Source organism: Neisseria flava, from assembly GCF_982712965.1.
The window spans coordinates 1-57671 of record NZ_CEXQBZ010000112.1 but is presented as its reverse complement, the minus strand read 5'-3'; the positions used below and the strand labels follow the sequence as shown (position 1 = coordinate 57671).

Below are 57671 nucleotides of genomic sequence, written 5' to 3'. Positions count from 1 at the left end.
GTTGCGGTCTACATTGCCGGACATGCGGTTGACGTTGGTGTAGTGCACGCCCGAACGGTAGGCAGCGTGTTTCATCACTTTTTCGCCTTCGGCTTCAGAGGCGGGTTTGCCCCATTTTTTGCCGTATTTGTGGTTTTGGTAACCGTAATCAAATGGATTGTAGGCATTGTTGGCGGCAAATACGCCTGTGCTGAACAAAACAGCCAAAACAGCAGCGGTGGTTTTTTGCAGATTCAGTTTCATGATACGCTCCTTAAAGGAAAACGATGGTGGGAAAAATAATGTTCTGTCAGTGTGAGCAGATTATCGTTCGTTATGTGAGGAGACTTGTTTTTCTTTTATCTGAATCTCATTCTAGGCTGGGAGTGTTAGAGGAGAATTAGCGGATGTTTTGGAGAACGTTGGAATGAGATAGGAATAGGATAAGAATGTTTGTTTTTAGTTAAGAAGTATAGTAAACACGGTTGGCGTTGGCGCACGCCGCAATTTAATCTGTCCTGATATTGAAATGTTTCGGTGATGGATTAATTGAAATGATTTATAAAGAAGAGAAAAGGTCGTCTGAACATTTCTTTCGGCGGAACCTGCAGAGCTTGTTTCAGACGACTTTTGAAATTGAGAAATAATATTTAGGAAATAGGCAAAAAAATAACCGCCAAAGGCGGTTTGTTTTGGTGGCCAGAGGCGGAATCGAACCGCCGACACACGGATTTTCAATCCGTTGCTCTACCAACTGAGCTATCTGGCCTTCGCTGTTTCGTTGCGAGATGTGCATTAAACCAAAAACGGCGTTTTAACGCAAGGTTTATTTCGATGCGCCGTATATTATTTTTATAAACATATGTTTTATATTGGATTAAAAAGCAGCGTATTTGGCGGGTTTTGCCCGTTTTTCGCAGCCTTTCCTATAAATAGGCAATACGATAAAATACGCGCTGTCTGAAACACCATCATGAAGGAAGCCGCCATGACCCGTATGGTTCACTGCGTCAAACTCGGCAAAGAGGCCGAAGGTATGAAATTCCCGCCGCTGCCCAACGAGCTGGGCAAGCGTATTTTTGAAAATGTGTCCCAAGAGGCTTGGAATGCGTGGACGCGTCATCAAACCATGCTGATTAACGAAAACCGCCTGAGCCTTGCCGACCCGCGCGCGCGCGAATATTTGGCGCAGCAGATGGAGCAGTATTTCTTCGGAGACGGGGCGGATGCTGTTCAGGGCTATGTCCCTCCGCAAGAATAAGCGCAAGCTGTTTTGAATGGCAAAGGTCGTCTGAAACCGAAATTGGTTTTCAGACGACCTTTTTCTGTTTGACGGGCAATTATGCGCCGAACACTTTCAAACGGTTTTCCACCGGTTCGAAGGTTTTTTCACCGGCAGGCGCTTCGATGCCACCGATGACCATTTGCGCGCGCAGAAGCCAGCTTTCGGGCAGATTCCATTCTTTGGCGATGGCGGCGTCGGGCAGCGGGTTGTAGTGTTGCAGGTTCGCGCCCACGCCGGCGGCGGCAAGCGTTGTCCAGACGGCGTATTGCGTCATCGCGTTCGCATGGTCCGCCCAGACGGGGAAGTTGGCGGCATAAGAAGGGAACTGCTCTTGCAGACCTTTGACGACGTTTTGGTCTTCAAAGAACAAAATGGTCGCCGCGCCTGCTTTGAACAGGTTTAATTTTTGCGCTGTCGGCTCGAATTGTTCGGCAGGCACGATGGCGCGCAAAGCGTCTTCAACGAATTGCCACACTTTGCCGTGTTCTTCGCCGAAGAGGACGACGACGCGGGTGGATTGCGAGTTGAAGGAAGACGGCGTGTGTAAAACGGCGTGTTTGACGATTTCGCTGATTTCTTCGTTGCTAATGGTCAGGTTTTTATTCAGTGCGTAAATGGAACGGCGGGTTTCTGCCGCTTGTTGCAAGGTTTGATAAGTCATTTTGTTTTTCCTTTGATTGATGTTTAATCGGTTGGCGGGTTTGGAAATCTATTTTGCTTGTTTTCAGACGACCTTTGGGTCTATCAGGATTTGTTTTTGCCGAACAGGTTGTCCAATGCCAATGAGCCGCCGCCGGCTGCTGCGAGATAGAGGAACACGAAGCAGAACAAGACTGCCGATTCGCCGCCGTTAGCAAGCGGGAACAGCACCGAACCTTTGGCAGCGTGTGCCATAAAGTAGGCAGCCGCCATCTGACCGGACAGGACGAAGGCGGTAGGACGGGTAAACATTCCGAGAATCAGCATGATGCCGCCGACGATTTCCAAAATACCCGCCACCAGCATCAAGCCTTCGGGCGAGCCGCTACCCATGGCGGTCGGGAAGCCGAAGAATTTCGCCGTACCGTGTAAGAGGAAGAGGTAGGCGGTTACGATACGCAATACGGACAATAAAATAGGTTGGATACGGGCACAGGTTGCAGACATGGGATACTCCTAATCAAAATGTAAGAACGGAATGAAAACTAATCTTATCTGGGCAGTATAGATAATTACTGCCAGTAGATATATACTGCTTTTATTGATACAACGTTTCCCCAAAAGAAAACATGGATACCCTGTTCAGCCTCAAAGTTTTCCGCCAAGTCGTCCAAAGCGGCAGCTTCACCCGCGCCGCCGAGCAGCTTGATATTTCCACCGCAATGGCGAGCAAACACGTCAGCCATTTGGAAAATTCGATTAAAGCCAAACTGCTGCACCGCAACAGCCGCAACCTCCACCTGACCGAAGCGGGCGAAGAATACTACCGCCAATGCAGCTACGCGCTCGATACGCTCGACACCGCCGCGCAAAAGGCGGCAGGCGGGGCGGACACGCCGCAGGGTATGTTGCGCGTGACCATGCCGCTTTGGTTTGCGGGCAATTTAATCAGCAACTGGCTGGCGGAATACCGCGAACGCTATCCCGAAGTCATGCTCGATTTAGTACTCGACAACCGCCACGTCGATTTGATTGCCGAAGGCTTCGACCTCGCCTTGCGCGTCTCAAAAACCCTGTCTCCGTCGCTTATCGTCAAACCGCTTGCGCAAATCCAGTTCGTCCTGCTCGCCTCGCCTGACTATCTGGCGAAACACGGCACGCCGCAAACGCCCGAAGAAGCCATGCGCCATCCCGCCATCCTGCCGTCCTATACCGACCAGCGCAATTTGGAAATCACGCATCAGAAAACGGGCGAAAAAAGCATTCTGACGCTTAATCCGGTGATTCTAAGCGACAATACGCTGATGATCCGCGAATTGGTCAGGGCGGGCGCGGGCATCGCCTATCAGCCGCTGTGGTCTGCCAGACAGGATTTGAAGGAAGGCAGGTTGGTCAGCCTGCTGCCGGAATATCGGGTGCGGACCGAGCAATTAAACGCGGTTTATGTGGACAGGGCGTTTTTGAGCGCGAAGGTGCGCAGTTTTATCGATTTCCTGAACGAGAAGATTTCGGCGGAAGGGGAATGAGGATTGGGGATGAAGATTAGCAAAAGGTCGTCTGAAAACGGGAAAGCGGTTTCAGACGACCTTTTGTTTGTGCGGCGGTTTATTTGACCTGCTGCATGTATTTTTTCAGACGACCTTTGCTCTGCATGGCGCGGTTTTCCAGTTCGTCCACAACGGCTTGCGCTTTGGCTTTGTTCACCGGTTTGCCGACCTGAATCACGCCGCTCATGTTCATCATGCGGTGCGGCGGGCAGGTATAGACGTATACGCCTTCTTTGTCGAGTTTGAGGGTGAAGTCTTTGCCGTCTTCGGAGAGGAAGTCGGCAACGCCGTCGGGCAGGGCCTTGCTTTGCACCCAGTGGCCTTTGTTGGCGGCTTTGAAGGTTACGGTGTCGCCGACTTTGGCGTTGACGTAGCCGGGTTCGAACACCATGCTACCGTCTTTGCCGTTGTCGAGCATTTTGACTTCGTGGTTGGCGGCGTATGCGCCGAGGGAAGCGGTCAGCATGAGGAGGAAGAGGGATTTTTTCATGGGGGAGTCCTTTCTAAGGATATAGTGGATTAAATTTAAATCAGGACAAGGCGACGAAGCCGCAGACAGTACAAATAGTACGGAACCGATTCACTTGGTGCTTCAGCACCTTAGAGAATCGTTCTCTTTGAGCTAAGGCGAGGCAACGCCGTACTGGTTTAAAGTTAATCCACTATAAAAAATATGGGACGGGCTGATAAGTCTAAGAAGTAAGCCTTGGGCTTACTGCCCTCTCCCTAACCCTCTCCCGCGGGCGAGGGGATAAGTTGCAGGGAGAACGCAGGCCGGATGCTCAATTCCGACATTTCAGGAGCGGATTGTTGATTGTCAACCGTCGTCATCCTCGCGCGGGCGGGGAATCCATTGGAATGACGGCGGCGGTTAAGTTACGCACTCTGCCGCATCGGGCGGATAACGGGCAGGCCTTTGCTGTCGTATAAGAGTTCGATGTCCACTTTGTACAGCCTGCCTATCATGTCTGCCTGCAACACGTCCTGCGGCGCGCCCTGCGCCTGTACTTTGCCTTCGCCGAGCAGAATCACGCCGTCTGAAAACTGCGCGGCGAGGCTCAAATCGTGCAACACCATCAGCGTAACCAGATTGTGTTCGTGCGTGTATTGCACCACGCGCTCCAAGAGGTTCAATTGGTGGTGCATATCCAGCGCGCTGACCGGTTCGTCCAGCATCAGGATTTCGGGACGGCGCAGCATGACTTGGGCAAACATGACGAGCTGCCGCTGTCCGCCGGAAAGCCGCATGACGTCGCGGTGCGCCAGATGGCCGATGCCCAGCTCCGCCATGATACTTGCGGCTTCGTGCAGCAGTTCGTCGCCGACGTGCATGTGCAGCGCGTCCATGCGGCCGAGCAACACGACTTCCAGCGCGGTCAGCGAGGCTTCGGCGGCGGTATCCTGCGGCATATAGCCTATGCGTTTGCGCCAGCTTTGCAGGTGGATTTTGCTCAACACTTCGTCGCCGTAGCGGATGGTGCCTTTGTGCGCCACTTCGCCGAAAATCGTTTTCATCAGCGAGGATTTGCCCGTGCCGTTCGGGCCGAGCACGGAATAGACTTTGCCTTGTTCCAGCGTCAAATCGATACTGTCGGCGACCACATAATCGCCGCGCCGGATATGGACGTTTTCAAGTTTCAACATTTCAGACGACCTACCGTTTCGTTAACACAATCCAGAAGAAGAACGGCACGCCGACAAACGACGTAACAATCCCCACCGGAAACAGCGCGCCGGGGATAATCACCTTGGACAACACGCTCGCCACAGATAAAAACGCCGCTCCCGCCAGCATCGCGCCGGGCAGGAAAAAGCGTTGGTCTTCGCCCAAAAGAATCCGCGCCACATGAGGCGCGACCAGTCCGATAAAGCCGATGACGCCGACGAAACTGATTGCCGTTGCCGTCATCACCGCCACCAATACCAGCGTTTTCAGGCGCAAAAGTTGCAGATTGATGCCCAGCCCGACGGCGCGTTCTTCGCCCAGGCGCAGCGCAGTCAGCTTCCACACGTCGCGCGAAAGCAGAAACACGCATACCGCCGTAACCGCCGCCGTAACGATGACCGTTTCCCAAGTCGCCTTGGTCAGGCTGCCGAACAGCCAAAACAGAATCTGCTGCGAAATCTCAGGCGCGGCGATAAACTGAATCAGCGACAAAATCGACTGAAATAGGAACAAAAGCGCAATCCCCACCAACACTAGCATCGCCGAATTAAAGCGGCGCGCCGAGGCAAACAGAAACAAGATGCCCGAAGCCAGCATGGTCATCACAAACGCACCGATGGGGACGGCGACCGTTTCAGGCAGCCCGAAACCGCCGAACGCAATCACCGCCGACGCGCCCAAACCCGCCGCCGCCGCCAAGCCCAGCGTATAAGGGCTGGCCATCGGGTTGTTCAACAACGTCTGAATCTCCGCTCCGCCGACACCCAAAGCCGCGCCTACCACCAGCGCCATCACCGCAATCGGCAGGCGCAAATCCATCACAATCAGGCGGTTCATTTCATCGACTTCGGGTTTGCCCAGCAAAACATTGACCACTTCGCCGACAGGCAGCGTGTCCGTCATCGCCGGGCCGGTGGCGATGTCGAATAAGAAGCTGACCGCCGCGATGATTAAAAACATCAAAACAATCAACCAACGCTTGCCTTCTAGCCTGCGCTGGTTCCTCACAATCTCGGCAACAACCGAATCATTCATTTTTCAAACCTTTGAAATTAAGGAACAAGATCGGACATCCATGCCCGACCATCTCTTTTGTCTGTATCCGTTTTGAAGGGTGGTTTTTTGAAAATCGGAATAACGGCTTTCCAAAACGGCTTTGCCCTCTCCCTAGCCCTCTCCCACGGGGAGAGGGAACAAATTGCAGGGAATCGCAACAATAGTTGAATTTCAGTTATCCGATTCCCTCTCCCCGTGGGAGAGGGTTAGGGAGAGGGTAAAACAGTCAAACCCACCTGAAGCTCTCTGTTCGGCACGACAGGAATTCGTAGCGTGGGCTTCGCCCACGAAAACAGGGAAACCCCATACCATTCGCCATCATTTCTGAAAACATTACCCGCGGGCAAAGCCCACGCTACGGTTCTATACAAAACCCATGCTGCTTTCAGACGACCTTCCGCATAAAAAGGTCGTCTGAAACCCAGAAGCCCGCCTTATTGCCCTTTCGGATACAGGTAGAACGTACCGTTCGGTACAACCGGCAGGTTTTGGCGGTAGAAGTCGATATAAGTCTTTTCAGGATTGAAGTCTTTGAACAACTGCGGATAAATCGCTTTGGCCATAAATTGAATCGATGCGCCGTCGGAGAGTGTGCGCGAATTGGCGTGGTAGGCGGCGTAGAGGCGGTTGTTTTTAATCGCAGGCAGGTTCGCCCAGCCGGCGCGTTTGGCAAAACCGGCCAAGCGTTTTTCCGCTTCGGCTTTCGGAATGCCCCAGCCCATCACCATGGCGGTCGGGCTTTTCTTCAATTCGGTTTCGCGGCCGGTAATCACGATGACGTCGGGTTTGGCGGCGAGGACTTTTTCAGGATTGATCGGACCGTAGAACTCGACCGAAGAAGCGGCGATATTGTTGCCGCCGACCAGTGTCGCCATCGAACCCCACATGCTCTTACCGAAGGTTACGCTGTGTTCCGCAGGGCCTTTGTTGCCGAACTCGATATACACTTTGGGCTTGGGCAGGTTGGCTTTTTTCACGCGCGCCTGGATGGTGTCGGCGATGCGTTTGTAGTCTGCCGCCAGCTTGTCCGCTTTTTGCTGCTGGCCGGTCAGCGTGCCGATGAGTTTGGTTGATTGAATGTGTTTGGCGACCGTTTGCGCGTTGTAGTCCAACACCACAATCGGAATGCCCGCTTTGTTGATGCGGGCGAGGTCTGAACCCAAAGCCTTGTACTGCCAGTCTGCCAGAATCAGCAAATCGGGTTTCAATGCCAATACTTTTTCAACGGAGAACGTGCCGACTTCCACTTCGCCCACGTCGGCAAGCTGGTTCAACTTGGGCACGGCTTTGCTGAATGCCGCCCAGCTCGGCGGCGCCCAGTCGGCCCAAACCGCTTTGGAGAAGCCGACCACATTATTCAGCGCGTCCTTGCCGCCGATGGCCATATAGTCTTGATAATAAAAGCCCAAAACCACGCGTTTGGCGGGCAGGTCGACGGTTACTTTGCGGCCGTTGACATCGGTAATTTGAACCGGTTTGGTATGGGCGGCGGCAGTGCCGAATGCCAATGTGGCGGCGAGGGCAAGGGAGGAGAAGCGCGAAAGTTTCATTAGAGTAAAATCCTTTTAATAAATAATGTTATATGTAATTTACATATGAATAAGAATCTTTATTATTTATATGCGAGACTAATAGATTTAAAATAAATGGAAAAGTTCCGTTATTCAGGGAAGTTTTTTTTATTGCAAGCGTGATGGTGTTTATTGTTTAGACAACGCCTGCCGTTTGCCCGATAAAAGGTCGTCTGAAACCTCAAGCAAAGACATAAACCTTTGTAAATCTTCAATCATTTTATTCTTCGAAAGTCCGCCATGCTGATAATTACCACCTGCCTTGCCTACCCCGAACCGCCATCCAACCTGCTGCCGTTGGCGGACGCGCTGACACGAGACGGCATACCCACTGCCTTCGCGCCTTGGCAAAACCGCCCGAAATCCGCCTTTATCCTGCCTTTGTGCGCATGGGATTATGCGTTGGAGCCTGAAACGTTTGGGCAGTGGCTGACCGAAGCGGAAGCGGGCGGGCAAAGATTTATCAACCCCGTCGGGCTGATGCGTTGGAACATGGGCAAACGCTATTTGTGCGATTTGGCAGAATGGGGGGCGGACGTGATTCCGAGCGTGCAGACGTCGTCTGAAAAAGAAAAATTGGAAGACATTTTAGAGAATCGGGGTTGGCGGGAAGCGGTCGTCAAACCCGTTATCGGGCAGAGCGGGCGCGGCGTGGCAAAAATCAGGGCGGGCGAAGTGTCGTTGAAGGCGGAGGATTATCCACAAGGCGTCATCGTCCAACCTTATATCCGCGAAATCGAAACGGCGGGCGAAACCTCGCTGGTGTTTTTGGACGGGCGATTCAGCCACGCCGTGCTGCGTATGCCGCCCCAAGGCGAATGGCGCGCCAATTCCGCCTACGGAGTCGCCGTCAGCCCTGCCGCGCCGCCGGAAAAAGCAATCAAAACCGCACGGCAGATATTGGACATGCTGCCTGAAATACCGGCATACGCCCGCATAGACGGGACGCTGATTGACGAAAGATTACTGCTCAACGAATTGGAACTGATCGAACCCGCCCTTTACCTGCATACCGCTGAAAACGCGGTTGCCGATATGGTGCAGGCGGTAAAGCGCGTTATCGCGGGCTGACGATAAAGAGTCCATGCCAAAAAGGTCGTCTGAAAACAAAGGGAGCGCGTTTTCAGACGACCTTTTTTCAAAATCAGAAAACGAAATGACGGCCGCGCATTATAAACGCGCGATAAAGCCGGGCAGCTCGGACAAATCGTTCAAGATTGCCAAATGCGGCCGCGTTGCCAGTTGCGCGGCGGTATGTGCGCCGGTCGGTACGGCAACGGCAGGGGCTTTTGCATTTGCCGCCATATCCAAATCGTGGGTCGTATCGCCGACAATCAAAGTTTGCGAAGGCTCCAGCCCCAATTCGGAACATAAGGCAAAAACCATATCGGGCGCGGGTTTGGACGCATATTCGCTTGCGCAGGCGGTTGCCATCCAAAAATCCGCCGTACCTGTCTGCATAATAGAACGGTCCAAACCCGTACGCCCTTTGCCTGTCGCTACGGCAAGCCAAAAGCCTTGTTGTTTTAAAGTGTTCAAACAAGGGATGGCTTCGGGGAACAAGGTCATATTGTGATTGTTCGGATTCAGATAATGCGCGGCATAGGTTTCCGCCAATTCTTCGCGCAGGTGTTCGCCCGCATCAGGCGCAAGGCGGAAGATGATTTCGGGCAGGCTGTAACCGATTAAGGCGCGGATGGCATCCGCATCGGGGGCTTTTAAACCGCAGTCGGCAAAACTTTGTTGAAACGTACGGATAATCGGGCGCGTCGTATCGGCGAGCGTTCCGTCCCAGTCGAAAATAATCAGTTCAGGCTTCATAAGGAATCCTTTCAGACGACGTTATCGATATGATTGTATAGCGGATTTTCAGACGGTTCAAAACGGCATTTCCTTTGAAGATTTGTTTGGCCGGCAGGAAAATACGGCAGTTTCGGGTAAAATACGGCGGTTTGCCAATCATCCGAAAGAAACCCATGTATTCCCTAGCCCGCAGCCTGCTGTTCAAACTCGATGCCGAAAAAGCCCACCATTTCACTCTCGACGCGCTCAACAAAGTTTATAAACTCGGTTTGCTTCCGATTTTCGACAACCGAATCAAGCCCGTCAAGCTCATGGGCATCAGCCTGCCTAATCCGGTCGGGCTGGCCGCCGGACTCGACAAAAACGGCGAATACATAGACGCATTGGGCGCGCTCGGCTTCGGCTTCCTCGAAATCGGCACGGTAACGCCCAAACCGCAGCCCGGCAATCCGCAGCCGCGCCTCTTCCGCGTTCCTGAACACCAAGGCATCATCAACCGCATGGGCTTCAACAACCACGGAATTGACGCCATGATTCAAAACATCGAAAAAAGCCGTTATCAGGGCGTGTTGGGCATCAACATCGGCAAAAACGCCGTAACCCCCATCGAAAACGCCGCCGACGACTATTTAATCTGCCTCGAAAAAGCCTACGCACACGCAAGTTACATTACCGTCAATATTTCCTCGCCCAACACCAAAAACCTCCGCGCACTGCAAGGCGGCGACGAATTGAGCGCGTTACTCGAAGCCCTCAAAAACAAACAGGCACAGCTTGCCGCCGCACACGGAAAATACGTCCCGCTCGCCGTCAAAATCGCTCCCGATTTGGATGAGGCGCAAATCGAAGATATCGCCCACGTCGTCAAATCCGTCGAAATGGACGGCATCATCGCCACCAATACCACCATCGACAAATCAAGCCTCGGCAGCCATCCGCTCGCAGGCGAGCAGGGCGGTCTAAGCGGTCTTCCGGTGCGCGAAAAAAGCAACCGAGTGCTGAAAACATTGGCGGAACACATAGACGGCAAGCTGCCGATTATCGGCGTAGGCGGCATTATGAACGGTAAAGACGCCGCCGAAAAAATCCGTCTCGGCGCAACCGCCGTCCAAGTGTACAGCGGCATGATTTATAAAGGTCCGGCATTGGTGAAGGAATGTCTGGCAGCATTGAAGTAAGCGCGATTTCCAACATGTTAAGAAATTAAAAGATGTTAGCAAAAATTAGTTTAATATACATATATCTTGGAGGATATGATGATTTTTGGAGATCCATATAAATTTGCTATTCAATTTGATTTTGTAGAAGATTGGTTTCTGGAATGGGGGGAGGATTTGAAAAATGATGGAGTATTTCATTATATTATTCAAGGTTATATATTGCCGACCGAATTGAAGTATCAATCAATCAGCATTCTAGATGCGGTAAATTCATTGAATGTAAAAATAGGCAGCCTGAATCAATTCAATGCTTCTACAATCTATAATCAAGATGCTCAATATATTTTGGAAAAATTAGAAAATATTTTGGAAAAGATCTTAAACGGAGATGAAACCTATGAGGAATATCAATTATATGACTCAACCTATTTAAATATAGAAGAAAATATTTTTGATAATCAAAATAGCTGGCTGGTATCAGCCGACCATTCGGAAAAAATCATATTTAGAGATTATAAAGGGGAGATTCAGGAGGTTATATTAGAAAAAGGATATTGTATAGATATAATGGAAAAAGTAATCACTTGGGCAAGATCTTATTTTCAAAATGAAAAATGGATTTAATTAGGGGCTGACGTAGATTAGCTGTAGAAACCAGTAGCGTTGTTTACAGTATTTCCAGGAGAGTATTAAAACATGAACATCCACAAAAACACCCGCCTTACCCCGCACTTAAAGCCGCAAGTCGTTTGACAGTCCAGAACATCGGCAAAAGGAGTTGTGCCGCTTTGTTAATTTCTATAACACCGTGAAGCCGCACCGCAGTTTGAACGGCGATACGCCGTTTGAGGCCTTGCAGGCTTATTTCTCTTAACCTGTGGTGTAGACAGCGCGACGATTTTCTACATTTAAGGTTTTCAGACGACCTTTTGTGTGAACATAGATGAATAAAAGAATATAGGAGACCTTTGCAATAACATGAGTTATTAAAATTTTATGCTCAATACCATTTTCAAAATGAAGAACCTCCCTGATTTCTTCTACTTTTTTCTCAAAATCAGAAAGGTTTTAGCCAATTGAAAATTTTTTAGCACATTTTTATGCGTCAAATTTTGTTAACAGACTATTTTTGCAAAGGTCTCAAAAGAATAGATGTGGTCATCCAGATTGGCTCAACAACTGTTTTTAGTCGTTTCAATGAATATTGTATCGGCTGCTTATCAAGTTTTAAGGATAGATGGATATAAATAAAATAGGTAGATATATAAATAAAAAAGACCTTGTTTAAACAAGGTCTTTTTTATCTGGTGGAGGTAAGCGGGATCGAACCGCTGACCTCTTGCATGCCATGCAAGCGCTCTACCAACTGAGCTATACCCCCGAAATTTGGTGGCGAATCAGGGACTCGAACCCCGGACACAAGGATTATGATTCCTCTGCTCTAACCGACTGAGCTAATTCGCCGTTTCGTGAAGTCGCTATTATATGTTGTTTTGAGTTTTTGGCAAGTTTTATTTTGTACTTTGTGTTTTGTTTTTGTTTTTTAATGGAATAAAGCATAGATGAGGTCGTCTGAAATTGCGTTTCAGACGACCTCTGTGCGTTTGGAGGATGGTTTGCTGCAAGGGGTATTTCAAAGTTTGTGGCAGATGTCGCCGAAGCGGAAACCTGTCCAGTCGATGTCGATGTTTTTGCCAAAGGCGATGACTTTGAAGAGTTCTCCCATTTCGTGTTGGTCAGTCAATTTCTGTACGGCAGTGCTGATGCGGAGGTAGTCTGCTGTGCCTGGGGGAGCGATTTGTGCCAGCAGGTCGGTAATGCCTAGGTTGAATAGGAAATGGGACTGAGCTAGGTAGCCGATGAGATCCAGTCCGCCGTCAGTGCCTGCTTGGGCAATGTCGGTAAAGTTGACATGGGCGGTCAGGTCGGTCAGACCGATATGGAAAAACGGATCGTGAATGGTGTGGTGGCGGTAGTGGGCGATGAGCGTGCCTTCGTCGCGTTGCGGGTGGTAATACTGGGCGGCGTCAAAACCGTAGTCGATAAATATCATGCCACCGCGTGTGATTTTCTGCGCGAGGGTGAGGATAAAAGCGTATTGGGCGGGGTGTAGCTCGCTAGTGTAGGGGTGTTCGGTTTTGGGAAAATAGGTGGCGGCTAAACGGAGTAGGTCGGGTTGTTTCAAAGGTTGCGGGCTTTGTTCAAGCTGTCCGTCTGGGTTAATGGAGACACCGATGTGTTGAAAGGTGTTTTGATTGCGGCGGATGATTTCGACAGGCATGGCATCGAGGACTTCGTTGCCGATGATGATGCCGTCGAAGGATTCGGGCAGTTCGGTCAGGTGGATGACTTTTTGTGTCAGTTGCGGGGTGGTGTGTTCTGCGATGAATTGGCGTTGGCGTTCGGCAAGTTCGGGGGAAAGTTCGATGATGTAGTAATGCTTGAGGTCGTCTGAAAGGCTTTTCAATAAGGTGGCGGCAAGATGTCCTGTACCTGCACCGAATTCGTAGATGTTGCCGGCAGTTTGCGGGAGTAGTTCGGCAAGTTGTCGGGCGAGGGTTTGTCCGAACAATGGGGTGAGGGTGGGGGCGGTAATGAAATCGCCGTCTGTGCCGATTTTATGGCTGCCGCCGGTGTAGTAACCGTATTCGGGTGTGTAGAGTGCAAGCTCCATGAATCGTGAGAAAGGAATCCAGTTATTTTGGGCTTTTATTTCCTGTGTGATGATTTCGAATAGTTTGGAACTTGAGGCTTGCGCGGCAGGGGAGGGGAGGGGGAGGTGTGCCTTCATAACTGTTAGATAATGTAAAATTTGTGAATTTATTTGTCTATTATAACGTGAACGGAAAAGGGGCGTTTTTTCATTTTTTTATACCATATATTGTGTCTAAATAAGATTTTTAATACTACATATTGTGTTTTCAAAAACCAAATCGGGTAAAATGGGTGGTTCGGCTTGTGTGCTTGTTTGGTTAAAATACTGTTTTTTAATGATTTTGTTGTTGCATATGTACTGGGATTTTAGAGTAGGGCGATTTGACCGAGGCGTTAAAATTTTTTATAGTGTGGGCTAGTGGGGCGATGTGGGTAAAAGTGTCTGCGTTGCCCAAAAAATTCCGATTTAAACCGATAGGACGAAATTGTGTTTGGTGGCGCTCACGAATTGAGTATTGACAGCAAAGGGCGGTTGGCAATTCCTGCCAAGTTCCGCGATATTTTGCTGCGCCATTATACGCCGTCGATTGTGGTTACTTTGGATTCCCGTGAAAAATTGTTGATGTACCCAGAAGCTGAATGGGCAAAGGTTGCCGAGCAGCTTTTGCACCTGAAAACGGCAGGAAATCCGATGTTGCAGCGTTATCAAAATCTGCTGCTGCATAATGCGGATACGCTGGAATGGGACAGCGCCGGCCGCGTACTGATTCCTGCCAATCTGCGCAAACGGGTGGATTTTGAAAAAGACGTTACCTTGGTCGGTCGCGCCAACCGTTTGGAATTGTGGGGCCGTGATCAATGGGAAGCTGAAATGACTCAGGCTTTGGATGATGATCCTGAAGAGTTGGCATTCCAATTAAGTCAGACGGATTTGCAATTGTGAGTAATGCTGAATATCAACATATCACCGTTTTGTTAAATGAGGCGGTTGATGCTCTGGCGGTTCGTGAAGACGGTATTTATGTAGATGGGACGTTCGGCAGGGGAGGGCACTCCCGATTGATTTTGTCCCGTCTGGGCAGTCAAGGTCGTCTGATTGTGTTTGATAAAGACCCGCAAGCGATTGAAGCTGCGCAAAAGCTGGCCGAGCAGGATGGGCGAGTTACGGTAGTCCATGACGGATTTTCAAGTTTTCAGACGACCTTGGATAAGCTGGGTATTGAAGAGATAGATGGTGCGTTGTTTGATTTGGGGATTTCGTCCCCGCAGATAGATGACGGCGCACGAGGTTTCAGTTTCCGTTTTGATGCACCTTTGGATATGCGCATGGATCCGACGCGGGGAATGTCCGCTGCAGAATGGATTGCAACAGCATCGGAACAGGATTTGCACGAGGTTATCAAGAATTATGGTGAAGAGCGGTTTAGTCGCCAGATTGCGCGCGCCATTGTTGCGCAACGGACAGAAAGTCCGATCGATACAACCCGCAAGCTGGCGCAGCTCGTGGCACAAAACGTCCGTACTCGTGAGCGGGGGCAAGACCCTGCGACGCGCACCTTCCAGGCAGTTCGCATCTTTATTAACCGCGAGCTCGAAGAGGTAGAGGCGGTTCTGCCGCAAGTGATGGGTCGTCTGAAGCAAGGCGGACGTTTGGCGGTTATTGCGTTCCATTCGCTTGAAGACCGCATCGTGAAACAGTTTGTCAAGAAGTATTCGCAACATCCTCCCTTGCCGCGTTGGGCGGCAGTAAAAGAAGCGGATTTGCCTCTGCCGCCGTTAAAGTCGGTGGGAAAGGCGATAAAGCCGGGTGTTGAGGAAACCGCCTTCAACCCGCGGGCGCGCAGCGCAGTTTTACGAGTCGCGGAGCGGACGGGCGGTGAGATTACAGAATAAGCATTATGTGGGGCAGGTGTCCTCGGAACAAACAGATTGAGGTCGTCTGAAAATAATGAATAAATTAAATATCCTTTTGTTGGTCTTGGTGTCGGTATCTGCTTTTGCGGTGGTCACCGTGCAAGACCAATCGCGTTTGCACTTCATCGCTTTGGATAAAGCGCAAAAGCAGGAAATTAAGCTTGATCAGGACTATGCACGCTTGAAATTGGATCAGGCGCGGCTGGCGAACCACAAGCTGATTAAGGTGGCTGCTGAGAAGCAGCGCCTCAAACCGCCTAGTGCGGGCAATACTGTGATGGTGGAAAGAAAAAAATAATATTAATAATGATAAAGCCGGCAAATAGAGAAGATATTCGTCGGTATGCGGAACACGGGTTCGGCAAACATAATATATGAGAACTTTAAAATGTTGATTAAGAACGAATATAAGCCTCGGATGCTGCCTAAGGTCGAAAAAATCAAAAAACCCGTTACCAGCGACGGGCGTATCCGTATTGTTTTGGGGTGTATGGCACTTGCTTTTACTGCATTGCTCGGGCGCGGTATTTATCTGCAAACCACGCAGCATGAGTTTTTGAAAAATCAGGGTGATCAGCGTTTTGTCCGTACCCTGACTCTACCTGCGTCGCGCGGCATGATTACGGACCGTAACGGCGCGACTTTGGCGTTGAGTGCACCGACTGAATCCTTGTATGCCATGCCTTCCGGTATGGAAGAAATGCCGACTGCTGAACAGATGGCTAAGTTGGCGGCTATTGTTGATCTGCCTGTTGAGGCGTTGCAGGAAAAATTGGCGAAAAAAGATAAAGATTTTATTTATCTGAAGCGCCAACTCAGCCAAGAAAAAGCGGAAGAAATTAAAGCTTTGGGCATTAAAGGCTTGGCATTCCAAAAAGAACTGAAACGCCATTATCCGATGGGTAACCTGTTCGCACACGTTATCGGTTTTACCAATATCGACGGCAAAGGTCAGGAAGGCTTGGAATTGTCGCGAGAAGACAGTCTGCATGGTGCGGACGGCGCGAAAGTGGTTTTGCGCGACAATAAAGGCAATATCGTCGATAGTTTGGATTCTCCGCGGAACAGCGATCCGAAAAACGGGCAGGACATGGTTTTGTCTTTGGATCAACGTATTCAAACGCTTGCCTATGATGAGCTGAATAAAGCAGTGGCTTATCACAAAGCCAAAGCAGGTACGGTTGTGGTATTGGATGCACAAACCGGCGAAATCTTGGCTTTGGTCAACAGCCCTGCCTATGATCCCAACCAACCGGGCAGCGCCGATAGCGAACAACGCCGCAATCGCGCCGTTACCGATATGATTGAGCCGGGTTCCGCGATGAAGCCGTTTACAATTGCTAAAGCACTGGATTCCGGCAAAGTCGGTGTGGCTGATCGTTTTAACACCATGCCTTATAAAATTGGTCCCGCTACCGTACGCGATACCCATGTGTATCCTACTTTGGATGTGCGCGGCATTATGCAAAAATCTTCCAACGTCGGCACCAGTAAACTGTCTACAAAATTCACGCCTAAAGAAATGTATGATTTTTATCATGATTTGGGTGTGGGCGTGCGGATGCACTCCGGTTTCCCAGGTGAGACGGCCGGTCTTTTGAGAAGCTGGCGCAGATGGCAGCCGATTGAACAGGCAACCATGTCTTTCGGTTACGGCTTGCAATTGAGCCTGCTTCAATTGGCGCGTGCTTATACCATGTTGACACATGACGGCGAATTGTTGCCGGTCAGCTTTGAGAAACAGGCGGTTGCGCCCAAAGGCAAACGCGTGATTAAAGCTTCGACCGCGCGTGAAGTTCGTGATTTGATGGTGTCTGTAACCGAGCCCGGCGGTACGGGTACGGCGGGTGCGGTAGATGGTTTCGACGTCGGCGCGAAAACCGGTACAGCGCGTAAGTTGGTCAACGGACGTTACGTTGATAACAAACACGTCGCAACTTTCATCGGTTTTGCTCCTGCCAAAAATCCCCGTGTGATTGTGGCGGTAACCATCGACGAACCGACTGCAAACGGTTACTACGGCGGCGTAGTGGCGGGTCCGGTCTTCAAACAAGTCATGGGCGGCAGCCTGAATATCTTGGGCGTTTCCCCCACCAAGCCTCTGACCAATGTTGCAGCCGTTAAAACACCGTCTTAATCCGAGTATCAACGAGATTATTTTATGTTCAGCAAGTTAACCCCTTTAGCTGAAACCAACATTCCGCCTCTGCTGTGTGCAAACGCAGCAGGGCGTTTGTTGCATTCAGACAGCCGTCAAATTAAACAAGGTGATATTTTTGTCGCCTGTCAGGGCGAATATACGGACGGCCGCAGTTATATCCCCGCAGCCATTGCCAACGGCGCGGCTTTTGTTTTTTGGGACGACGACGGCAAATTTGCGTGGAATCCCGAATGGAAAGTCCCCAATCAAGGCATCAAAGATTTGAAACACCGTGCCGGCATGTTGGCAGCGCAAGTTTACGGCAACGTTTCAGACGACCTCAAAGTCTGGGGTGTAACCGGTACCAACGGCAAAACTTCCATCACACAATGGCTGGCGCAAGCCGCCGATTTGTTGGGCGAAAAAACCGCCATTATCGGCACGGTCGGCAACGGCTTTTGGGGCGCATTGGAAGAAACCACGCACACCACCCCCGCCCCCGTCGATGTCCAAACCCTGCTCTACCGTTTCCGTCAACAAGGCGCGACAGCCGCCGCGATGGAAGTCTCCAGCCACGGTCTTGACCAGTCGCGCGTCAACGGCGTGCCATTCCGCAGCGCAATCTTCACCAACCTCACCCGAGACCACCTCGACTACCACGGCACGATGGAAGCCTACGGTGCCATCAAGTCGCGCCTGTTTTACTGGCACGGCTTGAAACACGCCATTATCAACGTGGATGACGAATACGGCGCAGAATTCATAGGTCGTCTGAAAAAAGACTGTTCCGATTTGGCTGTTTACGGCTACGGCTTCAGCGAACACGCCGACATCCGCATTGTTCATTTCACCGCTTCTTCAGACGGCATGGAAGCCGTATTCCAAACCCCGTGGGGTGAAGGCCGCTGCCGCACGCGCCTGCTCGGACGGTTCAACGCGCAAAATCTCGCCGCCTGCATCGCCTTGCTTTGTGCCAACGGCTATCCGCTTGATAAAGTATTGGATGTGTTGGCAAAAATCCGTCCCGCCTCAGGCCGTATGGATTGCATCATGAACAGCGGCAAACCCTTGGTCGTCGTCGATTACGCCCACACACCCGACGCATTGGAAAAAGCACTCTCCACCTTGCAGGAAATCAAACCGCAGGGTGCGGTTTTGTGGTGCGTATTTGGCTGCGGCGGCAACCGCGACCGCGGCAAACGCCCGCTAATGGGAGCAGCAGCCGTACAGGGTGCAGACAAAGTCGTCGTCACCAGCGATAACCCGCGTTTGGAAAATCCGCAAGACATCATCAACGACATCCTGCCCGCCGTTCCCGCGCCCGAATGCGTCGAAGCCGACCGCGCCGCCGCTATCAGTTACGCAGTCGAACGTGCCGCCGCAAACGACATCATCCTGATTGCCGGCAAAGGACACGAAAATTATCAGGACATGCAGGGAGTGAAACATCATTTTTCTGATTTTGAAGTGGCAGAGAAAGCATTGGCAGAGCGGAGATAACAACGGGTACCAAAGTTTTCAGACGGCCTGAAGGTCATCAAGGTCGTCTGAAAACGTTTATACCCACGATAAAAACAACAGACACACGCATTACGGCACGTCAGCTATTAAACCTATCGCAGTTGTTTCAGACGGCCTCTAATTATCATTTCAAGAGGCCGTCTGAAAAACAAGGAGACCGATTTGATGCTGAAAATGCCGACAAAAACCCTTTTAATTAGTGCAGCCATGATTTTATTTGCAGGCTGTACCATCAAACAACTGCCGCGCCCGAACGCCGAAATTGCCGAGCTGAGGGCGAAAGAACCGCCGACGGCGCAAAGCCTGCCCAATCCCGTTAAAGGCAAGCGTTTTGACGACACTTGGGGCGCAGCGCGCAGTCAGGGGCGCAGACATGAAGGCGTGGATATTTTCGCCAAGAAAAACACGCCGATACGCAGTACGACGCCCGGTATCGTCACCAAAATCGGGCGCAACCGATTGGGTGGCAAAGTCATCGGCATACAAGGACCGGGCGCATGGCACTATTATGCCCACCTCAACAAATTCGCCCGCGTCCGTCTGTACGACCGCGTGAAAGAAGGGCAAGTCATCGGCTATGTCGGTAAAACCGGTAACGCCAAAACCACACCGGCGCACCTGCATTATGGCGTGTATTTACCAAACGGAGCGATCAATCCCTATCCGTTGATTAATCAGGACAAATAGGTCGTCTGAAAAAAGAGTGAAGAGATGAACGCAAAAAAATTGGTCAAGGCAACGAACATCATCGGTATGGTAGCAGTGACACTGCTGGTGTACTGGGTGTTCGCGTTGATATTGATTCAAGTCTTCGGACTCAAGGTGTTCCGTGAACACATTACAGAAATTTTCCTGATGAGTATTTTGGGGATTTTGGCTGTGATGGGCGGCACGTTGATGCTGAACATCATGTTGAATCTGACCCGTATTGCCGAGCGCGGGCAGGAAGAAGAAGTCCGTGGCGGTAGGAAAACCGTATATCTGCTGTTGGCGGTATTTCCTATTTTGGCGGTGTTGCTGTTCGGCGGCAATTACCTGACTATTCAACAAAAACGCGATATCTTAATCCAATCGTCGGAGCGCATCGTCAAAGACAATTCTGCTCAACTCGATGCGTTGGCCGATTACCGTTTTGACTTGGCGTATATCAGAAAAACGTCGGAAATCTTGGATTTGATGGCTAAAGATGATTCTTCGTTCAACGCTGCCATGATTATCGTGCCGGATAAGATCGGCAACAAACCGGTTTATCTGGCTTTTTCAGCCGACTCCACCCGTCTTACCCTGAGTGACGAAGTCGTGCCTGCCGCCAATCAGAATGCAGAAGGTGGCGATAATTTCGTCGTGAATCGAAATGGTGAGAAAGTGGCGGTCAAGAAAACGGACTATGTCTATTCCCCGGATTTGAAGGGGCGCGAATACCTGCAAAAAGTATTTGCCGGACAAACCCAGGAAATGCGCTATGAAGCGGAAGACGGTCATTACAGCCTCTGCCACCCTTACCGTAAAAACGGTAAAACCATCGTATTGTGTTTCTCCGATTATCAGGAGTACGGAAAAATCGGTAGCTGAGTGTGGGAAAATCGGTTTCAATAGTACAGGAATACGTCAAGTGAATGATTTACAAGAAGTATTGCTGAATAAGTATGTAGAGATTTTAAACAAACCGGAACATCAGAACTTATTGCGTGCAATTAGCAATAAAGACAATAAATTATCCAATATCCATTTGGGCTTTGTCCCTGAGCATTATGAAAGCGCAGAACATAAAATTCTGATTGTCGGTCGAGAAACACGAAGTTGGTACGATAGCAAGAAATTTGATGAATATCATGCCGAAAATGTAAGGCAACTGATGTCGTTAAGCAAAGATTTTATTTGGCGGAATTTGACTGGGGATTTAAAAAGAAACACAAAAGGAGCAACATTTTTCAATTTCGTCCGCAAGGTTGCCAAGCGAAGTGGGAATGAGGGCATCTTGTGGGCTAATATTTTTGCGGTGGACTATAAAACTAAACATCCTAAACATTCGGATTGGTTCGAAGATATAAAAACACTTTCCTGTAAATTGTTACGTGCCCAAATTGAAATTTTAAAGCCACAGATTATTCTTTTCGTGAGCGGAGACGGCGGCGTAGCGGCGCGGAGGGAGTGCTTTCCTGATTTGTCCGGCTCGGATCAAGGCATAAACGGCTTGAATAAGGGAAAACTGGAAAAATTTTCTTTTGAAGGTAATAAGGAAATAATATGTTACCGAGCACCTCATCCCAGTACCAGAAATCGAGAAGGAAGGCGTGCTTTAAAGGTGCTCGTCGAAGAGTTGCTGCCTTCTGCCAAAGTGTAAAATGCCTTTGCAACAAAATGCCTGTTTGAAAAAAACAAACGAAAGAAACCATGAAACCACTAGACCTAAATTTCATCTGCCGGACCCTCAACCTTCCGACGCCGTCTGAAAACAAACCCGTGTCGCGCATCGTAACCGACAGTCGCGACATCCGCGCGGGCGATGTGTTTTTTGCTTTGGCGGGTGAGCGGTTTGACGCGCATGATTTTGTTGAAGACGTATTGGCTGCGGGTGCGGCGGCGGTTGTGGTTTCGCGCGAAGATTGCGCTGCTTTGGATGGCGCGTTGAAAGTTGATGACACACTTGCCGCATTGCAAACGCTGGCGAAGGCATGGCGCGATAATGTGAACCCGTTTGTATTCGGCATTACCGGCTCGGGCGGCAAGACGACGGTGAAGGAAATGCTGGCTGCGGTATTGCGCCGCCGTTTCGGCGATGATGCCGTTTTGGCGACGGCGGGCAACTTCAACAACCATATTGGGCTGCCGCTGACTTTGTTGAAATTAAACGAAAAACACTGCTATGCCGTGATCGAAATGGGTATGAACCATTTCGGCGAACTGGCGGTTTTGACGCAAATTGCCAAACCCGATGCCGTTTTGGTCAACAACGCCCTGCGCGCCCATGTCGGCTGCGGTTTTGACGGTACGCTCGATATTGCCCAAGCGAAAAGCGAGATTTATCAAGGCTTGGGCGAGAACGGATTGGCTTTGATTCCGTGCGAAGACGAACATGCCGCCGTGTTTCAGACGAGCTCCCAAGGTCATCAGCAACAGACTTTCGGCGTCGATAGCGGCGATGTCCACGCGGAAAATATCGTGCTGAAACCTTTGTCGTGCGAATTTGATTTGGTGTGCGGCGACGAGCGCACAGCCGTGATGCTACCTGTTCCCGGCCGCCACAATGTTCACAACGCCGCTGCTGCTGCCGCGCTGGCTTTGGCTGCGGGTTTGAGTTTGGACGATGTGGCGGAAGGTTTGAAAGGCTTCAGCAATATCAAAGGTCGTCTGAACGTCAAAGCCGGCATCAAAGGCGCGACCCTGATTGACGATACTTACAATGCAAACCCCGACAGCATGAAAGCCGCGATTGACGTGTTGGCGCGTATGCCTTCGCCGCGTATTTTTGTGATGGGCGATATGGGCGAACTGGGCGAGGATGAAGCCGCCGCCATGCACGCCGAGGTCGGCGCGTACGCCCGCGACCAAGGCATCGAAGCGGCTTATTTTGTCGGCGACAACAGCGTCGAAGCGGCGGAAACGTTTGGCGCGGACGGTTTGTGGTTCGCTGCCAAAGACCCGCTGATTCAAGTGTTGAGCCACAATTTGCCCGAACACGCCACCGTATTGGTGAAAGGTTCGCGCTTTATGAAGATGGAAGAAGTCGTCGAGGCGTTGACGGATAAAGAGGTCGTCTGAAAATGGGGCAGAAAAGAAAACGACCTATACTGTTGCAAGTTATCGTTGGGATGATAGTAGTGGCAGCAGTTTTATGGCCTGCGACAGTGTGGCTTTACATCGAAAATGTAGGATTTGAGACAATAAGGACAGCATACGAAATCACAAGTGGACGTTTACTTTGGTTTTGGTTAGGAAATTTTTATTTGCTTGTGCAAGTCATATTGATGCTGGTTACTGCTGTTGGACTATGGAGAGGTAAGGATTGGGCGCGTAGGTTGTGGCTATTTAGTTGCATTCTGTATATCGTTTACAATACAGTCAATTATTTAACTGTGAGTTGGGCAAGTTGGTTGTCATGGCCGGATGTTGTTATTCGTGCTGCAATTTGTTATAGCCTATTTTACTTACATCCTAAAGATTATTTTCAGACTCAAGAAAATAAAACTTGAAAAGACCGTCAGAAATATGAAAAAGATTTTTCTATTGGCTAGTTTGCTGATTGCCACGTTTTATGCCGGAATGAAAGTACAGGCATTTATTTATGAAGATACCTGTTTGGACTTGGGCGGCGGCAAAAATCCGGGAAATTATCCGATTTGCGTGATTGAGAAAGACGCTAACGCCGCTGCTACTCAATAATGTTGCCATCTCTCTAAACAACGGATAACGGGTTTGTCAGAAACCAGCATAGAGAGTGAACTTCAGCAGGCGCTGACTGTCATAAGCAGCTTGATAATCAACAAAGGTCGTCTGAAACTTTTTCAGACGACCCAAAAACCAAACTTTAAAACGGGCGATAAGCCCAATGTAACAACAAAAACAAAAGGAAGCCCCATGTTTTTATGGCTTGCACATTTCAGTAACTGGTTGTCCGGTCTGAATATCTTTCAATACACCACATTCCGCGCCGTCATGGCAGCCTTGACCGCCTTGGCGTTTTCCCTGCTGCTCGGTCCGTGGACCATCCGTAAACTGACGCAGTTGAAAGTCGGGCAGGCGGTACGCACCGACGGGCCGCAAACCCACCTCATCAAAAACGGCACGCCGACCATGGGCGGTTCGCTGATTCTGACCGCCATCACCGTGTCCACAATTTTGTGGGGCAACTGGGCAAACCCGTATATTTGGATTCTCTTGGGCGTATTGCTCGCCACGGGTGCGCTCGGTTTTTACGACGACTGGCGCAAAGTCGTCTATAAAGACCCCAACGGCGTTTCTCCCAAATTCAAAATGGTGTGGCAGTCGAGCGTCGCCATCATCGCCGCGCTTGCCCTGTTTTACCTTGCTTCCAATAGCTCCAACAACATCCTCATCGTCCCCTTCTTCAAACAAGTCGCCTTGCCGCTGGGCGTGGTCGGCTTCGTCGTTCTGACCTATCTGACCATCGTCGGCACTTCCAACGCCGTCAACCTAACCGACGGTCTTGACGGACTTGCCGCCTTCCCCGTCGTCCTCGTCGCCGCCGGCCTCGCCATCTTCGCCTACGCCAGCGGACACTCGCAATTCGCCCAATACCTGCAACTGCCTTATGTCGCAGGCGCGAACGAAGTCGTGATTTTCTGTACCGCCATGTGCGGCGCGTGTCTCGGATTTTTATGGTTCAACGCCTATCCCGCGCAAGTCTTTATGGGCGACGTCGGTGCGCTGGCATTGGGCGCGGCACTCGGTACCGTTGCTGTCATCGTCCGCCAAGAGTTCGTCCTCGTCATCATGGGCGGCCTGTTCGTCGTTGAAGCCGTGTCCGTCATGCTTCAGGTCGGCTGGTATAAGAAAACCAAAAAACGCATCTTCCTGATGGCGCCTATCCACCACCACTACGAACAAAAAGGCTGGAAAGAAACCCAAGTCGTCGTCCGCTTCTGGATTATCACCATCGTCTTGGTGTTAATCGGATTGAGTACGCTGAAAATCCGTTAACTATTCAGATCAATATCGAAAAGGTCGTCTGAAACAGATTTCAGACGACCTTTTTCTTTGTTTGAAAGAGAAACAGAAATCACAGGATTTGCTTTGAGGGCTTTCAAAAGTATCTGTTTGAAACGATACTGTGATTGCTGTTCAGCCCTTTAGATTTAATCGGCGCTACTCCGCCCAAATCACTGTTTCCGACGCATCGCGGCGCGGTTTCGGGTTAATGTCGCGCACACGGTAGCCGAAGGTTGCGGCGACGGATAAGCCGTAATTCTCAGGATCGAGCAATCTGGCTTCGGCAAGGATTTTTTCCACTTCAGCATACTCCATACCTTCAATGGCGCAAGAATCGATGCCGAGCATCGCCGCGCCGGTGAGCATATTGCCCAGCGCGATGTAGGTTTGCTTGCTTGCCCAGTCAAACAGGGCGCGTTCGTCGTCGGCGATGGGCATATCGTGGGTTTGGAAACGGCGGTAGCGTTCAAATGCGCCCGCCCTCTCTTCAGCGGTCAGACCGCGTCTGTCCATCATTTCTTCAAAAGCGGGACTGTCGTAGCGGGCGTGTTTTCGTGCCAATAGGAAAACGACATGGCTGGCCTCCAAAATGGAAGCCTGCATCCCCCAAGCAAAGGGTTTGATTTTTTCGCGCAATGCTGTGTTCTGCACAACCACAAACTGCCACGGCTCGCAGCCGACGGAGCTGGGCGAAAGGCGGCCGAAATCAAGGACGGCGGCAAAATCTTCGGCACTGATTTTGCGCGCGGGGTCGTAATAGCGGACGGAAACGCGGCGTTTGAAAATTTCGAGGGCTTGTTCGCGGGTCAGTATCATGATGATTCCTTTGATTGAGTATGGAAGGGGCTTCCTTTCGGACAATCAGAATGGTCAAACGTTCGCAAAGTTTGCAAGACCAGCGGCAGCGAAACCGTTTGACGGTTGTGTGCAGAAAGGTAGGCGGCGTTAATCAGCTCCAGCGATTTCAAGCCTTCGCGCCCATCGACAACAGGATCGGCCTTGCCGCGCAACACATCGACAACATTCCGATAATACAGCGGATGTCCGAAACCGTACACCGACGTGGTTTCGTAATTGGCGGTTTTGACCTGCTCGTCGTAATCACGTTCATTGGCAAAATTCCATTCCTGAATTTCGTTCACCGCCATGCCGCCGATGCGTACCGTGCCGGTTTCGCCCAAAATGGTAATCGAGCCTTCGAGGTTTTTCGGATAGGTACACATGGTTACCGCCATCGAACCGAACGTGCCGTCGCGCCAACGGAGGTTCATCACGCCTGTGTCTTCGGCTTCAATTTTGCGGTGGGTCGCAATCATCGCCTGCACTTCCGCCACCGGGCCGATGAGCCATTCCATCAAATCGACGTAGTGGCTGGCTTGGTTCATGAACGCGCCACCGTCCAGCTTCCAAGTGCCGCGCCAACCACCCCCTTGGTCGTAATACGACTGCGGGCGCGTCCAAAAAACATTCAAATGCACCATATAGATTTTGCCGAAGCGTTGTTCCGTGACCGCGCGTTTGAGCAGTTGCAGCGTGGCGTTGAGGCGGTTTTGTTTCACCACAAACAAGCGTTTGCCCGCTTTATCGGAGGCTTGAACCATGCGTTCACCGTCCGTAAAGCAGGTTGCCATCGGCTTTTCGGTAACGACGTGAAAACCCGCTTCCAATGCCTCAACTGCCTGTTCGGGATGCAAACCGGACGGCGTGGTGATGACGATTACGTCGGCATCGGTTTCGGCGAGCATTTCCGTATAGCAGGTATAGCCTTTCGCACCAGTGCGCTTGACCGCTGTTGCAAGCGCGGCAGGATCGATGTCGCATACAGCAACGAGTTCGCAATCTTCCTGCAACAATTCAAAAGAACCGAAATGATTGTTGGAAATACGGCCGCAACCGACTAAGGCGAATTTGATTTTACGATCGGAGATGGGTTCAGACATTTTCAGACGACGTAACAGAAAAAATGGGGGGATTATAGTGACATTTTGGTGAAGCGTTATAGACGGAAAAGCGCAAAGATATCGTCTGAAAATCTGATTTTGGTTTTTCAGACGACCTTTTACGTTAGGTTTGGTTTATCTCTCTTACGTGTCTGTCTGAAATGATGCAGGACAGTGCGGTCTGTTGTGGAAATGACGAGACGGATATTTTCTGTTTTAATTCCCCTATCGACAGCCCACCGTCGGGAGGTAGTATGTTTTACGGATTGGTTGTGGCAACATCGGCTTTCCTGTGTTTTGGATTTGGAAACTACATCATTAGAAACAGATGGTTGAAGGGGATAGTGTTATGTTCGGGCTGGATTTTAAGGTTTTTTACCCAAGCAGAGGTACAACGGATGGTCAGTGTATATCCTGCTTCCTCAATCCGTAACTATTTCCTTATTGTGTTTGTCGAAGTGGTTTGCCTTATCTTTTTGTTCCGTAGATTTTCCCGATGAGGTCGTCTGAAAACCGTTTTCAGACGACCTTTTTCTATTTCCTGAACTCTTCCCTGACGATGTCCAGCCAAGCCCTGAGCGCGGGGGTGGGACGCTGGTGTTTTTTCCAAGCCATCGTCAGTTGCCAGCGGATTTCGGGTTCGGTCAGCGGGACGGCGGCGAAAGTGTCGGGGTTGATTTTGCGGGCGTAGTATTCGGGCAGAAGGGCGATGCCCATATGGTGCGCCACCATGTCGGCGAGCAGGTCCCATTGTCCGGTGCGGCAGACGACGTTGGGCGTGAAGCCTTGGCTGCGGCAGGCGGTTTGGATGGTTTCGTTGAGGGAAAAGCCTGAGCCGAAGAGGATAAACGGTTCGTGTTGCAGGCTTTTGAGGCTGAGGGCGGCATGGCGGGCTTGGGCGCGCGGCATGAGGACGACGAGCGGGTAGTCGCAGAGGGTAATGCTGTCGAAGTCTTCGTGGACGGGGGCGAGCAGTTGTCCGGCGTCGAGTTCGTTGTTGCGCAGGGATTGTTCGATGGCGAGCGAACCTTGTTCGAGGAAGGTCAGTTCGATGCCGGGCCATTGGCGGCGGAAACGGAACAGGGCGTTGCTGAGCAGATCGCTGCCGAGCAGTGCCAAACCCAGCCGCAGCGTGCCGCTTTTGATGTGGTGGTAGTCGTCGATACGTGCGAGCAGCAGGTCGCGTTCGTGCAGGAGGTTCAGCGCGTGGCGGTACACCTCTTCGCCGATGGGTGTGGTGGCGACTTGGCGTTTTTTGCGACCGTTTTCTTTAACCAGCAGCGGTACGCCCAGCTCTTCTTCCAATGCCTGTATGGTTTTGCTGACGGTGGGCTGGGTCAGGTTGAGCGCGGATGCGGCGGCGGAGAAACTTTGCAGGCGCACGAGTTCGGCGAAACAGTGCAGGCTTTTGAAGTCCATTATTCCTCTTGAGCATGATTTTGATGCAGATAATTCATATTATGCGTAAAGGAAACCCCTATAATCAAGCTTTTTGCGGATGCAGGCATTGCACCCGACATTACCTCAAACAACTATATCGATTACTACTAAACATCATGGATTCTTTCAGCAGAATTTTTCAGACGGCCTTGCAACTGGCCATTGTCGGCTCAGTATGGGTCGTATCGGAAGCCGTAGTGCGTTTTACCCACCTTCCCGTATCTTCGGGCGTATTGGGCCTGTTTTTAATGTTGGCCCTGTTGGGCAGCGGCGTGATTAAAACCGGCATGGTCGAGCGTGGCGCAAAATGGGTGTTGGGCGAACTGGTGTTCTTCTTCATCCCGATTATGGTATCCGTGTTGCAGTACCGCGATTTGCTGATGTCGGAAGGCTGGCAGCTCGTGCTGACCATCGTCGTCGGCACCGCGCTAGTGATGATCATCACGGCGCTGACGCTAAATTTCTGCTACCGCTGGAAACGCCGCCTGCATAAAAAATTGCACGCCTGATAGGGAATTAAAATGGATTACGCCGCGCTTACCTGCTTCGCTTGGACTTGTTTCGCCTATTTTGTGGCGAAAAAAATCTACCGCAAAAAACCGCTGATGATTTTCTCGCCCGTCGTTACCGTCTCGGTCAGCACCATCATCCTGATGCTGCTTTTAGGCATTTCCTACGATACTTACCACAAATACACGCAAAGCATCGTTTTCCTGCTCACGCCAGTAACGGTCGCCTTCGCCATCCCGATTTATGAAAACCGCGAAGTCATCCGCCGCCAGCTTCCCATCCTGTCGATAGCGATTATGGTCGGCATGTTCGTCGGCGTTGCCAGCGCGTTTTTGATGGGCAATATGTTCCACTTCGACAGCGAAGTCACCAACAGCCTGATGGCGCGCTCGATTTCCACGCCGTTTGCCGTCGTATTGGCAAGTGAAATCCACGGCTCGGCTTCGCTGGTGTCGCTGTTCACCATCATCACCGGCTTCGTCGGCATGATATTTGGTGATTTGTTTTTAGCGTTCACTCGCATCCGCTTCCACACCGCCAACGGTGTCGCACTGGGCAACGCCGCCCACGGCTTCGGCACTTCCCGCGCCGGACAACGCCACGAAACCGAAGGTGTGATGGCGAGCCTGACCATGATATTGGCGGGGCTGTTTATGGTCATCATCGGGCCGAGTATGGTGCATTTGGTGGTTTGGCTGATGGGCTGAACGGCAGTTTTACAAAGAGATTGGAAACGTCGTCTGAAAAGCCGTTAAGCAAAATCTGATGGCAGTATGATACCTTGTTGATATTTATTGCGAAAATACCCATGTTGACATTGCACCCTGCTACGCGGGACAGGCTATGGCAAAAATGATGGAGATTTGGGCTTTTCTTTGAATTGATTGTGTTGATGATAAAAAAGGTCGTCTGAAAATTTTCAGACGACCTTTTTGACAACAAGCTTTACCTATCGTCAGGCTCTTGGTTTTTCTGACGTAGTTTTCTTGGCTGTTTTTTTGCCTTCGGTAGGCGTTATGTAAGAATAGTAGTAGTCGTAAGTGCTGTTTGCCTCGCGTTTTATACCATTGAGGATAACGCCTTTGATGGTGATTTTGTTTTGACGCAGGCGTTCTGCACTGATAGCCAGCTCTTTGGTAGTCGTATTGCCGTAGCGGCTGACCAGAAGGACTGTGCCTGCATGTTGTCCGACAACGACGGCATCGGTTACCGCTAAAACGGGCGGAGTGTCGATGATGATGTAATCGTAACGTTTTTGCGCGTTTGACAACAGTTCTTTGAAACGGTTGTCCATCAGCAGCTCGGACGGATTTTTAGGATAGCTGCCGGTGCTGATGAGGTGCAGGTTAGGAATGTTGGTTTGAGTAACAGCCTGTGCAGGGGAAACCTCCCCGGATAGAATATCGGACAGGCCGAATTCGGGTGTTACGTTCAGCAACTGATCCAGATAGCCTTTGCGCATATCGGTATCAATCAGCAATATGCGTTTACCTGACTGTGCCATCACGGTGGCGAGGTTGGCGGAAATGAAGGATTTACCTGCTTCAGGAGCTGCACCGGTAATCATGAGGATATTATTGCGTGCGTCCAGCATGGAGAAGTAGATGTTGGTACGCAGGGCACGAATGGCTTCGACGGCGATGTCGGTACTGTCCTCGTTTGCCAAAAGATAGTTGGAACGGCCTTGGAGCGATTTGAACTTGCGCTTGATAATGTCGCGTTTTTGCTGGGTTTTTGAATGTGGGATAAGGGCTGAGACTTCGAGATCGAGGGCTTCGATTTCTTCAGACGACGTAATGCCGCGGCGCATACGGCCTTGCAGCAGGAACCACATGGAGGCAAGTGCGCCTGCGGCAAGCGCGCCCAATGCGGCGATAACGGCTTTACGCGGGGCGATCGGTTTTTCCGGCGTGTAGGCATGGTCAACGATGCGGACGTTGCCTTGCGCACTGGCTTTCATGATGTTGAGTTCTTGTTGTTTCGCCAAGAGTTGGACGTAGGTTGCTTGGTTGGTTTCTACGTCGCGGGTCAGACGGATGACTTCCTGTTGGGTGTTGGGCAGGCCGGCAATTTGCTGGTTGATTTTGCTCTTGGCGCGTTCGAGTACCGCCAGTTTATCCAAAACGGCTTTATAGGAAGGGTGTTCCGGAGTGTACAGTTCTGCCAAACCCGCTTCTTCGGTTTTGAGCAAGGTGATTTGGGTTTCGATGCTGGTCAGGCTTTCAAGCGCGCCTTTGGACTCAAGCGGAATATCGAGCGAACCGGAGCGTTCGCGATAGGCGTTGAGTTTGTTTTCTGCGTCTTGCAAGGTTTCTTTCAGACGAGGTAATTCTTCGCTGATGAATGCCAAGCCGCTGGACGCGACTTGAACGTCTCGTTCACGGTTTTGGGAGACGTAATTGTCGGCGATGCTGTTGAGAATAGTGCTGGTTTTTTTAGGATCGGTATCGGTATAAGACAGGTTGATGATAGGGCTGGTTTTACCTTTACTGATGACCGAGAGCTTGTTTTTTAGGTTTTCGATAGCGCTGAGTTTGGAGAATTTGGTCAGCTCGAAATCTTGCTCTGCCTCAGCAAGAATGCGGTCGACTTTTAGAACGGTTTCATTATTGACTTTAAGGGGCGCGCCGACGCGGCCTTCTTTAGTTGTACCGTCAGGGAGTGTCAGCAGATAGGTTTTGCTGTCTTTAACGGTCAGTTTGAAAGGTTTGTTAATCCAGTCCTCAGAAACGGTGAATGCGCCGATTTTTAACATCGGGTCGTCGCTGCCGCTGAGGTTGTGCACCATATTCCCGAAAATCGGGAAGTAGGTGGCTTTGACTTCTTGGTCGAGTTGTAGGTCTTCAACGGTTTTGCCCAATACCAAACGAGATTGAACGAGCTCCACTTCTGCTTCGGACGGGGCAGGTTCGTTGGAAAGCATGTTGTTGATTTCGGTTAGGATTTGGTTTTGTTTGGTTTCGATTTCCAACATGGCATCGGCACGATAGAGCGGGGTGGAGGCCAAACCGATTACGGCACCTGCCAATCCGCCTGCTAAGATTGCGGCGGCGATTTTGTTTTTGTTTTGCCACAGGCTTTGCATTTGTTGGCCGAAGTCGATTTCGTCGTTGCCGGCAGGGGCTGATGAGGGATATTGTTTGTACATCAGTAGACTTTCTTCTTAAACGGGTTCTGTTGTGCGGAAGTTGAGATTATTGCTCTGCCTGTCCGCTCAGTTTATCCGCCCATGTGTCGGCGGCTTGTTCGATTTGTAGAAAGACCGCTTCGAACATTTCGCTGCTTTGTTTGAATGGGTCGGGTATATTTTTTTTCGGTAGCCATTGGGCAAGCAAAAAAGCTTTGCTGCGTGCAGATGGCTGAATGTCGGCAACCATGTCGATATGTGCCGGCTCCATGACCAAAATCAGATCCGCTTCGTCGCACATCTGGGGTGTCAGTTGGCGGGCGGTATGTCCTGCGACAATAACGCCGTGTTTGAGGGCAGTTTTAATGGCTTGGAAGTCTGCATCTTTTCCAGCCAATGCGTTAATGCCGGCAGAGCTGATACGGTGGTTGGGCAGTTTTTTCTGCAAAATACGTTCTGCCGTCGGGGAGCGGCAGATGTTGCCCATACATACTACTAAAATATTTTGAAACATAGGGGAAGCGGTATTTTTTCTTGTATAGGGTCAAATCATTATAAAACAGTTTGCGGCCGGATATTTTATCGGTCTGGATGAGGATTCCGTTCATACATTATTCAGAATTCAGACGACTCATACCCGAACCGCTGTTCCGCCTGACAACAAATGTTGCCGGACCGTCAGGTTATTTGAATGTGCTGTCGATAGAGTTGACGTTGGTAACGAAGCTGGTTATTTGCGACACTACGCGGTTCCAACGGGTAACCGGCGCGGCAGTTACATAGACGATGTCGTTGGGGCGCAAGTCAAAGTCGTTGCCCAATGCGTAAGCAGTCGCGTCTTTCAGGTTAAGTTGGTAAATATGGATAGGTTTGACAGCATCCTCAGGTGCGCGGCGGATGACGAATACGCCTGTTGCATCGGCTTGAGTTTGGTTCATGCCACCAGCCTCACCCAATGCCTGTGTGAGATTTAAGCCATGATTGCCGATGGGCAGGGTCGCTTGGCGGCCGACTTCACCCATGATGTACACTTTGCTGTTGCTGTTGTTGGGGACGTAAACGATGTCGCCGTTGCTTAAGAGGTGGTTTTGCGACATATCGCCATACTGCATGATGTCTTGTAGGGAGATAGTGCGGTCAACACCGTTATGCGTCCATTTGATGTGTTGGGTGTCGGCATTTTGCGCCACGCCGCCCGCTTGGTTGACGGCATCAAGGATGGTCATGGGGACGTTGGTAATCGGCAGTTGGCCGGCTTGTCCGACAGCGCCGGAAATGGAAATGCGTTGCGAACGGAATTCGGTTACGTTGATGGTAACTTGGGGATTTTTAAGGTAACGTTTCAGACGACTTGTCAGGATATTTTGCAGCTCGTCTATGGTTTTGCCTTGTGCTTGGATTTTGCCGACCAGCGGGTAGGTGATGTAGCCGCTTTCGTCCACCCAGGCGCCGCGGCTGACTTGGTTGCTTTGCGGACTGCTTTGCTGAACGGGTGAATTGAGGTCGGTGTGCGCCCAAACCATGATGTTCAATACGTCGCCTTTGCCGATGTGGTAGCGGTAGGCAGCTTTGCTGCGTTCAAGGACTGCGTTGGTTTGCGACAACACTGGCGGTTTGCGCATTTTTTCAACGAGGCCGAAGGTAATCGGATAGATGGCGACACGTTTGTCGAATTTGGTGTCTGCGACGGTTTCGCCATTATCGTAAATGATGGCTTTGTTGCGTGTGTTGATGGTGGAGCCGGGAATGACGGTAGTGCTGTTACAGGCGGTCAGTGCCATCAGCGACAGGCTGATGAGGGCAAGCTGTTTTTTCATGTCGGTATCCTTGTCAATCTTATCTGGGTCGTCTGAAACTTTCAGACGACCTTTTTTGTAGGGTATCTTGCTTTATTGGCAGAATATTTTAATGTGTCTGCTTCCAAACTAAATCGCAAATATCATCTTTGGGATTAAAGCCGGCAGGGGCTTCAAGCAACAGGGCGCGCAGGGTTTGTTGGTCTGAGTTTGCGCATGCTAAATCCATACGCATAATTATGTCATTTAATTTGTCCCACGGCAGCATTACTTCACTGGCGGTCATAATTCGGGGATGAGTGGTTTTTTGCACTTCGTCTCCGATGAGCAACTCTTCGTAAAGTTTTTCGCCCGGACGCAGTCCTGTAATTTTAATTTCGATATCGCCGTCGGGATGTTGGGCATCTTTCAATTTCAGGCCGCTAAGCGTAATCATTTGTTTGGCTAAGTCAATGATTTTAACAGATTCGCCCATATCTAACACGAATACGTCGCCTCCTTTGCCCATTGCGCCCGCTTGAATGACGAGTTGGGCGGCTTCTGGGATGGTCATGAAGTAACGGGTGATGTCTTGGTGGGTCAGAGTGATGGGGCCGCCTTCGGCGATTTGTTTTTCAAATACCGGCACGACGGAGCCTGAGGAGCCTAAAACGTTGCCAAAGCGTACCATACAGAAGCGGGTATATTGGTTGGGTTCAGCCGCGAGTGCCTGCAGGCAGAGTTCCGCCATGCGTTTGCTGGCACCCATGGTGTTGGTCGGGCGCACGGCTTTGTCGGTTGAGATAAGCACGAAGGTGCTGACTCCGGATTCGACGGCGGCTTGGGCGCACAAGAGTGTACCGAAGACGTTGTTGCGGATGCCTTCGACAGTGTTGAACTCGACCATGGGGACGTGTTTGTAGGCAGCGGCGTGATAGACGGTTTCAACGCCGTACGCGGTCATGACGCTGATTAGGCGTTCTTTGTTTTGCACGGAACCAAGTAGAGGCACAACTTCAATTTGACTGCCGGCGGCTGCCTGAGTTTCGCGCAATTCTTTGTCTATGCTGTACAGGGAGAACTCGGACAGTTCGAACAGCAGCAATTTGGACGGGCGGCATTTCAGGATTTGGCGGCAGAGCTCGGAGCCGATGGAACCGCCCGCACCCGTGACCATCACGGTTTTGCCTGTAATGTCCGCGCCCATGAGTTCGGGGCGTGGGGCTACCGGGTCGCGGCCGAGCAAATCGACGACGGAGATTTTTTTCAGTGCGCTGACTTTGATTTTACCGTCCACCAAGTCTTTCATGCCCGGAATAGTCAGCACTTCGCATTTGTATTGTTCCAGATTTTGGATGATGCGGCGGCGTTCTTCCTGAGTGGAGCTGGGGATGGCAAGCAGGATTTTTTCCACGCCGTAGCGGTCGATGAGCGATTGGATGTCGTCAGGACCATAGACGGTGAGGTCGTAGATGACGGTGCGGCGGATTTTGGGGTTGTCGTCAACGAAGGCGACGGCGGAGTATTCGTTAACCTGTTTGATGGCTTCCAGCAGTTGGCGGCCGGATTGTCCTGCACCGTAAATGATGACGGGCACCATTTGTTTTTTGTGGCGGTCGGTCAGGATGGCACGCAGAATCATGCGCGAACTGGTGATACAGACAACCAGCAGCAAGAAATAAACGACGGGCAGGGCAAGGTGCAGTTTGCGCTCAAAAATCAGGGTAGTCAGGCAGAACAAGACGGCTGAAATCAGGCTGCCGAATGCGGCGGCGGTCAGGACGCGGGTACTGACGAAGCGGGTAACGGCTCGGTACAGCCCCAGTTTGACAAACAGCGCAATGGTCAAAAAAGCAGTCGAGCCGAAGGCGAGCCAGTTTGCCATGCTTGCCCATTCGTCAGAATATTGGGCTTTAAGGCTTTGAGCAAACCAAAAGGCGATAAAAACCATCAAAAGATCATGAATGACGAAGAAGGTTTTTTTGACGTTGCGGGGTAGGGATAACAGGGTTTCCAAATTCATTTTGGTATGTTCTGAGTAATGTTGTGGGCGGGTTTCAGACGACCTCGGTCATGCAAAGGTCGTCTGAAAAGACGTTTGTTGCTACGGAGCATTGGTTTTCCGTATGTGTCGGCTGTTTGCCGATTCCCTTTTTTATTTTGCTGAAGCGGTAAACCGCCGCCGTCCCGATGATACGGGTGCGGCGGTTTTTGCTTTATGCCGTGGCTTCTGACAATACGGCTTCGATGTGTTCTTTGCAGAACGCGATTTCGTCGTCGGTCAGCGTCGGATGCACCAAAAACATCAGGCTGGTGTCGCCCAGTTCGACGGCGTTTTTCAGTCGCTCTTTGGGTCGCCACGGCGTGTTGTCGAAGGCTTTTTCCAAATAGACTTCGGAGCAGCTGCCTTGATAGCAGGGGACTTTGCGCGCATTCAGTTCGTTGACGATGCGGTCGCGCGTCCAGCCTTCTTTGAGGTGTTCGGGTTTGACGAAGGCGTAGAACTTGTATTGCGCGTGTTCGATGTAGTCGGCGATTTCAATCAGGCGGATGCTGGCGAACTTGCTCAAGCTTTCTGCCAGTTTGGCGGCGTGTGCTTGGCGGCGAGCAGTCCATTCGGGCATACGTTTGAGCTGGATGCGACCGATGACTGCCTGCATTTCCATCATGCGCCAGTTGGTACCGAAACTTTCGTGCAGCCAGCGGAAGCCGGGGGCGTGTTCGCGGTGGTACACGGCGTCATAACTTTTGCCGTGGTCTTTGTACGACCACATTTTGCTCCACAGCTCTTTGTCGTTGGTGGTGACCATGCCGCCCTCGCCGCCGGTGGTCATGATTTTGTCTTGGCAGAACGACCATGCGCCGACGTGTCCGATGCTGCCGACGGATTTGCCTTTGTATTTTGCGCCGTGCGCTTGGGCGCAGTCTTCGATAACCCACAAATCATGTTCTTTTGCCAAGTCCATGATGCCGTCCATTTCGGCGGGCATACCGGCAAGGTGGACCACGATGATGGCTTTGGTATTCGGCGTCAGCGCGGCTTTAATGGTTTCAGCGCTAATGTTTTGGCTGTTCAAATCCACATCGGCGAATACGGGGTTTGCGCCCGCAGTAACGATGCAGGAAGCGGAGGCGAGGAAGGTGCGCGAGGTAACGATGACGTCGTCGCCTGCACCTATGCCCATTGCTTTAAGCGCGACATCGAGTGCCAGCGTGCCGTTGGAAAGGGCAACGGCGTATTGCGTACCGGCGAAGGCAGCGAATTCTTTTTCAAATTCGCGGCATTCGGTGCCCGTCCAATAATTGACTTTGTTGGACAGCAAGACTTTGGAAACGGCGTCGGCTTCTTCTTGGGTGAAGCTCGGCCATGGGGAAAGGGATGTGTTAAGCATTGGCTTTTCCTGCGAAAAGGCTGGTGGAGTCTTTAGGGGCGACTTCTTCCAGCAGTTGGCGGTTGATCAAGGTGTATTTTTGACCGTCGATTTCGACGTATGCGCCGTCATAAGGCGGAAACCAGAAGGCGCGGATTTTTTTCTCGACATCGTCGCCGTCATGGATTTGCTTCATGGCTTCCATTTCGTCGCGACTGACGTAGCGGCCGCCGATGTTGGGCGTAGTCGGTAGTTTGGCTTGCGCTTCGACGGCGCGGGCGATAATGCGTTGTGCGAACGGCTCTAATGCCTGCATGGTCTTGCGTTCGAGTGATTGGGCGGTTTCGACAGAAGAATCAATGGGGAAACGGTCCACTTCGATGATTTCGCCGGTGTCGATGGATGCATCGACATAGTGGGCGGTGCTGCCCCACTCGGACAATTCGTCCATGATGGCGAGGTTGTAGCCGCCCGTGCCTTTGTATTCGGGCAATAAGGCAGGGTGGAAATTAATCGTGCCTAAATGTGGTGTGGTCAGGAATTCGTCGCGCAGTTTGCGCCAATAGAGTACGGACAAGCCTAAGTCGTATTTCAGACGACCCTCTTTCATGGCTTCCAGGGCGGTGTCGAAAGTGTAGAGCGGCAAGCCCAATTCTTTGGCCGCGGCGGTCGTCGGCGAGCCTTGCAGGTGGCTGTCGGTCAATACGCCGACGATTTCGATACTGTTTTGTAAGGATAAGAATCGTAGCAGGTTGGCGGAAAGCCGTTTACGTCCCATGAATAATATTTTTGTCATGTAATAGTCCTTTTAATATTGTGAGTGTACGTTTGATTATGTAATGGTTAAATGTTTGAATCGATTAGAGAAGCTAAATCTTGAAGGGAGTCGATCCAAAAAGCGGGATGATATTCTGTACTAAAATTTTCGGGCAGGTGACAGTGGATATTACGCCCGGAGGGGCGCAATCCTATGGTTATCCAGCCTAAAACGTTCGGCGTGATGAAGTCTTTGGAAATGTTGTCGCCGATATAGATGAAGCAGTCTGCCTTTGCGGCATATTTGTCTTGTAAATAGTGGAAGCGTTTGCTGTCGGGCTTTTCCGAAGCGCAGGCTTCGGAGACGAGGATGTCGTCAAACAGGGAAGACAGACCCAAGGTTTCCAGTTTCAGGCGTTGGGTCAGGCTTCTGCCGTCGGTAATCAGTGCGCGTGCGGCGAAGGGCGCGGTTAGATCGGACAGGAAATCCGGCGAGGCATACGGCGTCAGCGTCGGGCGGTGCAGCCGGTATTGCCACAGAAGAACCTGTTTTTCCGATTCGTTGAAACCGCAGTGGCAGCACAACTTGTCCAGCCAGTCTTTGCCGTCGGGGTCGATGTTGCTCAAGAGGTCGTCTGAATTCCAATCGGGATACAGGGCGGCAACAGTATCGACGACCGCACGGATACCGGAGAGCTTGTATTCGTATTCCGAATACAGGGTATCGTCCAAGTCGAAGACAATGACGGCGGTTTCGGGATTAATCGTTTTCATGAACCAAGACCTTGGCATCGTAGCGCAGCATGATGAGGTTGTTTTCCCAGTCGTCTGAAAACGGGATTTCTCCGTCGCCGAGGTATTCGCGCATCAGCCAGCCCGGATAATTGCCGCCTGCGGCATATGTCAGCGGGAAGCCGCCGCCGAAGCGGGGGTTGATTTCCACGCCGTAGAATTCGCCGGTTTCTTCATTGCAAAAGAACTGTGCCGTGATGCAGCCGCGTGCGCCTTCCAATACCGCCATTTTTTCCAGCAGCGTTTGGTAGAGGCTGTTTTTGCGGGTGATGCCTTTACTGACTTCGCCGGTACGCACTTCCAAGCGTTTACGCGGAATCGTGCATTTCAGACGACCTTGTCGGTCGTAATACATATCGACGGTAAATTCGGAAAATTCTTTTTCGATATCGATAAGCTGACAGAACATTAATTTGGGGTCTGCCAAAACTTCAGGTGTCAGATCGGCAGGCGTGTCGATTCGTTTGGCACCGATGGCGCGGCTGCCGTCGTAAGGTTTGGCGAAGCAAGGGAAAACCAACTTCTCGCGGTCGTAAATTTCGGGCGAGCGTATGCCGTACTGTGCAAACAGGTCGGCAGTTTTACGTTTGTCGCGGCATTGCGCAATAAAGTCCGCATCGGAAACGACGATGTGGATACCTGCCGCTTCGAAGCGGTCGCGTTCATTCGCGAGTTTTTGCAGTTCGGTATCTATGGTCGGGATGATCAAACCGATGTTTTCGCGTACCGCCAGATTGAAAATGCTGTCGATATACGAATTGGAACTGATCAGCGGCACTTCAAACGAACCGTCGGAAACGTGACAGGCGGAAGACATGCGCGGAACCAAATCCGTCGTCAAAATCTTGACGTCATCTGAAAACTTGGCGGCTTCGGTTTGAAAATCCTGTACCAATTCGACGCGCCTTCCCGCGGAAAGGATAAGTACGTTATTTTTTTTCATCTGTGTCATTCCCTGTGAAATACGGCATGGTGGCTTCTCCCTCTGCCGAAATGCCTTCTTTGATAAAGACTTTTTTGACTGTCAAAAATAGGATCTTCATATCCAGCCAAAAACTGTAATGGTCGATATACCAAATATCGTGTGCGAATTTTTCGTCCCACGAAAGCGCGTTGCGTCCGTTGACCTGCGCCCAACCGGTTACGCCGGGCCTCATTTCGTGGCGGCGGTTTTGAAATTCGTTGTAAAGCGGCAGGTAGCTCATCAAAAGCGGTCGTGGGCCGACCAAGCTCATCTCTCCTTTTAGAACGTTCCAAAGTTCAGGAAGTTCGTCCAAACTCGTCGCGCGCAGTTTCTTGCCGAAAGGAGTCAGCCGCTCGCTATCGGGCAGAGGGTTGCCGTCTTTATCGACCGCATCGCGCATGGAGCGGAATTTGATCATTTTGAACGGTTTGCCGTCTTTGCCTGGCCGCTCTTGGGTGAAGAATACCGGTTCGCCCAAGTTTTTGCGGATGAGGTATATCAAAATCAAAAATACGGGCGAGAGGAAAATCAGTCCCGAGGCGGAGGCGACAATGTCAAACAGGCGTTTGAAGAATTTACTCATGGGCTAATCTTTCAATCAGGTTGACGATTTTTTGATACGCCACGTCGCGCTTGAAGCGGCGGACGATTTCGTCGGATTGAACGGGGTCGTTTTTGCGCGCCAGAATGTCTTTGGCGGCTTGGACGAAGCTTTCCACATCGCCGGAACGGTAGTCCGCGTGCGGCAGCAGGGTGAGGACTTCGGCAACTTCGTCATTGACTTGGCTGTTTAAAATCGGTTTTTGCAATGCCATGTAGTCAGACAGTTTGTTGGTAATCGACTGCATGGCGTAGGAATGGATGGCGTTGACGGAGATATCGCAGCCTTTGGCGACCGACATCATTTCGGCGTAGGGGATGTAGCCGTAAAACTTGATGCCCTCGCAGGCGTATTGTTTGAGCCTGTCCAAATCGGGGCCGCCGCCCATGATGTGCAGCTCTACATTTTCGCCGTCGTCCAAAAGTTTCTGGACGCCTTTGCACACGGTTTCCACGTCATAGCTGTAACTGAGCGTACCCAAGTAGAAGAAGCGGGTTTTGCTGTCGCCGAAGTCTTTTGCCGGTGCGGCATCGAGTTTCGGAAAATCCGCACCGATATAGACGACTTCGCCGGGTACGTTCGGATTGGCTTCTTTGGCGCGGTCGAGGTAGGTCTGCGACACGGCGACCAGCGCGTCGGCGTAGCGGTAGGCACGGTTGGCGCGGGAGGAGAAGGGCAGCAGGTTGTGCGGGATTTTTTTCAAAAACGGCACGACCGAGGAGAAAGACTCCGGCCATACGTCCTGCACGTCGATAATCAGCTTGTAGCCCAAACGCGCTTTGTGTTCGCCTAAAAGCAGGTTGGTGGCGATCAGCGGATAGGCGGAAAAGACGACGTCTTGCTCACCCGGACGGCAGTTGTTCAGCCATTGCTCAAAATGTTTGACGAACACATGATGGCTTTTGACACGGTCCAGCGAGACGTTTTTGCCGTAGCCGCTCTCTTCCAGCAGCATGACTTTCAGGCGACCTTGCGAAGCAGATTCGGCATCTTCAGGTCGTCTGAAAGATTTGTCGTAGTGTTTGAAATTGCTGGTAATCAGCATCACGTCATGAGACTGCGACAACAGCTCGGCAAGATACCAGAAGCGGTTGAAATGCGGCTCGGACGGCAGCGAACAGTAGGGGGCGACGATGGTGATGTTCATATTTTCAGACGACCTCACATATCGTAAGCGGCCATTGTGGTGCGATAGATTTCATCATCGGAACACAAGGTCTCAACGTGTTTATGCAGGGCTTTGCCCAATTTCTCGCGCAGCTCGGGTTGCTTGATGAGTTGATCGACGGCTTCGATAAAGGCTTCGTCTTCGCCAAAGAGGAAGCAGTATCCGGTTTCGCCGGTAATGACCATTTCGGAAATGCCGCCCATGTTGTAGGTAACGACGGGCGTGTCGTAGAGACCGGCTTCAAGGATGTTGTTGCCGACGCCTGCGCCGTGGTCACCGATGCAGTGCGGCGTGTTCACCAAAATATCCACGTCTTTGAAATAGCCGGTCAAATCGCGCACACCGCCGAGGAAGGTGACTTTGTCATCTATGCCCAGACGCTTCGCTTGCGCTTTCAGATTGTCCATCTCTTCGCCTATGCCCGCCACGTTCAGGCGCACAGGCATATTGCGGTCAACCATTTTCTTAAAGATGTCCAACATCACATGCACGGCGCGGACGGTGTCCAAGCGTGACAGCGTACCGAGCATGATGTAGTCTTTGGCGGTTTTTTCAGGAACGTAATCGGTTTTGTGCAAAGCGTTGTAGGTGTAGGCAATGCGGTTGGCGGGGAAACCGTGGCGGATGAGTTTTTCCCGCTCGTGTCTACAGTTGCCGATGATATATACGCCCAGCTTGTCGAAAAGTTTGGCGATTTTCGGATAAGTTTCAGCATCCAGACCGCGCGCGTGGTAGAACACTTTGGTTTTGGGAGAAGCTATTTTTGCTGCGATGGCGCAGGCAGGAACGATGCGCGCCATTTGGCAGTGGACGATGTCGGGTTTTTCCTGTTTCAACATCTTCATGTAGGCGAACATACCCTTGATGTAGCCCAAGATACCGCCCTGATAAAAATCAATAGGACGCCATTGGATGCCCAAGGCTTGGGCTTCTTTGATGAGCGGGCCATCGGAAGAGGCAAGGACGACCTCGTGGCCACGCTGCTTGAGCAACCGTCCTAAGCGGAAGGTCGCGTTTTCAGTGCCGCCGAGGCCGGACATGGAAGTAGTCAAAACAATTTTTTTCATAACGTGTTTTCTATCAAGGGGTGTATCGGTACGCGTTATACGCCGCATCGCGCTGGGGCAAGACGCTGTACAGGAAAATCAAAAAGCAGGGCAGCCAAATGAAGGGCATACGCAAAATGGTGGACGGGATAAAACCCGCCAAAAGGAATAACCCCATTGCTGCCAACCCAATGACGCGCTGCTTGCTTTTCATATTCCTGCCTGCGGCGACGCAGAAGAAATAGTATGCGGCATAGAATAAGAAAGCTGCCAACGAAATAAGACCAAAACCGAGATATAGCTCGATAAGGAAGCTGTGCGGGTTTTCAAACGCTAGACTGTCGCTCAAGTGGCCGCCGAAATATTCTTGGAATTTTTTCGGACCATAGCCCAACAGCAGGAATGGGGGATGTTCCCAGAAATAGTTATAGATTTCCTGACGGTAGCCGACCGAATTGTCGCTTTCCAAATCAAACAAGAATAAATACAGGCGTGAGGAAATGTTTTCCAAAAAGGCATTGCCGTGCAGGGAGAGCAGGAAATCAGCAATGTACTGTTTCGGAATCATCGACAAGCCCGCGCCTGTAACACCTATGGTCATCAGCGTAAACAGCCCGTTGTTACGGTAAATCAAGTTCAGGATAAACAAAATGATGTAACACAGGGTAGCGGTACGCGACGCACTGGCAAAAATGACTACGCCCAAACATAAAAAAAGTATCAAGCCGAGCAAGTATTCTTTTTTACTGACATCAATATTGAAAAATACTAAAACGGCAGGCGCAAAACAGAGGGCGGTCGTGCCTAAGTTGTTAGGGTTAAAGAAGAAACCCTTAATAATCCCCGCATCAATGGCCAATACTTCATCTGCTTGAACGAATTGGATGCCGGTCAAAATCTCCACAGCGGGCGGGATGATGATAAATGCGCAGAAAAAAAGCAGCAGGTGGCGGATAAACGCCATCGGATTTTCATGTCGGCTCAATACCAAGTACAGCAGATAAAACAGGCTGGGTAGGGACAGGAAGAAAAACGTATCCATAATCCTGACCGAATCCAGCGTGGTAATAAACAGATGGATGCCGCCCCAACCGCACATGATGGCAAGCGCCGCCAGCATCTTACCTGCTTTGCCGTTGAACCGTTTGGACTCTAACGCAAAAATCAGCAGGGCGGTAGGCAGCAGCAGAATGGTCAGGGGGTTGTCGATACGCGGAATCCCGGCTTTGTACGACAGCATCGGCCCAAGCATATAGGCGGTTGAAATCGTGTATATCAGCGTAATGTATAAAGTTTGTGTTTTGAGTTTCACTTTGTTTCCTGAGGTGGGACGGTTTCGGAAATATTATTATATGCAGAAACAATTTGTCTGACCGCAGAATCCGACTGAATGCGTCGGTAATGTATTGGGCGGTATATCGGCCGAAAAGTTTCAGTTCCGATGGTTTTGTGTCTGTCTGAAAACTGCTGCTTCCTTTCCTTTGGATTATCTTTTCAGACGACTCTTGACAGCAGCTGCTGCCGAAATAAGAGATGACTTGCGACGCCATATCAGATAAGAAAGTCCTACCAGCCAAAGCAAGGCGAACAACGGATAGTTTTCCTTTGTGCCAAAATAGGTGTAGCTCACGCAAAGCAGTACGCTCAAAGCAGTATTGGTATAAATTTTCAGCCGCGGCAGAGGGCGCCATACCCTAGATGAAAATTCGGTTTTGATGACGCAAAACACCCAAAACGATATTGCGCTCGCTATGGCGGCACCATGCGCCCCCAAATGGGGAACCAGTAGCGACAGCAGACCGAAATTGATGGCAAAAGCGACAATGTTGACTGCTGTAATCAACCAAGTCCGTTTGACAACGTTCAATCCGATACCGCTGACTTCCGTAAGCGTATAGAACAGCGGATATAACATACATGAGAGCAGCAAAAACTGTACCGGAGCGTATTTGTCGGGCAATATCCAAGTAACGACGGGCGAGAAAATGCCGATAAAACAAATCATCGCACTGATTAATTCGGTCATCGAAAGGGTGATGCCGCCGATTTTATCCAAATGGGTTTTGTCTTCCACCCATTTGAACACCAAAGGCGCCCAAATGGTTGAGAATACGCTTTGAAAAATCAGGGCAACCGCGCCGAAGCTGACCGCCATCGAGTAAATGCCAAGCTCATCCAAACCCGCCCACTGTTTGAGCGCAAAACGATCGATCGAGGTCAATCCCCAATAAGCCAAATTTCCGAATGCCAAGGGCAAGCCGTAGCGTAGGCTTGCATGATGAGTTTCAGACGACCAAGGAGCGCGTACAGCTGCGCGCAGTTCATGTCTGGTTTGGTATGTCAAAACGGCGACAGTCAATACTTGCGCCACGGTGTAGGCAAGAACAAGACTGACGGTATCAGTTTTGACACCGCTGAAAACGAATAACAAAACCAACGCCAAAATCAGGAATTTCGGTGTAAGTTGGCTGAGGGAAAAGGCAACGGCTTTTTCCTGCATCCTCAGTATTAGGGAGAGAAACCGTGCAAACAGGCTGGTTAGCAGGAAAACTAAAAACAATAACCCCAGGGTTTTATCTTGCAAATCAAAAATCAAATCTGCCGGCCAAGCTATATTCCATGCAAGCACTGCCAAAATCACGACAATCGTCAAAACGAAAGGAGACAGGCTGATGGATTTAAACAGGGACGCTTTGTCTTTAGCGGCGTAGTATTCACGGATATACGCCTGATCCAAACCCAGCCCCAAAATCAGGATGGTCAGACCGGAGATGGTTTGCAGTAAGACGATACGGCCGATGTCTTCCGCAGGGTAGTACCATGAAATCAGCGGAAGCGAGAGGATGCCGAAAGCCGCGCTGCCTATCGGGCCTAAGGCATAGCCGAGTATTTTTTTTATATTCATAAATAGGTGGGGTTTGTTGCAGCCGAGATTTTCAGACGACCTGAAAACGCAGCCGCATCATGCAAATAAGAGCTTTCTTAGGTCGTCTGAAAACAAACGGTCTAAGAAAGCCGACTGCCTGCCGAAACCCGTCGGCAGGCAGTCTGCCTCAATCGTCAAAGGTATTACGCTTTCACGACTTTCGGGTTTTTCGCAGGGAACTTGCCGCGCGTATCGACAATCAGTTTGGCGTGTTCGGCAATCATGTCGTAGTCAAACTTATCGTGGTCGGTGGTCAGGACCACGCAGTCGTATTTCGCTACGGTTTCCGGCGTCAGCGGCTCGCTCTTCAGGTCGAAGTAGTGGTGGCCGGGGATGTACGGGAACTCAAGCACATGCGGGTCAGAGTAGGAAATGTTTGCACCCAATTTGTGCAGGCGGTCCATCACTTCCACAGACGGGCTCTCGCGCATATCGTCCACGTTTTTCTTGTAGGCGATACCCAATACCAAGATTTTGCTGTCTTTGATAGAACGGTTATGGTCATTCAAAGCCAGGCCGACTTTTTCGATAACGTAGTCGGGCATATGGGAATTTACTTCGCCGGCCAGCTCGATGAAGCGGGTGTTTACGCCGTATTCGCGTGCTTTCCAAGTCAGGTAGAACGGGTCGATAGGGATACAGTGGCCACCCAAGCCAGGACCCGGGTAATAAGCGACGAAGCCGAAGGGTTTGGTTGCAGCGGCATTGATGACTTCGTGAATGTCGATGCCCATTTTGTCGGCAACGATTTTCATCTCGTTCACCAGGCCGATGTTTACGGCGCGGTGGATGTTTTCCAGAAGTTTGGTCAGCTCGGCCGCTTTGGTGGAGCTTACCGGAACAACTTTATCGATGGCAGGTTGGTACAGCGCAAGGCCGACTTCCAAACAAGCAGGGGTATGGCCGCCGATGACTTTCGGGATGGTACGGGTTTCAAAGTTAGGGTTACCCGGGTCTTCACGCTCAGGAGAGTAAACCAAGAACACGTCTTGACCGACTTTCAAGCCGCCTTCTTCCATGCGCGGCAGCAATTCTTCTTCGGTTGTGCCGGGGTAGGTGGTGGATTCCAAAGACAACACTTGACCGGCGCGCAGGTAGGGTTTCACCGCGTCGGTGGTGTCGATAACGAAGCTCATGTCCGGCTCGCGGTATTTGTTCAACGGAGTCGGTACGCACAAAATCACGGCTTCCACTTCACCGATGCGGGAGAAGTCGGTGGTGGCTTCAAACAGGCTGTTTGAGGCGGCGGCGATTTTCTCGGCAGGAATATGCTCAATGTAGGTTTCGCCTTTGTTGAGTTTGTCGACTTTGGTTTTGTCGATGTCGAAGCCCAAAACCTGATAACCGATGTCCACATAGCGGAGCATCAGCGGCAGGCCGACATAGCCCAAGCCGACGATACCGATTTTGGCGGTTTTATCTGCAAATTTCTGAATGGTGGTATTTTTCATGATAGGTCTCATGTGATGGAAAACAAACAGACGCGACCGTATCGGATTCGCGTCGTGCCTGCCAGTGGGAGGCGGGCAGGTAAAGAGGTGGAGCTGTTCGCAAATTTAGAGTAAAAGAGGAAAAAAAAGTTTTACGCTCATGCAAAATATGGCATAGGTAAATACTTTGGCATGCATAAAATATGCATATATTATAAAACAATAATAACGTAATGCAATAAATCTTGTTGTTTTTAATGTGTATTATTTCTATAGTTATAAAAATTTGCATCGTAACTACAAATGAGTGACGGGTGATGGATTCCAAAATATTTTCGTAAATTAACCAAGCTTAAGGATTTCATAAGGCACGATCTAAAATTAAAAAGGTCGTCTGAAAACCTGATTTACAAGGTTTTCAGACGACCTTTGCCCTAGATGGCGATTAGGCGGCGGCAACGGTAAAGCGTTCAAACAAATGCGCTTTGTTTTCCGCATCGTCGGCGATGGCAATCGCTAAATCCGCTACGCTGATGCCTGCCGGAATTTCACCGTCCATCAGCAAATCGTCTTTGCCCAAGCGGTATTTGCCGGTTTTGTCTTCGCTGAAACCGCCGGTAACACCCAGTCGTGCCGGAGGGGAAACGAAAGACCAGTTCACATCGCGACGCGGCAGGAGTGCCGCCAAAAGATGGCGTGCGGCATTGGCGCCGTCGTAAATTTCTTTGGGGAAGTCGGGCGTATCGATAACTTGCAAACCAGGTGCGGCATACAGGCTGCCTGCGCCGCCGACTACCAACAAATAAGGTACTTGTGCTGCTTTTGCCGCTTCGACGATACTGCTTGCGCCGCGTGTAAAATCCGCGCCAATATTGGGATTGGTCCAGCTGGGATTGAACGCGCTGACCACGGCGTCAAAGCCTGCCAGCTTGTCGGCGAAGTCCGCCGCGTTGACATCTGCGGGTACGACGGCAACATTTTGCGCTTGGAACACTTTATCCGTATTGCGGGCAAAAGCGGTTACTTCATGACCGCGACCTGCCAATTCTCGAACGACTGCGTTGCCGACGTAACCTGTTGCGCCGATGACTGCGATTTTCATGTTTGACTCCTTGTTGAGGTGTGATTGATTAGATGAGCGCATTGTAAGGTCGTCTGAAACGCTTGATAATCCCTGATTTGCTGTTATGATTGTGAAGTTGAACTAAATAATCAGCCAAAATGCAAGACATCAAACCCCTGCTCGTTTTCGCCGCCGTCCTCGAACACGGCAGCATGAACGCCGCCGCTGCCGCGCTGGGCATGACCCCGTCTGCCGTCAGCCAGCACATCAACCGCCTCGAAACCCTGCACGGCATCAAGCTGTTAAACCGCAGCACGCGCAGCCTTTCGCCGACCGATGCTGGCCGCGCGTTGGGCGAATACTGCCGCCGCCTAGCCGCCACGCTTACCGATACGCGTACCGTTATCGACAACCTCAAAACCGAACCCGTCGGCGAATTGCGTATTTCCCTGACTTCCAGCGTCATCGAGTCCCGCGCTTTTCAGACGGCGTTTTCCAGATTGCAAGCCGAGTTTCCCAAAATCCGCCCCGTCCTCAATTTCAGCGATACTTTGGACGACCTGCAACACAATCAGACCGACATTGCCATACGCGGTGGAGACCGCGCCTTGGACGATCCCAATCTGGTCGCGCGCCATCTCGTTACTTGGCCGTACACCATTTGCGCCGCGCCCGATTATCTCGACCGCCATCCGCCCATTACCCATCCCTCGCAGCTTCACGCCCACCGCTGGCTGCACTTCCTGCCCGTCCGCACGACCTTGCAACACGGCGGCGAAAGCTATTTCCTCGACGTCGCCGACAGCATTGCCTGCACGCATTTGGCCGCCGTGTGCAGCCTGACTGAAAGCGGTTTCGGTTTATCTTTGCAAGTGGGCGGCGAAGTTCGGGAAAAAATCGCCCAAGGTCGTCTGAAAACCGTTTTGCCCGAGTGGACGCTGCCGCCGGTCAGCCTCTATTTGGTGACGCCTTACCGCGTCCAGTCCGCCAAAACCGAAGCCGCCGTCCGCATCTTCACGGAAAGTTTCGCCAAGGAAGCAGACGCATGAGCGCGGAAAATTGGTGCGTTTACCTGATTCTGTGTGAAAACGGTGCACTCTACTGCGGCATCAGCAACCGCCCGCAAGAGCGGTTCGCCGCCCATCTTGCAGGCAAAGGTGCGAAATACACGCGGCTGAACAAACCGACGGCAATGCGTATCGTTTCAGACGACCTCTCCAAAAGCGAGGCGCTGAAACGGGAAATCGCCATCAAAAAACTGACGGCAGGGAAGAAGAGGGAATTGTGGGAAGCGGCGGCGGGAAATGCCTCCCTTGGGCGGTAGTACGGATGTTGCCCGCAGACATGTGAAGAAGGTCGTCTGAAAAACGGATTTCAAACGACCTTGATTTTCTATAAGCCGTCGAATTTAACATTCCTGAAAGATAAGTTGAAATTCTCTAACCGGCAGCATAGTATAATGCCCGCTTTCCGCAAATCTTGAGGCCGCCATGAAACCGATACCCTATATCCTTGCGGCTGCGCTCTGCCTCAGCAGCTCAGCCGTATCCGCAAATCCCGTTACCTATATCTGCAAAACCGCAAACGGCATTGTCTTTACCAACCAGAAAACCGGTGCCGAATGTACCGTGTCCCATGTTGACGGCAGCGCAACCATCAGCAGCGAAGAAGCCGACAGCGCTGTTCCCGAAACGGTCAACCTAAAAGAAGCCATCGGTCAGGCAGCCCCCGAAATCGACGACATTAAAATCCTTCCGCGTCCGGCAGTAAGCAGCGTAACCAACACTGCAGAAGCCGCCAATCCCCGCCTGGATGTGAGACTGCGCAACCAGCCGGATACCAAAGCCGCCAAAGCGCGTGCCGCAGAGATGAACCGCAAAGCGAAAATCCTTCCTGCGCCCGTTGTATCCGTACCTGCGAAGCCCCAAATGTCGCGTAAGCAAATCCTTCAAAAAGAAGTCCGCAACGAGCAGGCCGCACTCGCGCGCGCTCAATCCCAACTTGCCGCCGCCCGCCGTCAGGGGGATCAGGTAAAAATCAACCGCCTGACTCGTGATGTCAGCGACAGGCAGGCAAGCATCCGCGCCATGCAGAACGAAATGGGGCGTTGATTCTTTTTTATAGCTTTATTAAAATCCACCTTCAAAAGGTCGTCTGAAAAGTAGCGAAACCCGCTACGGATATTTCAGACGACCTTTTTGCATTGTTTTCCCCGTTCCTGCCGTCAAGAGTTTGAAAGACCAGAGTGTAGCGCGGACTATGCCCACGAATGCAGTTGGCGGGAGTTATGGCGGAAGGGAAGTTGTATTGTCGCGGGCAAAGTCCGCGCTACGGTTTTATAGCAGTTTGTTTTAAGAAGGTCGTCTGAAAAAGCATCGGGCTTGCGATGCACGCATTTTCAGACGACCTTTTTGCGTCGTTTTCCCTATGCCCGCTAGTGAGAGTTTAAAAGATCGGATGTAGCGCGGGCTATGCCCACGAATACAGTTGACGGGAGTTATGGCAGAGGAACAGTTGTATTTTCCCGGACTGGCGCAGGCTCCTGCTGTCAATTCCCTTCCTTATGCTAGAAGACGGTAAGCGCAAAGTGAAGAATTAATTCTACAAATCAATACCGTTGCAACGGCATCTTAAAGTTCTTTCATTATATTCATTCAAATATAAACATGGTATAAAACTACATAGCCATAAATGCAGTATGAAAGTTTGGCATAAAAATTGCAGGATTACATGCATAGTTCCATTTATAAAAGTAAATATGCGTTAAAAAATAAAAGAAACTTAAAGATTATCGGAGCTTATTTTGCATAATCGGTAATTTGATGAAGTTTCTATACTATATCTACTGATATAGATATGTTCTAAAAATTGTACTTAAGTGACAATTAACGTCAGTCTGGTTGATTTTCAATAATATATAAACAAATTCAATGAATGCCTGTCTCATAAAACCTGCATGTATCTGAAGAAGATCCGGCGGCGGGGCAGTGCGGGGAGTACGTCTTGTTTTGACTGTATATATTTGAATTCAATCTGATATTTTTTAATAAATCCAATCAAGAGAGATTGTTATGAATAAGATTTTCAAAGTTGTATGGAACCGTACTATCGGCTCTTTCGTTGTTACTTCCGAATTGGCGAAAGGACGTGTCAAATCAAGCAGCGAAGGTGCTGAAGGGGATGTGTGCGCCCCAGAGGAAGGTCGTCTGAAAACCTTGTTCAGGCTGACGGCGTTGAGCGCGGCATTATTCGGCTTGTCTGAGAGTGCTTGGGCGCATCCTATAATAAATTCAGAGGGAGGCAAGGTTGCAACCGGGAGTGCGAGTGAGACGGCAATTGGTGGCGGCTCCGCAAGAGGTGTGGGATCGGTTGCAGTTGGTGCCTTTGCAAAAGCGGGTACAAGGATTGAGGCTGACGGTGCTATTGCTATTGGCGGTAGCCAGGCAAGTACAGGTGCTTATGCTGACGGTAACAATGCGATTGCCATCGGTCAGGCAAGTAATGCAAATGCAGCGAAGGCAACTTCTATCGGTTCGGATACGATTGCCTCGAATCAATTTGCTACTGCTTTGGGTGGTCGCGCCGAGGCGACGGAGCGCGGTGCGACAGCCATTGGCGGCTGGTCACAGGCTACAGGTCAGTTTGCTGTTGCTATCGGCGGTAGTGACCGCTTTGGGCGAGATACCAATACGGAGTTGAATGACGGTAGTGGCGCGACTTTGGCCTCAGGGGCTCGCAGTACCGCCATTGGTCGACGCGCGAAGGCATCTGGTAATGATACGCTTGCTTTCGGTACAAATGCGGAAGCCACAGGCGTAGAAGCTGTTGCCATCGGCAAAGGTGCTGCTTCGACAGCTGCAAAGGCCTTGGCATTGGGTCAGGGTGCGCGAGCGCAGGCAGGTAATACGGTTGCTTTTGGTACGGGGGCGCAAGCAACACAAGATGGTTCGATTGCTATTGGTACAAATACTATTGCAACGGGTGTATATAAAGACACGTCCAGAAAAGGAAAGGCGATTGCCATTGGTTATAATACAAATGCGCTGGGAGAGTCTTCTATTGCCATTGGTGCTGATGATTCTGCTTATGGCGCACTTACGGCAAGCTCCAGGCAAGGTATTGCCATCGGTACGGGAGCAAAGGCGACAGGTGAAACACAATCAATTGCCATTGGCCCGGATGCTATTTCCTCGGGTACGCAATCCACTTCTATCGGTAATAATACCCGCGCAACAGGGGATTCATCCATTGCCATCGGTGGCGACGATTGGAATATCGTACGGACCAAACAAGTTGCAGCAGCAGGAAATAAACTGGTCCATCAGGTATTCCAAGACTTGACCGGTATGCCAATGAAGCAACAAGGTGAGGCTTATGGCAATCCATTTAAAGGTACGACTGCCGGCGATGCCTCCGTCGCTATTGGTGTAGCCGCACTCGCTGAAGGTGCGTTATCAACTGCTTTTGGTTCGGGGACATCTGCATCAGGTGTGGGGGCTGCTGCATTTGGTGTAGGCGCAACCGCCAGTCAGAATAAATCCGTCGCAATCGGTGCAGGTTCGCATACGCGTACCGATGCAACGGCTGTGACTGAAGCAACAGTTAATGGTGTCACTTACAGAGGTTTTGCGGGAACAGAACATATCACTACCGGCTCGCAGGTTTCTTTCGGTTCGGCAGGTTATGAGCGTCAGCTCAAGCACGTTGCGCCTGGCGCGATTACCCCAACTTCCACCGATGCGATAAACGGCAGCCAGCTTTACGCGCTTCATGTAGGGGCGGGTAATATTGCCAAATCGGTCGCCGATGCATTGGGCGGTGGTGCGACTGTCGGCAATGATCCGACAAATAATCAGGGTTCTTTCGTAACCTTACCGTCTTATGACGTGCTCAAAGGTAGCGACACACCGAATACGGCAGGTAATGGCACAACCAAATTCAATACAACTCCTGCTAAGAACGTCGCTGCTGCGATGACTAATCTCAATACCTACGTCAACCAAGGCTTTGCCGTCAAAGATAATGCGGGCGATGCGAAGGGCATTGTTACGCCCGGAGAAAGCGTGCAATTTGCCGACGGCAATGCAACTACCGTTACCGTTGATACCGAAGCAAACGGCAATACTAAAATCAAATACGACGTTAAGGTGGATGACAGCACCATCAAGGTTGTTAACGGTAAGCTGACCGGTGCGTCGCAAACCCATTTTTATAGTGTAAATAGCGCAGATAAAACAAAAGCCAACTACAACAACGAAGGCGCAACAGGTGAAAACGCGATTGCCGCTGGCCCTGAAGCCAAAGCGGCTGCAAGTAATGCGGTTGTAATTGGTAGCAAGGCTACCGTTGAGGCGGCAGCAGGCTCTACCCCCTCTATTCACGGTAATACGACGGGTTCAGGTTCGGTTGCTGTTGGTTCGTTAAGTAAAGCCAATGGTGAGAATGCAGTTGCCATCGGCCAGCGATCAAATGCTTACGGTCAAAACTCGTTTGCAGGTGGTCAGGTTTCTAATGCAAAAGGTAAATCCAGCGTGGCGGTAGGTGATGGTGCAAATGCACTTCATGACTCTGCTGTGGCTTTGGGTGCTTATACCACTGCGAATAATGCAGGTGCAACCGCTGTCGGTTTCAACTCTAATGCTTTGGGCTGGGCATCATTTGCAGGTGGTCATTCCGCTAAAGCCGAAGCAAGTAGCGCGGTTGCTCTCGGTCATGAGGCGCAGGCAGTAGGCGGCAAGGCAGTCGCCATTGGTAAGTCTAGCCATGCTGCCAAGGATAGTGGCATTGCGTTGGGTGATGGCGCGAAGGCTGCCGAAGTGAATGCTATCGCTATTGGTTCAACCAACAATGCTTGGAAAGAAGATTCTATTGCGTTAGGACGTGCTGCCAATGCAGACGGTGCGGCTTCTTTGGCGCTTGGTTTGAACAGCCATACACGTTTGGACAACGCTATTGCTTTAGGTAATGGTGCAAATGCCGATCATAGTAATAGCATCGCCATCGGCAAATCCAGTCATGCAGCTGAATCCGCGGGAGTTGCTATCGGTAATGACGCACGGGCTTTGAAATTTAGCTCCGTTGTTATCGGTGATCAGGCTCAATCCAATAACTCGCGCTCTGTCGTCATCGGCTATCACGCTTCTGCAACCAATCCTGCAAAACCAGCTTCGGCTGAAGAGGATTACAATCAAACCGTTGCTATCGGTGCATACGCCAATGCATGGGGCGATCAATCTACTGCCATCGGTAACAATGTAGACGCAAAAGGCAATTCTTCTATCGCCATCGGTGCGGACGACTGGGATACCGTTGCAGTGAAAACTGTAGAAGGTACGGGTAAAACGGTTAAAGAGGTTTATCAAGACTATACCGGCGATGTGATGGAAACCGGCAGTTATACTCATACGACTTCAAGCGAAGCTGCAGTAGCCATTGGTACTAAATCACAGGCAATAGGTCAATTATCCACAGCCTTTGGTACGGGTACGATTGCTGAAGGCGTCGCCTCTGCCGCATTCGGTATGGGTGCGAAAGCCACCAAAGGCAACTCTGTCGCAATCGGTGCGGGCAGTACGACTACAACCGATGCAATCGAAGTCAACGAAGCTACTGTCAACAATCTGAAATACTCAGGCTTTGCAGGCGGCAACCGTATTACCTCTGGCGACCAAGTGTCTTTCGGTTCGTCAGGCTACGAACGTCAATTGAAAAACGTTGCTCCGGGCGAAATCTCTAACACTTCTACTGATGCCATCAACGGCAGCCAGCTGTACGCGGTACAAAACGTTTTGGGTAATACTGCCCAAACCGTTAAAGACGTATTGGGTGGTAATGCAAAGTTGGCTGAAGACGGCAGTATTACCATGAGCAACATTGGTAATACCGGTGCAGGCAACATTCACGACGCGATCAATTCAGTGAAAGAGACTGCCGAAAAAGGTTGGAAGCTGAAAGCGAACGACGAAGCCGACAGCGAAAGCGAAAAAATCGCAGCTGGCGACACCGTGACCGTGAAACAAGGTAAGAACATCCGAGTGAAACGCAGCAGCAAAGAGCTGACTATTGAGACTGCGGACGATGTGGCGTTCAACAAAGTGACAGTCGGCGCCAGCGAACTGACCACTACCGGACTGACCACACCGCAAGTTACTGCGGGTGACAGCGTATTGGGCAACAATGGACTGACGATTGCCAACGGTGCCAATCCCGTATCTCTGACCAAAGACGGTTTGAACAACGGCGGCAACAAAGTTACCAACATTGCCGACGGTGTGGCTGATACTGACGCAGCGAGCTACAAACAAGTTAAAGCTGCGAAAACCGAGGTTCAAAAAGGTACAAACGTCGTCAGTGTCGACAAAACTGAAGGCACGGATGGTCATGCCATTTACACCGTCAATGCCAAAGGTACGGCTGTCTCTGCAGAAGGTACAGAAAACGGTCTGAAACTGACGTCGTCTGAAGATTCAACTACCAACGTAACTACTTACAATCTGGATTTGTCTGACAAAACCAAAGACTCCTTGAAAAAAGCCGACAGTGCATTACAAGGCATTGATGTAAAAGTCAATGATGAAAATGTCAAAACGTTGACTAAAGATGATTCCACGCTGAAATTTGTTAACGGCACAGGTACGACTGCCGAAAACAAAGGGGGCACTGTTACGTTCAACGTAAACAAATCTACGCTGACCACGGGTGCTGGTGGCGTAGTCAGCGCGGATACGGCAGGCGATGTATTTGCTACTGCAGCTGACGTTGCTAAAGCCATCAATAAAGCCGTTGTTGACAGTGAAAAAACCAGCGTTGTAGCAGCAGGCGACAATACTCATGTAGCTGCTGTGGAAGCAGGTAATCAAACGACTTACACTGTTCATGCTGACAATACCACCGTCAGCGTGAAAGATGGCGGTAAATTGGCGCTGAAGTCGTCTGAAGCGACAAACAGTAACCACACCAAAACCACCAACTACGAACTCGACCTTTCAGACGACACCAAAGCTGAGATTCAAAAAGGCGTGGATGCGAAAAATATCGTCGATACCAAAGGTATTACCTTCAGTGGCAACAGCGGCTCTCCTGTAACCAAAAAACTGGACGAAACGCTGGCAATTAAAGGCGACGATACAAATGTGGTTACCGAATCAGGTACAGACGGCATTACAGTCAAACTGAAAGACGAAATCACCGTTCAAACTGTCAATGCAGATAAACTCAAAGCGGGTGATAGTGTTCTGACCAATGATGGTTTGAACATTGCCAACGGTAACAATCCAGTATCCCTGACCAAGTCCGGTTTGAGCAATGGCGGCAACAAGATCACCAAAGTTGCCAAAGGTGAAAATGAAGATGATGCTGTGAATTATGCACAGCTTAAAGAGCTGGCGGAAAAAGGTCTAACCTTTGATGCAGACGGCAACACTTCAACTTCAAGCAAAAAACTGGGTGAGCGAGTCGGCATTAAAGGCGGCAACAACATTACCACTTCTGCAGACAACGACAATGTTACCGTCAAGCTGAATGACGATATTACGTTGAATAGTGTAACTGCGACTACCTTGAAAGCAGGCGACAGCACGCTGACGAATGCAGGATTGGTTACGCCTAAAGTCACTGCGGGCGACAGCGTATTGGGCAACAACGGTCTGACGATTGCCAACGGTGCGGCAAATGCTCCGGTATCGCTGACCAAAGACGGTTTGAACAACGGCGGCAACAAAGTTACCGACGTAGCCAAAGGTACGGCGGATACCGACGCAGTGAACGTCAGCCAGCTGAACCCGATTGCCAAAGCGTTGAACACCAACATTGATCCGACAACCGGAGAGGTTGCAGCGCCTAGCTTTACCGTCACCAAAGCGGACGGCACGAAACATCCTGCCGTAGGCACCGTTCAAGAAGCATTGGACAAAGTAGGCGAAGAAGTGACCAAAGGCATCAACGTCGGCGGCACAGAAGGCAGCAACAAATACGCATTGGGCGACACAGTCAACATCAAAGGCGACAGCAACATTGTCAGCGAAACCGCCAAAGGCGGCGTACAACTGAAACTTGCCGACACCGTTAAAATCGGACAAGACAGTGGCAAACCTGTCAGCATTGACGGTACGACCGGCACAGTGAGCGGACTGACCAACACCACATTGGGCACCGCCCCATTGGCAGGATCGAACAAAGCCGCGACCGAAGCCCAGCTGGACGCTACCCAAGTGAACCTGAAAAACATCTTGGGTGGAGAAGCCAAGAACGAGAACGGCAATGTATCCACAGAAGATATCGGCGGAACAGGTGAAAACACCATCCACGACGCGATCAAGTCAGTGAAAGCGACAGCCGACAAAGGTTGGAAGCTGAAAGCGAACGAAGAAGCCGACAGCGAAAGCGAAAAAATCGCTGCGGGCGACACCGTGACCGTGAAACAAGGTAAGAACATCCTAGTGAAACGCAGCGGCAAAGAGCTGACGATTGAAACTGCGGACGACGTAGCGTTCAACAAAGTGACAGTCGGCGACAGCGTACTGACCACTACCGGACTGACTACGCCTAAAGTGACCGCGGGCGACAGCGTACTGACGACAGACGGTCTGAATATTGCCAACGGTACGGCAAATGCTCCGGTATCGCTGACCAAAGACGGTTTGAACAACGGCGGCAACAAAGTTACCAACGTAGCCAAAGGTACGGCGGATACCGACGCAGTGAACGTCAGCCAGCTGAACCCAGTAGCCAAAGCGTTGAACACCAACATTGATCCGACAACCGGAGAGGTTGCAGCGCCTAGCTTTACCGTTACCAAAGCGGACGGCACGAAACATCCTGCCGTAGGCACCGTTCAAGACGCATTGGACAAAGTAGGCGAAGAAGTGACCAAAGGTCTGAACATCGTTGCGGACAACGGGTCGTCTGAAAAAGTGAACTTGGGCGATACGGTCAAGTACACAAGCAAAGACAAGAACATCGTTACCACAAGCGGTACAGGCAAAGAAATCGACTTCAGCCTGGCCGAGAAAGTGACCATCGGTAAAGACGTAGCGAACGGCGGCAAACCGGTAGTGATCGACGGTAAAGAAGGTATTGTCAGCGGACTGACCAACACCACATTGGGCACCGCCCCATTGGCAGGATCGAACAAAGCCGCGACCGAAGCCCAGCTGGA

50 protein-coding genes, 3 tRNA genes and 1 pseudogene (1 of these 54 running past the window's edge) are annotated in these 57671 nt (G+C 50.9%); 24 read left to right on the top strand and 30 right to left on the bottom strand.

Features of this window, described 5'->3' with window-relative positions:
• Together AC5M9B_RS06385 and AC5M9B_RS06380 are read right to left on the bottom strand one after the other, a co-directional pair.
• A protein-coding gene (locus tag AC5M9B_RS06385; protein WP_146736175.1) for a Slam-dependent surface lipoprotein crosses the window boundary here: on the bottom strand, positions 1-243 show its beginning. 498 nt of this gene lie to the left of the window's left edge; 243 of the gene's 741 nt are visible here — the first part of the coding sequence; it begins with the start codon at positions 241-243; the stop codon falls past the left edge of the window.
• Between the two features lie 429 nt (positions 244-672).
• A tRNA-Phe gene (locus AC5M9B_RS06380) sits at positions 673-748 on the bottom strand.
• Between the two features lie 219 nt (positions 749-967).
• Between AC5M9B_RS06380 and AC5M9B_RS06375 the strand changes: the two genes are divergently transcribed.
• Positions 968-1240 carry an oxidative damage protection protein gene (locus AC5M9B_RS06375; RefSeq protein ID WP_029609564.1) on the top strand — a complete coding sequence of 91 codons (273 nt, stop codon included), beginning with the start codon at positions 968-970 and terminating at the stop codon, positions 1238-1240.
• A gap of 79 nt (positions 1241-1319) precedes the next feature.
• Here AC5M9B_RS06375 and AC5M9B_RS06370 read toward each other — a convergent pair whose 3' ends face one another.
• Both AC5M9B_RS06370 and AC5M9B_RS06365 read right to left on the bottom strand, forming a co-directional pair.
• Positions 1320-1925, bottom strand: coding sequence for a nitroreductase family protein (locus AC5M9B_RS06370; protein ID WP_455007404.1), 606 nt, complete (start codon positions 1923-1925; stop codon positions 1320-1322).
• Positions 1926-2008: 83 nt separating this feature from the next.
• Positions 2009-2410: a DoxX family protein gene (locus AC5M9B_RS06365; RefSeq protein ID WP_070655423.1), complete on the bottom strand. Its 402-nt coding sequence runs from the start codon at positions 2408-2410 to the stop codon at positions 2009-2011.
• 122 nt (positions 2411-2532) lie between these two features.
• Here AC5M9B_RS06365 and AC5M9B_RS06360 point away from each other — a divergent pair, with 122 nt between their 5' ends.
• Positions 2533-3429, top strand: a complete 897-nt coding sequence (locus tag AC5M9B_RS06360; RefSeq protein ID WP_070655425.1) for a LysR family transcriptional regulator — start codon at positions 2533-2535, stop codon at positions 3427-3429.
• A gap of 79 nt (positions 3430-3508) precedes the next feature.
• Here the strand turns inward: AC5M9B_RS06360 and AC5M9B_RS06355 are convergent, their stop codons facing one another.
• The 4 genes from AC5M9B_RS06355 to AC5M9B_RS06340 form a co-directional block, all read right to left on the bottom strand.
• A complete protein-coding gene (locus AC5M9B_RS06355) occupies positions 3509-3940 on the bottom strand; it encodes a plastocyanin/azurin family copper-binding protein (protein WP_003743313.1) in 432 nt (143 codons plus the stop codon).
• A gap of 386 nt (positions 3941-4326) precedes the next feature.
• On the bottom strand, positions 4327-5094 hold the full coding sequence (locus AC5M9B_RS06350; RefSeq protein WP_070655426.1) for an ABC transporter ATP-binding protein: 768 nt from the start codon (positions 5092-5094) through the stop codon (positions 4327-4329).
• A gap of 10 nt (positions 5095-5104) precedes the next feature.
• On the bottom strand, positions 5105-6151 hold the full coding sequence (locus AC5M9B_RS06345) for a FecCD family ABC transporter permease (protein WP_070655428.1): 1047 nt from the start codon (positions 6149-6151) through the stop codon (positions 5105-5107).
• A gap of 455 nt (positions 6152-6606) precedes the next feature.
• A complete protein-coding gene (locus AC5M9B_RS06340) occupies positions 6607-7722 on the bottom strand; it encodes an ABC transporter substrate-binding protein (protein WP_487648398.1) in 1116 nt (371 codons plus the stop codon).
• Between the two features lie 261 nt (positions 7723-7983).
• On the opposite strand from AC5M9B_RS06340, the gene AC5M9B_RS06335 reads away from it, so the two are divergent.
• A complete protein-coding gene (locus AC5M9B_RS06335; protein WP_487648397.1) occupies positions 7984-8814 on the top strand; it encodes an ATP-grasp domain-containing protein in 831 nt (276 codons plus the stop codon).
• Positions 8815-8913: 99 nt separating this feature from the next.
• Here AC5M9B_RS06335 and AC5M9B_RS06330 read toward each other — a convergent pair whose 3' ends face one another.
• Complete coding sequence (locus AC5M9B_RS06330; protein ID WP_049226661.1) at positions 8914-9564, bottom strand: HAD-IA family hydrolase; 651 nt, start codon at positions 9562-9564, stop codon at positions 8914-8916.
• 155 nt (positions 9565-9719) lie between these two features.
• Between AC5M9B_RS06330 and AC5M9B_RS06325 the strand changes: the two genes are divergently transcribed.
• The 3 genes and pseudogenes from AC5M9B_RS06325 to AC5M9B_RS06315 form a co-directional block, all read left to right on the top strand.
• Entirely contained in the window at positions 9720-10724 is a 1005-nt protein-coding gene (locus AC5M9B_RS06325; RefSeq protein ID WP_487648396.1) for a quinone-dependent dihydroorotate dehydrogenase, read from the top strand.
• A 75-nt stretch (positions 10725-10799) separates the two neighbouring features.
• Positions 10800-11330: an Imm42 family immunity protein gene (locus AC5M9B_RS06320; protein ID WP_070655434.1), complete on the top strand. Its 531-nt coding sequence runs from the start codon at positions 10800-10802 to the stop codon at positions 11328-11330.
• A gap of 115 nt (positions 11331-11445) precedes the next feature.
• Positions 11446-11618: pseudogene (locus tag AC5M9B_RS06315) on the top strand (integrase core domain-containing protein); the annotation flags it as partial.
• Positions 11619-12011: 393 nt separating this feature from the next.
• Here the strand turns inward: AC5M9B_RS06315 and AC5M9B_RS06310 are convergent.
• The 3 genes from AC5M9B_RS06310 to AC5M9B_RS06300 form a co-directional block, all read right to left on the bottom strand.
• Positions 12012-12087: transfer RNA gene (locus AC5M9B_RS06310), tRNA-Ala, on the bottom strand.
• 6 nt (positions 12088-12093) lie between these two features.
• Positions 12094-12170: transfer RNA gene (locus AC5M9B_RS06305), tRNA-Met, on the bottom strand.
• A gap of 169 nt (positions 12171-12339) precedes the next feature.
• A complete protein-coding gene (locus tag AC5M9B_RS06300; protein WP_487648395.1) occupies positions 12340-13497 on the bottom strand; it encodes a class I SAM-dependent methyltransferase in 1158 nt (385 codons plus the stop codon).
• Between the two features lie 351 nt (positions 13498-13848).
• Here AC5M9B_RS06300 and mraZ point away from each other — a divergent pair, with 351 nt between their 5' ends.
• From mraZ to mraY, 12 genes are all read left to right on the top strand, one after another.
• Positions 13849-14304 (top strand): division/cell wall cluster transcriptional repressor MraZ, encoded by a 456-nt coding sequence (gene mraZ / locus AC5M9B_RS06295; protein ID WP_019271187.1) that lies wholly within the window; start codon positions 13849-13851, stop codon positions 14302-14304.
• On the top strand, positions 14301-15254 hold the full coding sequence (rsmH, locus tag AC5M9B_RS06290) for a 16S rRNA (cytosine(1402)-N(4))-methyltransferase RsmH (protein ID WP_039405764.1): 954 nt from the start codon (positions 14301-14303) through the stop codon (positions 15252-15254). The genes mraZ and rsmH overlap by 4 nt, the downstream gene beginning before the upstream one ends.
• Positions 15255-15309: 55 nt before the next feature.
• Positions 15310-15573 carry a cell division protein FtsL gene (gene ftsL / locus AC5M9B_RS06285; protein ID WP_003743297.1) on the top strand — a complete coding sequence of 88 codons (264 nt, stop codon included), beginning with the start codon at positions 15310-15312 and terminating at the stop codon, positions 15571-15573.
• Positions 15574-15663: 90 nt separating this feature from the next.
• A complete protein-coding gene (gene penA / locus AC5M9B_RS06280; RefSeq protein ID WP_487648394.1) occupies positions 15664-17412 on the top strand; it encodes a peptidoglycan D,D-transpeptidase PBP2 in 1749 nt (582 codons plus the stop codon).
• Between the two features lie 24 nt (positions 17413-17436).
• The gene (locus tag AC5M9B_RS06275; RefSeq protein ID WP_487648393.1) at positions 17437-18915 is read left to right on the top strand and encodes a UDP-N-acetylmuramoyl-L-alanyl-D-glutamate--2,6-diaminopimelate ligase; all 1479 of its coding nucleotides are present in this window, start codon (positions 17437-17439) and stop codon (positions 18913-18915) included.
• A gap of 186 nt (positions 18916-19101) precedes the next feature.
• Positions 19102-19623 (top strand): M23 family metallopeptidase, encoded by a 522-nt coding sequence (locus AC5M9B_RS06270; RefSeq protein WP_070655442.1) that lies wholly within the window; start codon positions 19102-19104, stop codon positions 19621-19623.
• Between the two features lie 24 nt (positions 19624-19647).
• On the top strand, positions 19648-20508 hold the full coding sequence (locus AC5M9B_RS06265; protein WP_049230309.1) for a hypothetical protein: 861 nt from the start codon (positions 19648-19650) through the stop codon (positions 20506-20508).
• Positions 20509-20548: 40 nt separating this feature from the next.
• Entirely contained in the window at positions 20549-21280 is a 732-nt protein-coding gene (locus AC5M9B_RS06260; RefSeq protein ID WP_083310414.1) for a uracil-DNA glycosylase family protein, read from the top strand.
• 50 nt (positions 21281-21330) lie between these two features.
• Entirely contained in the window at positions 21331-22698 is a 1368-nt protein-coding gene (locus AC5M9B_RS06255) for a UDP-N-acetylmuramoyl-tripeptide--D-alanyl-D-alanine ligase (protein ID WP_070655443.1), read from the top strand.
• A gap of 32 nt (positions 22699-22730) precedes the next feature.
• A complete protein-coding gene (locus tag AC5M9B_RS06250) occupies positions 22731-23129 on the top strand; it encodes a hypothetical protein (protein WP_141752032.1) in 399 nt (132 codons plus the stop codon).
• Positions 23130-23145: 16 nt separating this feature from the next.
• The gene (locus AC5M9B_RS06245; RefSeq protein WP_180949620.1) at positions 23146-23319 is read left to right on the top strand and encodes a hypothetical protein; all 174 of its coding nucleotides are present in this window, start codon (positions 23146-23148) and stop codon (positions 23317-23319) included.
• Between the two features lie 195 nt (positions 23320-23514).
• On the top strand, positions 23515-24597 hold the full coding sequence (gene mraY, locus AC5M9B_RS06240) for a phospho-N-acetylmuramoyl-pentapeptide-transferase (RefSeq protein ID WP_070655447.1): 1083 nt from the start codon (positions 23515-23517) through the stop codon (positions 24595-24597).
• 165 nt (positions 24598-24762) lie between these two features.
• On the opposite strand, the gene AC5M9B_RS06235 is transcribed toward mraY, so the two are convergent.
• The 3 genes from AC5M9B_RS06235 to AC5M9B_RS06225 all read right to left on the bottom strand — a co-directional run bounded on the left by AC5M9B_RS06235 (position 24763) and on the right by AC5M9B_RS06225 (position 27965).
• Positions 24763-25425 (bottom strand): NAD(P)H-dependent oxidoreductase, encoded by a 663-nt coding sequence (locus tag AC5M9B_RS06235; RefSeq protein ID WP_280530528.1) that lies wholly within the window; start codon positions 25423-25425, stop codon positions 24763-24765.
• Positions 25419-26546 carry a Gfo/Idh/MocA family protein gene (locus AC5M9B_RS06230; RefSeq protein WP_070655451.1) on the bottom strand — a complete coding sequence of 376 codons (1128 nt, stop codon included), beginning with the start codon at positions 26544-26546 and terminating at the stop codon, positions 25419-25421. Before AC5M9B_RS06230 ends, AC5M9B_RS06235 begins: the two co-directional genes overlap by 7 nt.
• A 534-nt stretch (positions 26547-27080) precedes the next feature.
• Complete coding sequence (locus AC5M9B_RS06225) at positions 27081-27965, bottom strand: LysR family transcriptional regulator (protein WP_070655453.1); 885 nt, start codon at positions 27963-27965, stop codon at positions 27081-27083.
• 137 nt (positions 27966-28102) lie between these two features.
• Between AC5M9B_RS06225 and AC5M9B_RS06220 the strand changes: the two genes are divergently transcribed.
• Positions 28103-28495 carry a CidA/LrgA family protein gene (locus AC5M9B_RS06220; protein WP_244969482.1) on the top strand — a complete coding sequence of 131 codons (393 nt, stop codon included), beginning with the start codon at positions 28103-28105 and terminating at the stop codon, positions 28493-28495.
• Between the two features lie 12 nt (positions 28496-28507).
• Complete coding sequence (locus AC5M9B_RS06215) at positions 28508-29203, top strand: LrgB family protein (RefSeq protein WP_049231144.1); 696 nt, start codon at positions 28508-28510, stop codon at positions 29201-29203.
• Positions 29204-29451: 248 nt separating this feature from the next.
• Here the strand turns inward: AC5M9B_RS06215 and AC5M9B_RS06210 are convergent, their stop codons facing one another.
• The 15 genes from AC5M9B_RS06210 to AC5M9B_RS06140 form a co-directional block, all read right to left on the bottom strand.
• Positions 29452-31644, bottom strand: coding sequence for a polysaccharide biosynthesis tyrosine autokinase (locus tag AC5M9B_RS06210; RefSeq protein ID WP_070655457.1), 2193 nt, complete (start codon positions 31642-31644; stop codon positions 29452-29454).
• Positions 31645-31690: 46 nt separating this feature from the next.
• The gene (locus AC5M9B_RS06205; RefSeq protein WP_003743280.1) at positions 31691-32137 is read right to left on the bottom strand and encodes a low molecular weight protein-tyrosine-phosphatase; all 447 of its coding nucleotides are present in this window, start codon (positions 32135-32137) and stop codon (positions 31691-31693) included.
• Between the two features lie 169 nt (positions 32138-32306).
• Positions 32307-33440, bottom strand: coding sequence for a polysaccharide export protein (locus tag AC5M9B_RS06200; protein ID WP_003743279.1), 1134 nt, complete (start codon positions 33438-33440; stop codon positions 32307-32309).
• An 88-nt stretch (positions 33441-33528) separates the two neighbouring features.
• Positions 33529-35421, bottom strand: coding sequence for a polysaccharide biosynthesis protein (locus AC5M9B_RS06195; RefSeq protein ID WP_070655459.1), 1893 nt, complete (start codon positions 35419-35421; stop codon positions 33529-33531).
• Between the two features lie 193 nt (positions 35422-35614).
• Positions 35615-36790 (bottom strand): DegT/DnrJ/EryC1/StrS family aminotransferase, encoded by a 1176-nt coding sequence (locus AC5M9B_RS06190; protein WP_070655461.1) that lies wholly within the window; start codon positions 36788-36790, stop codon positions 35615-35617.
• A complete protein-coding gene (locus AC5M9B_RS06185) occupies positions 36783-37565 on the bottom strand; it encodes a formyltransferase family protein (RefSeq protein WP_070655463.1) in 783 nt (260 codons plus the stop codon). The genes AC5M9B_RS06190 and AC5M9B_RS06185 overlap by 8 nt, the downstream gene beginning before the upstream one ends.
• Positions 37566-37612: 47 nt before the next feature.
• Positions 37613-38299, bottom strand: coding sequence for an HAD family hydrolase (locus AC5M9B_RS06180; protein ID WP_070655465.1), 687 nt, complete (start codon positions 38297-38299; stop codon positions 37613-37615).
• Positions 38286-39260: an ATP-grasp domain-containing protein gene (locus AC5M9B_RS06175; protein ID WP_019271165.1), complete on the bottom strand. Its 975-nt coding sequence runs from the start codon at positions 39258-39260 to the stop codon at positions 38286-38288. The genes AC5M9B_RS06180 and AC5M9B_RS06175 overlap by 14 nt, the downstream gene beginning before the upstream one ends.
• Positions 39247-39864 (bottom strand): sugar transferase, encoded by a 618-nt coding sequence (locus AC5M9B_RS06170; protein WP_019271164.1) that lies wholly within the window; start codon positions 39862-39864, stop codon positions 39247-39249. Before AC5M9B_RS06170 ends, AC5M9B_RS06175 begins: the two co-directional genes overlap by 14 nt.
• A complete protein-coding gene (locus tag AC5M9B_RS06165; protein WP_487648392.1) occupies positions 39857-41029 on the bottom strand; it encodes a glycosyltransferase in 1173 nt (390 codons plus the stop codon). Before AC5M9B_RS06165 ends, AC5M9B_RS06170 begins: the two co-directional genes overlap by 8 nt.
• Positions 41030-41043: 14 nt before the next feature.
• The gene (locus tag AC5M9B_RS06160; RefSeq protein ID WP_487648391.1) at positions 41044-42117 is read right to left on the bottom strand and encodes a glycosyltransferase family 4 protein; all 1074 of its coding nucleotides are present in this window, start codon (positions 42115-42117) and stop codon (positions 41044-41046) included.
• A 13-nt stretch (positions 42118-42130) separates the two neighbouring features.
• The gene (locus tag AC5M9B_RS06155) at positions 42131-43408 is read right to left on the bottom strand and encodes an O-antigen ligase family protein (RefSeq protein WP_487648390.1); all 1278 of its coding nucleotides are present in this window, start codon (positions 43406-43408) and stop codon (positions 42131-42133) included.
• A gap of 174 nt (positions 43409-43582) precedes the next feature.
• Positions 43583-45001, bottom strand: coding sequence for a lipopolysaccharide biosynthesis protein (locus AC5M9B_RS06150; protein ID WP_146736191.1), 1419 nt, complete (start codon positions 44999-45001; stop codon positions 43583-43585).
• A gap of 164 nt (positions 45002-45165) precedes the next feature.
• Entirely contained in the window at positions 45166-46473 is a 1308-nt protein-coding gene (locus AC5M9B_RS06145; protein ID WP_487648389.1) for a nucleotide sugar dehydrogenase, read from the bottom strand.
• Positions 46474-46897: 424 nt separating this feature from the next.
• Positions 46898-47554, bottom strand: coding sequence for an NAD(P)-dependent oxidoreductase (locus AC5M9B_RS06140; protein ID WP_487648388.1), 657 nt, complete (start codon positions 47552-47554; stop codon positions 46898-46900).
• Between the two features lie 119 nt (positions 47555-47673).
• Here AC5M9B_RS06140 and AC5M9B_RS06135 point away from each other — a divergent pair, with 119 nt between their 5' ends.
• The 4 genes from AC5M9B_RS06135 to AC5M9B_RS06120 form a co-directional block, all read left to right on the top strand.
• The gene (locus AC5M9B_RS06135) at positions 47674-48564 is read left to right on the top strand and encodes a LysR family transcriptional regulator (RefSeq protein ID WP_487648387.1); all 891 of its coding nucleotides are present in this window, start codon (positions 47674-47676) and stop codon (positions 48562-48564) included.
• On the top strand, positions 48561-48839 hold the full coding sequence (locus AC5M9B_RS06130; protein ID WP_070860492.1) for a GIY-YIG nuclease family protein: 279 nt from the start codon (positions 48561-48563) through the stop codon (positions 48837-48839). The genes AC5M9B_RS06135 and AC5M9B_RS06130 overlap by 4 nt, the downstream gene beginning before the upstream one ends.
• 166 nt (positions 48840-49005) lie before the next feature.
• Positions 49006-49626 (top strand): hypothetical protein, encoded by a 621-nt coding sequence (locus AC5M9B_RS06125; protein WP_487648386.1) that lies wholly within the window; start codon positions 49006-49008, stop codon positions 49624-49626.
• A gap of 960 nt (positions 49627-50586) precedes the next feature.
• The coding region (locus tag AC5M9B_RS06120; protein WP_487648385.1) for an ESPR-type extended signal peptide-containing protein at positions 50587-57671 on the top strand (7085 nt) is incomplete at its 3' end.

Excerpts from the sequence above, each read along its gene's own strand:
- AC5M9B_RS06220 (WP_244969482.1), top strand. The coding sequence starts at position 28,103 with ATGGATTCTTTCAGCAGAATTTTTCAGACGGCCTTGCAACTGGCCATT.
- AC5M9B_RS06340 (WP_487648398.1), bottom strand. The coding sequence starts at position 7,722 with ATGAAACTTTCGCGCTTCTCCTCCCTTGCCCTCGCCGCCACATTGGCA.
- AC5M9B_RS06300 (WP_487648395.1), bottom strand. The coding sequence starts at position 13,497 with ATGAAGGCACACCTCCCCCTCCCCTCCCCTGCCGCGCAAGCCTCAAGT.
- AC5M9B_RS06265 (WP_049230309.1), top strand. The coding sequence starts at position 19,648 with ATGAACGCAAAAAAATTGGTCAAGGCAACGAACATCATCGGTATGGTA.
- AC5M9B_RS06335 (WP_487648397.1), top strand. The coding sequence starts at position 7,984 with ATGCTGATAATTACCACCTGCCTTGCCTACCCCGAACCGCCATCCAAC.
- AC5M9B_RS06150 (WP_146736191.1), bottom strand. The coding sequence starts at position 45,001 with ATGAATATAAAAAAAATACTCGGCTATGCCTTAGGCCCGATAGGCAGC.
- AC5M9B_RS06215 (WP_049231144.1), top strand. The coding sequence starts at position 28,508 with ATGGATTACGCCGCGCTTACCTGCTTCGCTTGGACTTGTTTCGCCTAT.
- AC5M9B_RS06130 (WP_070860492.1), top strand. The coding sequence starts at position 48,561 with ATGAGCGCGGAAAATTGGTGCGTTTACCTGATTCTGTGTGAAAACGGT.
- AC5M9B_RS06225 (WP_070655453.1), bottom strand. The coding sequence starts at position 27,965 with ATGGACTTCAAAAGCCTGCACTGTTTCGCCGAACTCGTGCGCCTGCAA.
- AC5M9B_RS06365 (WP_070655423.1), bottom strand. The coding sequence starts at position 2,410 with ATGTCTGCAACCTGTGCCCGTATCCAACCTATTTTATTGTCCGTATTG.
- AC5M9B_RS06145 (WP_487648389.1), bottom strand. The coding sequence starts at position 46,473 with ATGAAAAATACCACCATTCAGAAATTTGCAGATAAAACCGCCAAAATC.
- AC5M9B_RS06355 (WP_003743313.1), bottom strand. The coding sequence starts at position 3,940 with ATGAAAAAATCCCTCTTCCTCCTCATGCTGACCGCTTCCCTCGGCGCA.
- AC5M9B_RS06360 (WP_070655425.1), top strand. The coding sequence starts at position 2,533 with ATGGATACCCTGTTCAGCCTCAAAGTTTTCCGCCAAGTCGTCCAAAGC.
- AC5M9B_RS06190 (WP_070655461.1), bottom strand. The coding sequence starts at position 36,790 with ATGCTTAACACATCCCTTTCCCCATGGCCGAGCTTCACCCAAGAAGAA.
- AC5M9B_RS06125 (WP_487648386.1), top strand. The coding sequence starts at position 49,006 with ATGAAACCGATACCCTATATCCTTGCGGCTGCGCTCTGCCTCAGCAGC.
- AC5M9B_RS06330 (WP_049226661.1), bottom strand. The coding sequence starts at position 9,564 with ATGAAGCCTGAACTGATTATTTTCGACTGGGACGGAACGCTCGCCGAT.
- AC5M9B_RS06160 (WP_487648391.1), bottom strand. The coding sequence starts at position 42,117 with ATGAAAAAAATTGTTTTGACTACTTCCATGTCCGGCCTCGGCGGCACT.
- AC5M9B_RS06210 (WP_070655457.1), bottom strand. The coding sequence starts at position 31,644 with ATGTACAAACAATATCCCTCATCAGCCCCTGCCGGCAACGACGAAATC.
- mraY (WP_070655447.1), top strand. The coding sequence starts at position 23,515 with ATGTTTTTATGGCTTGCACATTTCAGTAACTGGTTGTCCGGTCTGAAT.
- AC5M9B_RS06185 (WP_070655463.1), bottom strand. The coding sequence starts at position 37,565 with ATGACAAAAATATTATTCATGGGACGTAAACGGCTTTCCGCCAACCTG.
- AC5M9B_RS06325 (WP_487648396.1), top strand. The coding sequence starts at position 9,720 with ATGTATTCCCTAGCCCGCAGCCTGCTGTTCAAACTCGATGCCGAAAAA.
- AC5M9B_RS06375 (WP_029609564.1), top strand. The coding sequence starts at position 968 with ATGACCCGTATGGTTCACTGCGTCAAACTCGGCAAAGAGGCCGAAGGT.
- AC5M9B_RS06195 (WP_070655459.1), bottom strand. The coding sequence starts at position 35,421 with ATGAATTTGGAAACCCTGTTATCCCTACCCCGCAACGTCAAAAAAACC.
- AC5M9B_RS06165 (WP_487648392.1), bottom strand. The coding sequence starts at position 41,029 with ATGAACATCACCATCGTCGCCCCCTACTGTTCGCTGCCGTCCGAGCCG.
- AC5M9B_RS06140 (WP_487648388.1), bottom strand. The coding sequence starts at position 47,554 with ATGAAAATCGCAGTCATCGGCGCAACAGGTTACGTCGGCAACGCAGTC.
- AC5M9B_RS06370 (WP_455007404.1), bottom strand. The coding sequence starts at position 1,925 with ATGACTTATCAAACCTTGCAACAAGCGGCAGAAACCCGCCGTTCCATT.
- AC5M9B_RS06205 (WP_003743280.1), bottom strand. The coding sequence starts at position 32,137 with ATGTTTCAAAATATTTTAGTAGTATGTATGGGCAACATCTGCCGCTCC.
- AC5M9B_RS06255 (WP_070655443.1), top strand. The coding sequence starts at position 21,331 with ATGAAACCACTAGACCTAAATTTCATCTGCCGGACCCTCAACCTTCCG.
- AC5M9B_RS06270 (WP_070655442.1), top strand. The coding sequence starts at position 19,102 with ATGCTGAAAATGCCGACAAAAACCCTTTTAATTAGTGCAGCCATGATT.
- AC5M9B_RS06135 (WP_487648387.1), top strand. The coding sequence starts at position 47,674 with ATGCAAGACATCAAACCCCTGCTCGTTTTCGCCGCCGTCCTCGAACAC.
- ftsL (WP_003743297.1), top strand. The coding sequence starts at position 15,310 with ATGAATAAATTAAATATCCTTTTGTTGGTCTTGGTGTCGGTATCTGCT.
- penA (WP_487648394.1), top strand. The coding sequence starts at position 15,664 with ATGTTGATTAAGAACGAATATAAGCCTCGGATGCTGCCTAAGGTCGAA.
- AC5M9B_RS06230 (WP_070655451.1), bottom strand. The coding sequence starts at position 26,546 with ATGTCTGAACCCATCTCCGATCGTAAAATCAAATTCGCCTTAGTCGGT.
- AC5M9B_RS06320 (WP_070655434.1), top strand. The coding sequence starts at position 10,800 with ATGATGATTTTTGGAGATCCATATAAATTTGCTATTCAATTTGATTTT.
- AC5M9B_RS06275 (WP_487648393.1), top strand. The coding sequence starts at position 17,437 with ATGTTCAGCAAGTTAACCCCTTTAGCTGAAACCAACATTCCGCCTCTG.
- AC5M9B_RS06350 (WP_070655426.1), bottom strand. The coding sequence starts at position 5,094 with ATGTTGAAACTTGAAAACGTCCATATCCGGCGCGGCGATTATGTGGTC.
- AC5M9B_RS06170 (WP_019271164.1), bottom strand. The coding sequence starts at position 39,864 with ATGAGTAAATTCTTCAAACGCCTGTTTGACATTGTCGCCTCCGCCTCG.
- AC5M9B_RS06180 (WP_070655465.1), bottom strand. The coding sequence starts at position 38,299 with ATGAAAACGATTAATCCCGAAACCGCCGTCATTGTCTTCGACTTGGAC.
- AC5M9B_RS06345 (WP_070655428.1), bottom strand. The coding sequence starts at position 6,151 with ATGAATGATTCGGTTGTTGCCGAGATTGTGAGGAACCAGCGCAGGCTA.
- AC5M9B_RS06245 (WP_180949620.1), top strand. The coding sequence starts at position 23,146 with ATGAAAAAGATTTTTCTATTGGCTAGTTTGCTGATTGCCACGTTTTAT.
- AC5M9B_RS06200 (WP_003743279.1), bottom strand. The coding sequence starts at position 33,440 with ATGAAAAAACAGCTTGCCCTCATCAGCCTGTCGCTGATGGCACTGACC.
- AC5M9B_RS06175 (WP_019271165.1), bottom strand. The coding sequence starts at position 39,260 with ATGAAAAAAAATAACGTACTTATCCTTTCCGCGGGAAGGCGCGTCGAA.